This window comes from Shewanella halifaxensis HAW-EB4, from assembly GCF_000019185.1.
GTDB lineage: Bacteria > Pseudomonadota > Gammaproteobacteria > Enterobacterales > Shewanellaceae > Shewanella > Shewanella halifaxensis.
This window is the reverse complement of record NC_010334.1, coordinates 173,015-230,685: the sequence shown is the minus strand read 5'-3', so window position 1 is coordinate 230,685 and position 57,671 is coordinate 173,015. Positions and strand designations below refer to the sequence as shown.

Sequence of the window (57,671 nt, the reverse complement as noted above, 5' to 3'; positions counted from 1 at the left end):
TTTCAAACTTAGCGAACGGCTTGATGTCGCGGATATAGGTAAATTCCGCAGCGTTAACGATAGGCATCCAGCCTAACGTTAAGAAACGTTTCAAGAAGCCCATCTCGGCCATCATATAGGTACGCGCGAGATCCATAAACGCGGGATAACGAGAATTAGTCAGGTGGAAATTGATATCACAATCTGTCGGCAGTGCGCGATATGCCAAGCGGCTAGTGCCTAAGAAGTCGATCTTGTTGCAGTGGCGCTTACGCCAAAGAAATAACCAAATAAGCCTAAAATAGAGATTCATTGATGACTCACAGCTTGCAACCTAAATATGAAGCGCAAGGCTAGCAGAGGTCATACCTGATAACAAGTGTGAACTGACGCATGTAAAAAAGGCGCTTTAAGCGCCTTTTTTACAGATGGATATCGACAGTTAATACTAATCGAGGTTGTTATTAACCATTAATACCACTGTGTCTTAACAGCGCATCGGTTTGCGGCTCACGACCACGAAAACGTTTGAATAGCTCCATTGGCTCTTCGCTACCGCCCATCTCTAAGATGTTTTCAAGGAAGCGCTGTCCAGTTTCTGCATTGAAGATCCCCTGCTCTTCGAACAGTGAGAAGGCATCGGCCGATAACACTTCCGCCCACTTATAGCTGTAATAACCCGCCGCGTAACCGCCCGCAAAGATATGGGCAAAGCTATGTTGGAAACGGTTGAACTCTGCCGCCTCGATTACCGCAACCTCTTGACGAACCTCATCGAGTTTTTGCTGGATCTCGGCGCCTTTAGCAGGATCAAACTCTAGGTGCATTTTAAAGTCGAATAGTGAGAACTCAAGTTGACGTAACATCATCATGCCTGACTGGAAGTTTTTCGCCGCTAACATCTTGTCTAACATAGCTTTAGGTAATGGCTCGCCAGTTTCGTAATGGCCAGAGATCTCGGCCAACGCCTCCTCCTCATAGCACCAGTTCTCCATAAACTGGCTTGGCAGCTCAACCGCGTCCCAAGGTACACCGCTAATCCCCGATACGCCGCCCACATCGATTTTGGTCAGCATATGATGAATACCATGGCCAAACTCGTGGAATAGAGTCGTGACTTCATCATGAGTAAACAGCGCAGGCTTACCCGCCACTGGCGCGTTAAAGTTACAGGTTAAATAGGCCACAGGATCTTGTAAGCCATTTTCTGTCATGCGGCGCGCACGGCAGTCATCCATCCATGCACCGCCACGCTTACCTTCACGAGCATAGAGATCGAGATAAAAACTGCCGCGATGCTCATTGTTACTGTCGGTAATATGAAAGAAGCGCACATCTTTATGGTAGCTGTCGAACTCTTTTTGCTCTTCGACTTTCAAACCAAATAGACGTGATACCGTATAGAACAGACCCGATAAGACTTTATCTTCAGGGAAGTATGGACGCAGCAGTTCTTGTGAGATCTCATACCTATGGTGCTTTAGCTTTTCAGCGTAGAAGCTTAGATCCCATGGCTCGAGCTCTGTCACTCCACACTCTTTTTCAGCAAACTCTTTTAGCTCTGCCAGCTCTGTCTCGCCTTGCGACTTAGAGCGGGCCGCCAATTCGGTTAGGAAGTCTAAGACTTGTGCTGGTGACTCAGCCATCTTAGTCGCCAGTGATTTATGAGAAAAGCTATCGAAGCCTAATAGATTCGCTAACTCATGGCGCAAAACTAAAATTTCATCCATCAAGGGACCATTATCGAACTCACCGGCATTCGGACCCTGATCCGACGCGCGGGTGATAAAGGCACGGTAGCACTCTTCACGAAGCTCGCGATTTTCACTGTACATCATTACTGGCAGGTAGGACGGAATATCCAGGGTAAACAACCAGCCGTCTAGCTCCTTGGATTCTGCCATCGCCTTAGCTGCTGCAGTTGCTGATTCAGGCAAACCTTTAAGATCGGCTTCATCGGTGATCAGCTTAGTCCAAGCTTGCGTGGCATCGAGTAACTGATTAGAAAAGTTGCTGGTTAGCTCTGACATACGCTTAACCAATTCACCGTAGCGCAACTTGTCGCTATCGCTTAGACCAATGCCCGATAATTCAAAGTCTCGCAGGCTGTTTTCGATAAGCTTCTTCTGCGCTTGTGAATAATGAGCAAACTCTGCAGATTCAGCCAGTGATTTGTAAGCTTGATACAAGCCCTGATGCTGACCGACAAAGGTACCGTATTCAGATAATAGAGGTAAGCAAGCATCATGAGCCTTGCGCCACTCTTCATTACTCACCACCGAATTCATATGCGAAATAGGCGACCAGATCTTGCCTAGCAGATCATCCGTCTCCTCTAGCGGTGCCACAAGGTTATCCCATGTAAACTCACCTTGATGCTTGAGCACCTCTTCGATTTTTTGGCGACAATCGGCAATACCTTGCTCGACAGCGGGCTGAATATGTTCTGGCTTAATACTTGAAAAAGGCGGTAGCTTGGCGCTGCTTAGCAAAGGATTGCTCATCAATGATTCCTTAACATTCTATGTTGATAGTTAAGAGATAAGGGCTAACGAGTGGTTATTCAATATTTAGCCCATTATTCTTTGGAAATAATGTCAGCTCTAACAGCTAAAAACAGCTTTATCTAGGATCTAGATCAAATTTCGCCCGTGCAAACTTTACACAATATTGATATTGTAAACCACGTCGCAAATACGTCCCATTATCATTTACATTCAGCAATTAAAAACTACTATGTCAAGGGTCACTTTCTTTCGCCAATATTTCGAGTCTAACAATGAACAAAACCAGCTTATACACAGCATTAGTAACACTATTAATCAGCCCTTTAGCCTTTGCAGATGACGCGGTAAGCATCGATGACTCCCACACTATTAAAGTCATTGAGCAGCTACCTTCAGACGATAGCGGACAAGTTCAAGGGCTTATCGATCTTGGTTGGGACTCAAAATACATCTCAGAAGGCCGCAACAATCTAGAAAAAGGCGGCATCTATTGGGCAACCGCAGCGGTACAAAAAGACAACTTTAATATTTATGCCACCGTGGGCCGTGGTGATAGCCAACACTATACCGAATGGAATTTTGGTATTGAGTATGGCTTCGATCTTAGTGAAAACTTAAGCGGTAGTATCGGCTATCAGCGCCTAGAGTTTTATGGCGACGAACGCGCTTATGACAACGAGCTGTTTAGCTCACTAGAATACACCGCCGTTGATTGGTTAGTGCCCTCTGTTAGCTACACTTATTCGACCGAAGCTGCTGGCTACTTTGTCGAAGTTAGCCTACACAGTAACTGGGAGCTGGCTGACGGCTTAAGCGTTAGCCCGTATGTTACTCAAGGTTTTGATTTTCAGTATGTCACCGAAGACCATGATGGCCCTAACCACTTTCAGTTTGGTGTAGAAGCCGAGTACCTATTACCTAATAACTTCGTTGTGTCTGGGCATATCAGTCACACTATCGCTCAAGAAGATATTAAGCTTGAGGCGCGTAATGATGGTATCACTGGCAGCCTTGATGAAACCTTTGCCGGCCTACACTTAAGCTGGAATTTCTAGCCGACGGTTTCTAGTTAACCGTCTCTAATTAACGGCCTCTAATTAACTGCTTCTAGTTAACCCCCTCTAGTTAACAAGAGTTAGCTATACTAACAGCTCATAGCTAACTGCTTTCGCTCTTGCTTAATAACGCCAATTTAGGCAAGAGTGAAGCCGCGCCACCTTATCGATTACACGGACAGTAATCTCGATTAAAAGGAACAGGGAATGTTACTTCTATTGCGCCTAGTCATAGGCATGTTTGTCATATTTTATAGCCAGAGCTGCTTTAGCAGCGACCCCGATACCTCCTCACTTGTCTTAGGCAGCGTGCTTAACGATAAGGGGCAGCCTATCGAGATCCCAAGCAAGCCCCAAAGCGACTTTAATTATTCGCCGCCAACCATTGAAGAGTCCAAGCGCTCCTCAACGCAAGCCCGCGTGGCGAAGAAGAGTCCACCTAAGAAAGACAAGAGTCGCAAGCAACAACTCGCCAGTCGCAACAGCGTAGCCAACGACCCAGGTTGTCGCTGGCTTAACGGCCGCATGAACAGCCTAGAGCGCCACCTTAGCGCTGGGGTGAACTCTCGCAATCGCCACTACCAGACAGAACTTAACATCAGGCAAGATGAGTGGCAGTGCATGAAATGCGGCGCAGAAGGCCCCAAGCAGAGTGACCACGCCTCTTGCCAATACCGGCGCTAACCCTATCGCAAACCATAGAATAGTTTAGCCTTGACTAATAAATTTGAAGACCACTTAAATCATCCCGATATAGTGAACAGACTAGCGATATTTTTAATGCTCAGAAATATCATCTAATTCTGTCAATTTGTCATCGGATAAGGTCTGGTTCAAATAAAATTTTACCTCTACAATGGCTAATCTTGATTTAGCAAATGTGGCCAGAAAGTTAGTTCGTTTCTTGGATCATCGCTTTTTGATCTAACAAGCGTATTAATGATAATTACAGGTACGAAGGCCCATATTCGTTTGCTTTTGTCCATCGGTTCGCAACTTTTATTGGAGATACACATGGCTCAACATTTTGATTATATCTGCCTTGGTGCAGGTAGTGGCGGTATTGCATCGGCTAACAGAGCCGCCATGCGCGGCGCAAAAGTGCTACTTATCGAAGCAAAAGAGCTAGGTGGCACCTGTGTAAATGTAGGTTGCGTACCGAAAAAGGTGATGTGGTATGGCGCTCAGGTTGCCGAAGCTATGCACCTTTACGCTAAAGATTATGGTTTCGACGTGACCGTGAATAAGTTTGACTGGAGCACCCTTGTTGCCAGTCGCGAAGCCTATATCGACCGTATCCACGGCTCATATGATCGCGGCCTAGAGAGCAATGGCGTTACCCTTGTTCGTGGTTACGGTCGTTTTGTCGACAGCAGCACCATCGAAGTGAATGGCGAGCACTACAGCGCCGACAATATCTTGATCGCCACAGGCGGCGCAGCCACCATTCCAAATATTCCTGGCGCCGAGCACGGTATCGACTCAGATGGTTTCTTCGCATTAGCCGAGCAACCAAAACGCGTTGCGGTGATTGGTGCAGGCTACATTGCCGTTGAAGTGGCTGGCGTACTGCAAGCTCTAGGTAGCGATACTCACCTGTTTGTGCGTAAGCACGCCCCACTACGTAACTTTGACCCTATGCTAAGTGAAGCGCTGATGGAGTCTATGGCCACTGACGGCCCTACGCTGCATACTCACAGTGTGCCTGAGTCGGTCACCAAAAACAGTGATGGTAGCTTAACCCTTAAAATTGAAAATGGCGAAAGCTATGATATCGACTGCCTGATCTGGGCTATTGGTCGTCAGCCATCAACAGCAAACATCGGCCTTGAAAACACCAAGGTTAAGCTAGACGAAAAAGGCTATGTGATCACCGATGAGCAGCAAAATACCACGGACACGGGCATTTACTGTGTTGGTGATATCATGGCGGGCGGCGTAGAGCTAACGCCTGTCGCAGTTAAAGCGGGCCGTTTACTGTCAGAGCGCCTATTTAACGGCATGACAGACGCCAAGATGGATTACAGCTGCATTCCAACTGTCGTATTTAGCCACCCAGCCATCGGCACCATGGGGTTAACCGAGCCTGAAGCCAAGGCTGAGTACGGCGAAGATAACGTGACGGTATACACCTCAGGCTTCACCTCTATGTACACAGCAGTAACCGCTCATCGTCAGGCTTGTAAGATGAAACTAATCTGCGCCGGCGATAACCAGAAGGTCGTGGGTATTCACGGCATAGGTTACGGTATGGATGAAATTCTACAAGGCTTCGGCGTAGCGATGAAGATGGGCGCAACTAAGGCAGATTTCGATGCGGTTGTGGCTATCCACCCAACTGGATCTGAGGAATTTGTCACCATGAGGTAATTAGTTGATTACAAATAAAAAAGCCGCTTATTAAGCGGCTTTTTTGTATCTAAAACTTAAGGTCATATGTCAGTAAATCCTTTTACTGACATAGAGCTAATACGCCAAACGGCGCTAACAATATACCTGTTAGTTCGGCGTATTCAGTCTTGCTTGAATTGCTAGCTTAACTTCTTCTTGGGCTAACAAGGCTTCCTCTTGTTCTTTATCACGCATTAGCGCATCGAAGGCTACACGCGCTTCTTGTGCAAGTTCAGATGCTGCAAGTTTGGCTTCTTTCGCCTTCATCGAATCATCTGTTAACTGGCGTAGCTGCTCGATGATCTCATCGGGTGCATCACCTAACTCTACACTCGACTCTCCACGGGCTAACGCTTCTCTACGCAATTGCTTTTTCAGCATCCAGATTGCATCATTGGCTTCACGCTCTAAATCCGCTGCATTAATCGCTTTATCACGTAAAGCTTCAAAACGTGCCAGTGCCTGACCTTCTTTACTCCAAGGATCAACATCGGGTAGATCTGAAATATTGATCACAGGATCCACATAGTTATCTTGATGGCTTAAATCTAACATCGCCGCCTTAACGCCTGAGATCATCAGCATCACCGCAATAATCAATAGCGGTAAACCACCGACAATGGCCGCTGTTTGCAATGTGGCTAAACCGCCCATAAACATCAGTGCCGAAGGCATAAATGATAGGGTGAAAGCCCAGAACAAACGGTTCCAACGCATTGGATCTTCAGTTACGTTAGTTTGCACAACTGACGCCAAAATATATGAGATAGAGTCAAACGTTGTCGCAGTGAAAATCACACATAACAGAGTAAATAGTGCGATGATCAATGTACTAAATGGCAGCGTTTCTAAAATTGCGAAGATTGCGCGAGTCGCGCCCTCTGCATTAAGAATGCTCACCACATCTAATTGACCAGATAACTGCAGTGATAAACCGTAGTTACCAAGAATGATGAAGTACATAGAGCAACCTAGTGAACCGAAGAATACGGCACCAGACACCATCTGCTTAATCGTTCTACCACGTGAAATACGCGCAACAAATAGACCCATGCTAGGTGCAAAGACTAACCACCACGCCCAGTAGAAAATGGTCCAGTCTTGTGGGAAATGCGTGTCTTCAAAGGTACCCATACCACCAAAAGGCTCTGCCCAAGTCGCCATAACAAAGAAGTTAGACAACATACGACCGATTGAATCTAAGCCTGTTTCCAACATGAAGATTGTTGGGCCACAAACCAGTACAAACAGTAGTAAGCCTAGGGCACCCCAGAAGTTAATATTACTTAAAATCTTAATGCCTTTGTCCATCCCCATGTAAGAAGAGTAAGCAAAGATAGCAGTACATACCATCAGCACTAAAATTTGGCTGCCAGTCGTCGCAGGGATACCAAACAGGTAACTAATGCCTTCGTTAATCAGTGGTGCCGCTAAACCTAAGGTGGTTGCCGCTCCGCCCAATAGGCCGAAGATAAACAGAATGTCGATCACTTTACCTAGCTTACCAAAGCTATTGGCTTCACCAATAACAGGCATTAAAGCAGCAGAGACTTTTAATACAGGCTGTTTACGTACATAGAAGAAGTAAGCGATTGGAATAGCTGGGATCATATAGATACACCAAGCAATGGGTCCCCAGTGGAACAGACCATAAGTGGCAGCCCAACGTACCGCTTCTTCACTACCCGCTTCTAACTGAAAAGGCGGATTTTGGTAATAATAGGCCCACTCAATGGTGCCCCAGTACAAAATACTGGCACCGATACCGCCACAAAATAACATTGCCGCCCAAGACGCCAGTGCAAATTCAGGCTTTTCATCAGGATCACCCAGTTTGATCTGACCGATATCAGAGAAAACGATATAGATCATGAAGAAAAATGCCGCTAAACCCAGACCCAAATAAGCAAAGCCTAGTTTGTCTGTCATAAATGTTTTAGCAACTGCAATCCATTCAGCCCCTTCAGCTGGAAACAACAGTAAGGGAATAACAACTGCACAAAGCAGTAATAGTGCGCCGAAAAATGTCGGCTTATCGATAAGCTCGAAGTGTTTTTTCATTTTTATTGTCCGCAATAACTAAATACAGATTTGATTAAGTGCACGCCACAAGGACCTAGCCGCGTAAAAAGCAGGTAGGTTCTATACTAAGTCGAAGAGTATGAATATTGTGTGTGAACCGTTCTTTTTGTAAACCTAATAACACCCGAAAGTTGCCCAAATTAAGATTAAGATAGGCTTAGGATAAAATAATGTTAATCAGGCTGTCTGTCGACAAACTTATCTCTCGAATCAATCCAAATTGTGATGCAAATCTCACATGTAAATAAGCGAACATTATCTAAGGATTATTAATGCCGCATAAGTAGGCTAAACGGCTTGCCAACGGTGTCTATGGGTCATTTTGTTCACAGATAAATGTGATGTTTATTTTAGCGGCAATGTAGGGCTGGGAGTTGAGCGAAAACGAAGCGGCTACGATGGGGAGCATTAGGGTAAAAATTAGGAAAAAGATAAAGAGGTTGGCACGATAGTAATCGTGCCAACCATGCAATCATAAGCTTAAGCGGCGTTACGCTTTTTATACACCACACAGAAATTACCACGTTTAGTGCGGCATTTTGAGCAGCGCTCACAATCTACTTCCGCTCTACGGCCATCTGACCAACGCTTTATGAGCTGTGGCTCGGCAAGCAAAGGTCTTGAAAGCGCAAAGAACTGAATATTGGTGGTCGCCGCGATCTCTTCGATGGCACAGAAATCGGCAAGTCCGCCAACGGTAATAATTGGTAGATTTACCTCTTGGCTTATAACGGCGCCATATTCACGGAAGTAGCCTTCCTGTTGAATAGCGTGACCGTCAAACGACTCACCGACTACCGTACAGGCGTTACCATGAATGTTGCCAGAAATTATAATGGCATCAACACCTACCGACTCTAGCTTCTTACAGATAAGACGAGTTTCATCAAAAGTTAAGCCACCGTCGAAAAACTCCGATGCGGTTAACTTGACTAAAATAGGATAACTCTCGCCAACTCGCTTTCTGATCTCGGTGTAAATATCCAGCAAGAAACGCATACGGTTCTCAAGGCTGCCGCCGTATTCATCTTCACGCTGATTATAGTAGGGACTCAAGAACTGGTTAATCAGGTAAGTGTGCGCCGCATGGATCTCAACGCCATCAAAGCCGGACTCTTGGGCTCTGCGGCTCGCCAGTGCAAATGCTGAGGCGATATAGTCTATCTCAGTTTTGGTCATTGGCTTACCCAGTGTTTGGGTGCCGCGCTCTGCCACTGCACTCGGGGCGAAGATCACTCGCTCACCCACATTGTAGGTGGTCTTAGTGCCGCCATACGCCAGCTGCATAACGATTTTCGAATCATACTTATGCACTAACTCGGTCAGCTTCTGGTATTCAGCGATAAACGAGTCGTTATACATACCCATCATGCCAGCATTGGGCTTCTCTTCGGCGACAATATTGGCATAGCCCGTGACAATCAATCCCACCTCGCCTTTAGCCAGCTCTTCATACACCGAATATAACTTGTCGGTCATATGGCCATCTTCCGTCGCCATATTTTCCCAAGTCGCGCTTCTCACAAAGCGGTTTTTCAGTGTCATCTTGCCAATCCGGGCGGGTGAAAACAAAGTGCTCAAGTGCAATCCTCTTAAAAATCAATTTATACCAATCGCTGTTGCAGATTGGTATGTCGGCTATCCACCAGCCTTGCCAAAGATCAAAAACACAACAGCCATGCAATAAGGCATGGCTGTCAGATAGCTAATGTTTAATGTGTCATCGCTGAATTCTTCGTGCGACACCTCGTTTAAAAGGCACAACAAGCGGCAGATACTGGATATTACCTGCAAAACAGAGCAAAGTCCTTAATCTAGATTAAGCTTCTGGCTTTTCATCTTGCTGTAGGCACTAAAGCATTAAGTTACTATGGCTGAAATAGAGATCTTTTACCGCCATCGATACACTTAACGATAAGTGCAAACCCTACTGTAGCTCGGAAGATTTTTCCTTCATGCAACGTGAAGTGGCTAGCTGCTATATATTGGTCGTCAATGGCACCAAAGGAGAGAAAGGGAGCGTCGCGCTACACCTACCACATTATGATTTTAACGACGAGCTACTGATGGTTAGCGTCAAATTTTGGGTTGAACTAGTTCGAGATCAATTACCGAGTGAGTGATTTAGTTAATAATCGTTCAAGCCTGTTGGAGACCAACATACACGGTCTCCTTTTATGATGAGAAGCGCCCTATGTTGTTTTCTGGTAATTCAATCGCGGTTTGTGCCTTTTTGGCTTGGGGCTTACTGCCGCTCTATTTTCAATTTATCCCCAGTGCCAATGTGCTCGAGTTATTATCGATTCGGATATTATTCTCCATTCCCTGTATTTACCTGTTACTTAAAGCTAAATCTCTTCCGATGGCAAAAATATGGGCAGCAATGCGCAACAGAAGAGTCTTGTTAATCTGCTTTTTAGCCGGGATATTTAACCTCACCTCGTTATATAGCTTCACTTGGGCAGTGACCAACGGGCAAGTGCTAGCAGCCAGTTTAGGCTACTTTATGAACCCGATTTTTTCGATTGCCTTGGGCGTACTATTCCTCAAGGACAAACTGTCGACTCTTCAGTCTGTTGCCGTAGCACTTTCTATTGCTGGTATTGGTCTACAAGTGCTCTATTATGGCGAGTTGCCTTGGCTTTCAATCATCATGGGTGGCACTTTTGCCCTGTACGGTTTGATGAAGAAATTCGTCGATTTAGACGCGCTAAGCATCATGATGATTGAGCTGATTTTGATGCTACCCTTTGCCCTGTGCTTGATCATGAGCGATCTATGGCATCAAACTTCCGTTTTATATTCAGATGACAACAGTAAGATTTTGCTGTACCTACTCTCAGCGCCAGTCACCCTAATCCCATTGGTTCTGTTCTCTCTTGCAGTGGAGAAGATCAGTCTGATCATGATTGGCTTTATTCAGTATATAGAGCCCAGCATTCAGTTCTTGCTGGCCGTGATGATATTTGGCGAGGTGTTATTACCGGTGAAGGTGGCAAGCTTTAGCTTGATCTGGTTAGGCTTACTGCTCTGTATTGCCGATATTGTATTTAAGAAACGAATGTCTCCTACAACATCGCGGTTATAATTTACAAGCCTCCAGCAATACCTGAGAGACCATGAAGCTCTGTTTTCATGGTCTTTAGTTGAGCTTTCAACTTTCTCCCTTGGTGCTAATTTAGAGTAAAAACTAATACTTTCCTCACCTTACATTTTTGTTAAAAACACGCCCCCGGTGAAAATCACGCATAAAAATAATTCGAGACATCCATCACACAACCGTGCCACAATTGACGCAGATCAACACACTTTTTCAACACGTGATCAACAATACCGTGCATTACAACTACATAATTTCGCGTATAAAACCTTCTGGAGTCGACGTATGCAAAATAACGGAAGAATGAATCTGCTAAATTTGGCGGATCCTAAAATAAAAATGCTCCACATTACCTGGTTTGCGTTTTTCCTATCCTTTGTGGTGTGGTTCAGTCACGCCCCCTTGATGGTCTTTATCAAAGAGGCTTTTGACCTAACAAGTGATCAAGTCAAGGCTTTGCTCATCCTGAACGTGGCATTGACGATTCCGGCGCGGATCATTATCGGTATCCTCGTCGACAAGTTTGGTCCGCGGATCATTTATAGCAGCCTGTTAATCCTTTCCTCGGGGATCTGTCTCACCTTCGCCACGGCGACCAGCTTTGAACAGTTGGCCTTTTTCCGATTTTTACTCGGTTTTGTCGGCGCGGGCTTCGTGATCGGCATCCGTTTAGTGGGTGAATGGTTTCCAGCAAAACAGGTAGGTATTGCTGAAGGTATCTATGGCGGTTGGGGTAACTTTGGTTCGGCAGCTGCTGCGATGACATTACCTACCATAGCCTATGCTTTTGGTGGTGACGACGGATGGCGTTATGCCCTAGGGCTAACGGGTGTCGCAGCAGGACTCTACGGTATCTTTTTCTACATAATGGCCCGCAATACCCCTAAAGGCTCGACCTACTTTAAACCCAAAAAATCTGGTGGACTTGAAGTCACCAGTTGGAAAGACTTCTTTTTCTACCTAGGCATGAATGTGCCAATGTATATCGCACTGGCCGTTTTAGCGTGGAAGCTATCTCCTGCTGGCGTCAACCTCTATGCAACAGAAACCATGTACATGATGTGGGTGGGTCTTACTGCTTTATTCTTTATACAGCTCAATTCAATCTGGCGCGTCAATAAGGAAAACCTCACCCACGGTGTCCCTGATATTGATAAGTATGAGTTTAAACAAGTTGCAATCCTGAACGTCGCCTACTTTGTCACCTTTGGTTCCGAACTTGCCGTAGTATCCATGCTACCACTGTTCTTCCTAGATACATTCGAAGGTCTGGATCCTGTTAAAGCGGGTCTGTTAGCCTCTGGATTCGCCTTTATGAACCTAGTTGCTCGCCCCACTGGAGGCTGGCTCAGTGATAAATTTGGTCGCCGCCAATCTTTGATGATTTTCATTGGGGGTCTAACATTAGGCTATGCCATGCTGAGTCAGATAGACGGAACCTGGTTTATCCCCTTCGCAGTGATGGCAACTATGGTCTGCTCTTTCTTCGTTCAAGCAGGTGAAGGAGCAGTATTTGCCATCGTGCCACTGGTTAAACGTCGAATGACAGGTCAAATCGCCGGAATGACGGGAGCATACGGCAATGTCGGTGCGGTGATCTATTTAACCGTGTTGTCATTTGTTGATTACAGTACCTTCTTTATGGTCATCGCCGCTTCGTCAGCCGTGATGTTCTTAGCTGTACTCTTCCTTAGTGAGCCAAAAGGTCATATGGCGGAAGTTAATGAAGACGGTACTGTTGAGCTAATTGATGTCGATTAGTGACAAGCAGACGGCAACCAGTGGTTGTGGTTGCCTAGTCAACAGCATCTCAGGATTGGCTATGACCCATAAAAAAAAGTCAAATAAGCTTACCATCGATCTCGCCAGCCATAGCACCCGCGGCTTGAAAGAGATCAATGAAGATGCTGTTGGATTTTTTTCTCCATCAGAAGAAAGACTACTGGAAGGTAAAGGGATTGCTCTCGTCGTTGCCGATGGTGTGAGCAGTGCTGAAGCAGGCAAGGATGCCAGCGAAACGGCAGTAAAACGCTTTATTGAAGATTATTACCCAACCCCAGATACCTGGTCTGTAAAACATGCCGGACAAAAGCTCCTCTCCAGCATTAACATTACACTTTTCAAACGTAGCCATGAATTTGCAAGCGAAGAGAAAGGCTATCTGACAACGTTTACCGGACTCGTGATTAAGTCTCAAACTTGCCACTATTTCCACGTTGGTGACAGCCGAGCTTACCTATTTCGAGACGGTAGCCTTAGCCAGCTGACCCGTGACCATATTGCCAGTATCGCTTCAGGAAAGAGCTTTCTATCCAGAGCATTAGGGATGGATAACTGCTTACAAATTGATTACAGCAGTCTCAATTTAATCAAGGGCGACCAACTCCTGCTAACCTCAGATGGTATCCATGACTTTGTAGATGAGGAAAATCTAGTAAACACCCTGTCAGACTCAACCTCTCCACAGCAAAAAATCGACAAATTAGTCTACTTGGCACTAGAAAATGGCAGTGATGACAACGTAAGTGGCGTCATTGGAGAAGTGACATCTCTCCCCAATGAAAGTCTCAATGACTACAACTCCAAGCTAACCATGCTACCTTTTCCACCACCATTAGACACGGGGGTAAAGTTAGATGGATATAAGGTTATTAAAGAGCTGTTTGCCAGTAGCAGAAGCCAAATTTACCTAGTGAAAGATACTGACACGGGTGAACTGATGGCCATGAAAACGCCCTCGATTAATTTCGAGGATGACGCAGGCTATATTGACCGGTTTATACAGGAGGAGTGGATCGGAAAAAGGATCAATAGCCCTTACGTGGTTAAGGTCATTGAGCAGAAAAGAAAAAGAACCTGTCTGTACTATCTGATGGAATATGTCGACGGCATATCACTCGATAAATGGATGCAGCAAAATCGCTTTCCAAAGCCTAAGACTGCAATATCCATTGTCGAAGAGATTGCCAAAGGCTTAAATGAATTCCATAAGATGGAAACCATACACCAAGACTTAAAGCCAGCCAATATCATCATTGACAGCGTTCTGAATATCAAAATTGTTGATTTCGGCTCAGTATTTGTTGCCGGAGTCGCTGAAATATTTATTCCACTGGAACACGAGGGGGTGCTTGGCACCGCCAGTTACTCCGACCCCAAGTATCTTCTTGGAAAAAATACCGGCATTCAAGGCGATCTTTATGCCTTGGCCACGATTACTTATGAACTGTTTTGTGGCGAACTCCCCTATGGGAAAAAAATTGAAGAATGCCAAACGGCATTTGAGTATGACAGATTACGCTATATTCCTGCCAACAGTCTAAACCCGATGATCCCTGTCTGGTTTGATAGAACGCTGCAGCGCGGTGTCATGTTTGATTTAGAGCATAGATATCAGCGTATAGCTGACTTTCTGAAGGATCTTAAAAATCCTAATTCAAATTACTTAAGAGACGATCCACAAATCCGAAAGAACAAGAGCCAAATCCTGTTTTGGCAACTCCTATCCGGATTCTGGATCTTAATGCTGCTACTTGTAATAGCAATGTTCAAACATAACTAAAACAACTACCTAGATGAGTAAAAATACGATGATTGCGAATTTCGACGAATTACTAAAAATGACAAAGAATCAATCTAATCCACAACGACTCTTGCTGCTGTTTGCTAATGCCGAGTCCGTTAATCCGAAAAAAAGTAAAAAACATCAAAAAGGCACCATTAGCCCAGTAATGTGTGTCGATAAGTTACCTGAAGAGATCGCTTCCTTTAGCGATCTGGTTGAGGAAGCTGACAACATCAATAAGACTTGGAACTTCATTTTCATTGCCAGCTTAAGTGGTGAAGAGGGTCAAGCTCCTAGCTCAAACGATGCAGAACAGTTTTTGAATAAGATGGCCAATGATGTAGAAACGGGCAATGGTGTTGGAAGATACGTAGTATTTGACCGTAAAGAAAGTCCGATTGAGATAGAGTCAAATATCTAGTGTGAGCCAAAAGTTAGGCTTCAGTGAAGTGACCGGGCATCTTATACAGCTAACAGATGCCCTTTGCTTCCTCCCTCTCCCGAGATCCGTTTCCAGCTAATATCTATCACCTTCAAAACTGCCCCCACCAGCAAATATAAATCGACATATCTCCCCCAAAAACAACTACTAAAATCCATTCTCTGCGCCACTATTCACCTTGAATTAATTAGTAATTCCCTATTCCTAAACTATGCTTATTACTAATTAGCAGGTGAGAATGAGCCGCCAGTACTTATGAAAAAAATGTCCAACACCGAAGTCATTGCATCAATCATTGGGGCATTTTTTGCCACCCTTTGCGCCTCCTTTTTCAGTAACAGCATTTTAGAAGCCAACGATATGCCGATGGTACTCGCCTCTACCGGGGCGTCGGCCATGCTGATATTTGCCATTCCCCACAGCCCTGTCTCTCAGCCATGGCCACTGATTGGTGGCCATCTGATTGCCGCCTTTATTGGCATCACTTGCTATTTTTTAATTCCGAATGCTGTTGTCGCCTCGTCAGTGGCTATTGGACTCGCGATGTTAGCGATGCACTTTACCGACTCTATGCACCCGCCAGGGGGCGCGACAGCGGTCACTGCGGTCATTGGTGGTAACACGGTTCACGAGCTGGGGTACTACTTCATCATCGTACCGGTGTTCTTCAATGCCATCATTCTGCTGTCTATCGCGATGGCGGTGGGATCATTTAGAGAAAAAAACCCCTACGTTATTAACGGTAGGGGCTGAGACATGCGGTTATACCCAAACGACAGTTGAGTAATAGGATTAAAGCCTATAGATGAATATTTAGCTCAGGTGCAAAACCCACCTCTATCCCTTCGATTTCGGCAACCTCTACCAGCCCATGGATATAGGCTTGGATGGCGAGTCTAGAAGCTCGGTGAACTAAGTAACCTTTAACCTTGTCGGCAACCATGTTGTAGTCGAGCTGCTTGCCATCCACTTTCCTGGCAATATTCACGACATGAAAACCGTAGCGTGAAGCCAGTGGCTGCTCAACCAGTCCTTCACCATGTTGCATCAGTTGCTGTTCAAACTCCGGCACCGTCTGGCCACTACTGATCTGCCCAAGCGAGCCGCCCGTTTCTTTTGAGGGACAAGCAGAGTACTTTTTCGCTAACTCGGCGAAACAGCTAATGTCTTGTGATAACTGTACCAATATGTTTTCAGCATTTTGTCTAGCAACTTCCTTGGCCTCTTCATCTTCTGCTGAAGCCGGAAGTAAAATATGGTCAACCTCCAATAGCGGAGCGGTGACAAATTTTTCTCGGTTATTTTGAAAATAGCGCAGGCAATCCTCTTCGCTAGGCTCTTGATAAACGACTTTATCTGCCAATAGCTGTCCGATACCCTGCTCCTCATTATCGGCAGTAACATCCACACCATTTTGTTTCGCTTGCTCAATCAACAACTGACGAATAACCAACGTTTGCCCTGCCTGTTGAACCACTACGTCAAAATCACTATTTGAGTGATACTGCAGTTCGTTCGCAAGCACTTCTTCTTTAATGGTAACGCCATTCACGCTAATGATTGGCAACTTCTGTTCAGAAGGAGTCGCTGATGCATGTTGTCCACAAGAACCCATAAGAAAATTACCTTGTCTTTTTGTTTTAGGGCGGAAGACTCGATCTGCTCTTCTCAATCCCGCTAAATAAAAATGTGTTAATTACTAAAAAAAGGGCTCAATAATAAGTAGTAACACCACCTAAAACTGAGCCCGATGAGTAAATTAACGCTGACGAACGATCTGATAACTTCTGGTGAAGTACTTCACCGGAACACTAATCACATGCACCAAACGGGTGAATGGGAATATCATTATCAAGGTTAATCCTACAAGGATGTGTAACTTATAGATGATATTGACCGACTCAATTGACTCTGTCGCTTGAACGCCCTGCAGAGTCACAATACTTTGCGCCCAATTAGCGAGTAATACCATCACCGAGCCATCTAAGTGCTGAGCCGATGCGATAATCGTCAACAAGCCTAAAGAGACCTGTAGTAGCAGCAAGAACAACACCACTAGATCCGAACGCTTGGTATTCGCCTTCACTCTATCATTGTTTAAACGACGACGAATCAACATCACAGTACCAATAAAGCACAGTATGCCAAAGAAGCCACCACTCACCATAGCCAGTAACTGCTTGTCAGGCGTAGAAATGAAGTGGTGATAGATAGATTCCGGTGTTAGCAAACCAACGAAGTGACCACCTAAGATAAAGATGACACCGATATGGAACAGATAGCTGGCCAAACGGAAGCCCTTTTGATCGAATATCTGACTCGAGTCAGCCTTCCATGAATAGGGCTCACGGTCGTAGCGGATCCAACAACCTACAACAAATACCGTTATAGCGATAAAGGGATAAATCCCAAACAATAAAAAATTTAAATTTGACATTATTTTCTCCTTACAATCCTGCAACTTGTGCAGCATCTGCGTCATGCCACTTAATAGGCACTTGATTTACAGTATTGGGATCAAGCGAGTTCTGCGATTGATGGACTCCCGCGCTTGGGCACTGCCCAACCATAGGGTCATCAAAGCGGATCTCTTTATCCTCCCACTCCTTATCAATTGCCTCTACAGTGTCATCACGCTCCTCTTTACTGACATTGTCAGCGATTTCGACGCGGTCGACTTCTACACCGGACACCTCGATAAGAGAATCAAGAAGAACACTGTAATAGCATTCACGATCGATCAATCGTTCAGACAGCATGGTCAAAATATGACAGATATCCCCGAGCCACTCCTCAATATACTCAGGAGACTGTTCGCTCAAATACTCAAGGTATAGCGGGATATAATCTGGCAGTTGTGATGAATCAACTTCAAAGCCGTTGGTCTTATAGACGTTCATAAGATCGACCATCGCCTGACCACGGTCACGGGATTCACCGTGCACGTGTTCAAACAACAGTAGTGAAAGTGCGCGACCACGATCAAACAGTAGGTCGTAACTTTCTTGAGCGTCATATAGATCCCTTGCAGTTAGTTGGCGGATAAACTCCACCAACGCTGCACGGCTTTCAACACTGAGTTCACCCGACTGCTCCACAATAGCGATCATCTCGTCGGCAGCACCAAATAGTGCCTCTGTTGGATAATCGAGTAGACGTGAAACAACTTTAAGGATTAGCACAGTATTAGTCCTCCACACTCACAGTTTTAATGATATTACGGCGAGTAATCTTCTTTCCGCCGAACATATTGACGCCGTTATGGCCATCGCTACAGCCATTACCAAAGGTGAAGCCACAACCGCTCTTCTCACCATAGGCCTCTGGTACGTTCATCTCACGGTGTCCACTTGGGATAACGTAACGATCTTCGTAGTTAGCGATTGCAAGATAACGATACATCTCATCAGCCTGCTTCTTGGTAAGACCCACTTGCTGTAGAACCTCTAGGTCTTCGACACCTTCGACATTCTCTGCACGCTTATAAGCACGCATTGCCAGCATACGCTCAAGCGCAGTAATAACCGGAGCCTCATCACCTGCGGTTAGCAAGTTAGCTAGGTACTTAACAGGAATACGCAGTGAGCGTACATCAGGAATGACACCCGCTTTACCTAAGGTCCCAGACTCAGCTGCATTCTGAATTGGGCTCAGAGATGGGATATACCAAACCATAGGTAGCGTGCGGTACTCTGGGTGTAGTGGCAGTGCCAGTTTCCAATCCATCGCCATCTTGTAAACTGGCGACTTTTGAGCCGCCTGGATGACAGAATCTGCAACGCCGTCCTTACGAGCCTGCTCAATCACTGCTGGATCGAATGGGTCTAAGAAAACTTCCAACTGCTTCTCATACAGATCCTGCTCAGATGCGGTCGATGCCACCTCTTTGATCTTGTCTGCATCATAAAGTAGTACACCTAAGTAACGGATACGACCTACACAGGTCTCTGAACAGACTGTCGGCATACCGGCTTCAATACGCGGGTAACAGAAGATACACTTCTCTGACTTACCAGACTTCCAGTTGTAGTAGATCTTCTTGTATGGGCAACCTGAGATACACATTCTCCAACCACGACACTTCTCTTGGTCGATAAGAACGATACCGTCCTCTTCACGCTTATAGATTGCGCCCGATGGACATGAAGCCACACAGGCTGGGTTCAAGCAGTGCTCACAAAGACGGGGAAGATACATCATGAATGTATTTTCGAACTCGCCATACATATCTTTCTGCATGTTGTCGAAGTTCTTATCTTTACTGCGCTTCTCGAACTCAGTACCTAAGATCTCTTCCCAGTTTGGACCCCACTCGATCTTCTCCATACGCTTACCAGAGATGACAGAACGTGGACGCGCCGTAGGTTGGTGCTCAACAATCGGTGCTGTGTGCAGGTGCTGATAGTCATAATCGAATGGCTCGTAGTAGTCATCGATCTCTGGCATATCAGGGTTAGCAAAGATGTTAGCCAATATGCGATACTTACCACCGATGCGAGGCTGAATATCACCGTTAGACTTTCTCTCCCAACCGCCATTCCACTTATCTTGGTTTTCCCACTCTTTGGGGTAACCAATACCGGGCTTAGTTTCAACGTTGTTGAACCAAGCGTACTCAACGCCTTCGCGAGACGTCCATACGTTTTTACAAGTAATTGAACAAGTATGGCAACCGATACACTTATCAAGGTTAAGTACCATACCTATTTGAGAACGTATTTTCATGGTTCTACTCCTTAAGCTTCATCTGGGTTGGTTGGCAATGGACGCGGCAGGTCATCGGTATTAGAACCCTCTAACCAATCAACTTTATCCATCTTTCTAATCACAACCATCTCATCACGGTTACAACCCACGGTACCGTAATAGTTGAAGCCCCAAGACTGCTGGGCGTAACCACCAATCATATGCGTTGGTTTCATCACAATACGAGTAACTGAGTTATGGTGACCACCACGGGTACCGGTCATCTCACTACCTGGTACGTTAACGATACGCTCTTGAGCGTGATACATCATGGTCATACCTTGCATTACACGCTGCGATACCACAGCACGACAAGCGATAGCACCGTTAGCGTTGAATACTTCAACCCAATCGTTATCCTCAATGCCCGCATCTTTAGCATCAACTTCACTCATCCAGATGATGGGTCCACCACGTGAAAGAGTCAGCATCAACAAGTTGTCAGAGTAAGTACTGTGAATACCCCACTTCTGGTGCGGCGTGATCCAGTTAAGCACAATCTCTTTATTACCGTTTTGCTTAGTGCCCTTAACAACATCGATCGTCCTAGTGTTGATAGGCGGACGATAAGAGACAAACTGCTCACCAAACGCCTGCATCCACTTGTGATCTTGATAGAACTGCTGACGACCCGTAATGGTTCTCCATGGGATCTGCTCATGCACGTTGGTATAGCCTGCGGTGTAACTCACATGCTCATCTTCAAGGCCTGACCAAGTCGGTGAAGAGATAATCTTACGTGGCTGTGCCTGCACATCACGGAAACGGATCTTCTCTTCCTGCTTAGGTTTAGCAAGGTGAGTATGGTCGATACCGGTAAACTCACTAAGTGCAGCCCAAGCCTTAACCGCTACCGCACCGTTAGTTTCTGGCGCTAGCGTTAAGATGGTTTCCGCGGCATCGATAGCAGTCTCGATAATTGGACGTCCCTCGCTGACACCCTCGTCGGTATTGCGATGGTTAAGATCGCCTAGCAACATGATCTCATCATCTGTGTTCCAGTTGATGCCCTTACCACCGTTACCTAACTTATCTAGCGCTGGGCCAAATGAGGTAAACTTCTTGTAAGTACTTGGGTAATCACGCTCAACTACGACCATATTCGGTGCAGTCATGCCTGGGATAAGGTCACATTCGCCCTTCTTCCAATCTTTAACATCAAATGGTTGAGCAAGCTCACCAGGAGTGTCGTGAAGCATTGGGACAGTGACAAAGTCAGTCTCTTTATCTAAGTGTCCAACACAGACCTCAGAGAATGCTTTTGCAATACCCTTATAGATTTCAAAGTCAGATCTTGCTTCCCAAGCTGGGTCAACCGCCGTAGAAAGCGGGTGGATGAATGGGTGCATATCTGAAGTGTTCAGGTCATCTTTCTCATACCAGCAAGCGGTAGGCAGTAAGATATCTGAATACATACAGGTCGATGACATACGGAAATCGAGCGTCGTCACGAGGTCTAATTTACCAGTAGCGCCTTGATCGACCCACTCAACCTCTTCAGGCTTAAATCCACCACTCTTGCCCAGATCATCATTCATCAGGCCATTCTTAGTACCCAGTAGGTACTTAAGCATGTACTCGTGACCTTTACCTGAAGAGCCTAATAAGTTAGAACGCCAGATAAACATGTTACGAGGGAAGTTCTCAGGCGCATCTGGCGCCTCACAAGCAAACTTAAGCTCGCCTGATTTAAGCTGCTGAACGGCGTAGTCTTTTGGCGACATGCCAGCGGCTTCTGCATCCTTAGTCAGCTGCAGTGGGTTTCTATTTAGCTGAGGTGCCGATGGTAACCAACCTAAGCGTTCTGCCTTGATATTGTAATCAAGCATATGCTCTGGGAACTGAGACTTATCGGCTAATGGCGATAACACCTCATGTACACTCACCTTCTCATGACGCCACTGAGAAGAGTGGTTGTAGAAGAAAGAGGTACTGTTCATTTGGCGTGGAGGACGTGACCAATCTAGACCGAATGCAAGCGGCTGCCAGCCAGTTTGAGGGCGAAGTTTTTCCTGACCAACATAGTGTGACCAACCACCACCAGACTGACCAACACAACCACACATCATTACCATGTTGATAAGACCACGGTAGTTCATATCCATGTGGTACCAATGGTTCATCGCCGCACCGACAATGATCATCGATTTACCATGTGTCTTATTTGCTGTATCAGCAAATTCACGTGCAACCTTGATCACCTTGGCACGAGAAACACCGGTGATTTTTTCCTGCCATGCTGGAGTACCAGGAATATCTTGATCGTAGCTAGAAGCCACGTTTTCACCGCCTAACCCACGGTCCAGACCGTAGTTGGCCATCATCAAGTCATATACGGTAGCAACGATTAACTCTTCGCCATCGGCGGTAGTGATCTTCTTACTTGGAACATTACGAACCTGTACCACCTCTTGATCACAAGAAACCCAATGCTTGTTGGCATCGTCACCGGCAAAGTGCGGGAATGAAACAGGCGATATATCACCACCAATTAAAGAGAGTTGCAGCTTGGTTTCTTTACCTTCTCCACCTTCACGCTCTCGAATATTCCACTTGCCCTTCTCGCCCCAGCGATATCCGATAGAACCCGTTGGCGAAACAAACTCGTCTGAATTCTCATCGATTGCAATCGTCTTCCACTCAGGATTGTTATCCTGACCTAAGTTGTCAGCAAGATCTGAGGCACGTAGGAAACGGGTAGACTTAAGTGAGGCATCATCATGCTTCTCAAGTACCACAAGCATAGGGAAGTCGGTGTATTGACGTACGTAGTTAGTGAAATACTCACTAGGATTATCGAGGTGGAACTCACGTAAAATAACGTGACCAAATGCCATACCTAATGCAGCATCGGTACCCTGTTTAGGGTTTAACCACTCATCGGTAAGCTTAGAAACTTCGGCATAATCAGGTGTGATTGAAACCGTTTTAGCACCCTTATAGCGAACCTCTGTGAAGAAGTGAGCATCAGGTGTACGCGTTTGAGGTACGTTAGAACCCCAAGCAATAATGTAATTAGAGTTGTACCAATCGGCAGACTCTGGAACGTCGGTTTGCTCACCCCAAGTCATCGGAGACGATGGCGGTAGATCGCAGTACCAATCATAAAAACTTAGACAAACACCACCGATAAGCGACAGGTAACGTGCACCCGCGGCATAAGAGACCATAGACATTGCAGGAATGGGTGAGAAACCAATGACGCGGTCGGGACCAAATGTTTTCGTGGTATAGACGTTAGCTGCAGCAATAATTTCATTCACTTCGTCCCAGCTAGAACGAACGAATCCACCCATACCACGCTTTGACTTGTATGAATCGGCTTTAGCCTTATCTTCAACAATCGATGCCCATGCATCAACCGGATCTTGATTTAAGCGAGCCTGACGCCATAGTTTTAACAGCGGCTTACGAACTTTTGGATACTTAAGGCGGTTAGCACTGTATAGGTACCAAGAGTAACTTGCACCACGAGGACAACCACGAGGTTCGTGGTTAGGCAGATCTGGACGTGTACGAGGATAGTCTGTTTGTTGGGTTTCCCAAGTTACAAGACCATTTTTGACATAGATCTTCCATGAACAGGAACCGGTACAGTTTACACCGTGAGTTGAACGGACAACTTTGTCATGCTGCCAACGCTGACGATAGCTGTTTTCCCACTCACGGCTCTCATTGGTTGTGTCACCATGACCATCACTGAACTCACCTGTTTTCTTTTTGAAAAACTGTAAGCGGTCAAGAAAATTACTCATCTCAATACTCCATTTTCGCATTTGAGTGGATGATATCTTGCCGATATCATCCACTTCTCATTGTTATATTTTGCGTTTATTGGCTAGGATTGCCGTCGTGTAGAAAACGGCAAAGTCATTATGGATTCTTGTATTCCGCACCTGGACGCAGATAGAACCACCAGTTAACTAAGATGCATAAGCCATAGAAAACAGCGAAGCCATACAATGCATTTTCAGGGGTTGTCAGCTTAATCTGCTCACCAAGCACTTTAGGAATGATGAATGCGCCATAAGCAGCAACGGCAGACGTCCAACCAAGAACCGGTCCAGCCTGTTCTTTATCAAACACCATAGAGATAGTTCGGAAAGTCGAACCGTTACCAATACCCGTTGCGGCAAACAGCACTAGGAACAACACAAGGAACGGAACAAAGAACTCTTGTGGGGTTTCCGAGGAATATGCAGCCTTCATGAAATAAGCCACACCAAGAGCGCTCGCCACCATGACAATGGCACAGATCTGTGTCACTTTTGCACCACCAAACTTATCAGCAATCCAACCACCGACAGGGCGAATAAGCGCACCGATGAAAGGCCCCATCCATGCGTACATCAGTGCACTTGGGCCGTTAGGGTTAATAATGTCGTGGGTCATCACACCATCGACCATCACATGCTGATATCCGAAGATAACTTTGATTGATAGACCAAAGCCTGCAGAAAAACCGATAAAAGAGCCAAAGGTCATGGTGTAGATAACACTCATTACCCAGGTATGGGTATTGCCGAATATTTTGTATTGGTGGGTTAAGTTTTCCTTAACCTGACCAGGAATAAGCTTAAGCAAGAACACGGTCAGAGCGATCACAATTGGCAGTACGATCCACTTGCTCAACTCTATCCCAGAACCACCGACCTTTTCCGGTAGCATCAACCACAGGCCAAGGATAGAAGTAAGGAAACCGATAGCCAGCATGCCAGAAATAATGCCGAAAGAGCCTACAGGACTAGGTAATCCCGGTGTGACATGAGATGCCTTGATATTATTCATACCAAACCAGCCAACCACGGCTAACGGAATCAAAAACAGCAGCCAGACATAACCCGCATTTTGAATCCAAGCATCAGATCCCGCAGGGATCTTGCCAATCAAGGTGCCAGAGGTATTAACCAGTTCCATCGGCTCACCGCCGAAGATGCCAAATGTCATCACTAGTGGAACTAGGATCTGCATGGTGGTTACACCAAAGTTACCTAGACCCGCATTTAATCCAAGTGCCAATCCCTGCTGCTTCTTAGGGAAGAAGAAACTGATATTTGACATTGAAGAGGCGAAGTTACCGCCACCTAAACCTGACAATAAAGCAAGACCTTGGAATACCCATAGCGGTGTATTCTTATCCTGCAAGGCAATACCCGTGCCTATAGCCGGGATCATTAATAATGCGGTGGTAAAGACGATGGTATTTCTGCCACCACATAAACGAATGAAAAAACTGCTTGGAATACGCAATGTTGCGCCGGTTAAGCCGGCAATAGCCATCAAGGTAAACAGTTCTGATGTTGCATATGGGAAACCCAGATTCAACATCTGGATAGTGATAATTCCCCAGTAAAGCCAAACCGCAAAACCGCAAAGTAAACTCGGGATTGATATCCAAAGGTTTCTATTGGCGATTTTTTTCCCTTCTCCGTCCCAAAATTTGGGATCCTCGACATTCCATTTATCTATATCGGACATTGGTTTCTCCAATCATTAAATCACTTAATTAAACTGGCCAGTTGCAGTTGCTGATATTGGGCAGGATAATCAGTTTCTTTTTATGTATATTTGAAACATCTTACTGATGTTTAATTACTTATTATTAACACGAGTCTGCGAAGAGGTTAGCACTGGCATCAAAATGAAGTTTGACCTAGATCATATTTATCTAAGTAAAACGATAGCGGTCACACTCAAGCTACCACCTAGGTATTAGTCTGAAACTGATTGTATCTAGTTGTATTAATAACCTTTATAGTTGAAAACTGATTTTTTCCTATAACCGTTCTACCAAAACAACTATTTGGTAGTAGTTAGCGCCCTAATACGAAAATCACTTAACAAAAGGCAGCGAAAAATGGCTGAACCCGATAACGTAAAACACCTACCGTTGGTTCAATCGGAAGATAACGACAATGTATCTTCATCCTTAGTCGCTACCGCCGGTTTATACATGGCCACAATCATCTCTCTCGCCCTGATGAGCATGATTTTTTCAATTCTGGTAACCGAAAAACTGGCTGGTGGAGCCGAATTAATAAACAATACGGGTTCGCTGAGAATGCAAGTGATCCGCATATCTCGAGCTCAATTCTTAGAAACAGGAAGCGCAAACCATTTAATAGGGGAGGAAAAAAAAGCTTTTGAAACCAAACTATTCAAACTAAAGCAAACAACCTTAGGAACCAGCTTCAACACCCCTGAGATCGAGAAGCAATATCAACAAATTGTCTCACAGTGGCAGCAATTAAATTCTGCGCCTAAAGCTGCACTGCCAGAGGATTACGATCAGTTCACCAGTAAGTTAGATAATCTTGTTCATTTAATTCAACTTGAATCAGAGAAAAAACTCACCCTATTACGGCTGATTCAAAGTATTGCCGTATTGCTTATTCTTGTTATCAGTACAATCGCTCTAATCAAGATAAATCAACTACTTGCAGCACCACTTAAGAATCTAGTGCATGTAGCCGAAGAGGCGGGAAAGGGAAACTTCAGTGCACCGATAGAGTTTGAAGCGGATAATGAGCTTGGCTTACTGGCCAAGACCATCAAGCGGATGTCGAGTCAGCTGGCGTATACCTACCAAGACTATGAACAGATAGTGGCAGAAAAAACTCGCGAACTCACTCGCAGCAATGAATCTTTAGAGGTGCTTTACAAGGGTGCAAGACTACTATCGAATCAAGAGTATGACCGCGTTAAGTCAGTTATTATTCAAGATATGCAAGCCCTTATCGGTATCGGCACGATAAAGATAAGATTGATCCATAAACATATCGATAATCTAGTCGTGTTTCAGGCAGGAGAATCCGGCCACCCCTCCAATTACAAACATAGTTATCAGTTCTCTCTAGAAAAGCATAACAAGGTCTTTGGCGATATCATTTGGGAGGTGCCAGAAGGTCAATCTGTTGAGGACTGGCAGAAACAGTTGATTCAAGCCATGGCTGATATTGTTGCAACCGCGATAGAGTTAGGGCATCAAAAAAATGCAGAAAACAGGCTACTCATTTCGGAAGAGCGTGCCATTATTGCCAGAGAGCTGCATGATTCATTGGCGCAATCACTGTCATTCTTGAAAGTTCAAATGAGCCTGCTAACGCGTAAAATGGAGAAGAAACTCCCCGAAGAGCAAATTGAAGAGACCATAGTCGAGATCAAGAGCGGTCTCAATAAAGCTTATCTGCAACTGCGAGAACTACTAACCACCTTCAGACTCAAACTTGACGACCCCTCTATAGAAAGTGCTCTGCAGGGCACAATTGCCGAATTCACTCAGAAGTGCCAACACCCGATACGCTTCAGCTACGACCTGCCACAACACTGTTTATCTGCCAACCAAGAAATTCATCTACTGCAGATCATCAGAGAGGGGCTGTCAAATATTCACCGTCACGCCAAGGCCTCCGAGGCAGGGGTTAGATTATCGCCAAAAGGGGAACTAATTAAGCTCGATATATGGGATAATGGCGCAGGCTTACCTGGTACGCTTCAAACTCAAGGCCACTTTGGCCTAGGGATCATGAGAGAGAGAGTGAGTTCTCTGAAGGGGCAAATGTACCTAAAAGATCACTTACCTTCGGGCACTATGATTTCAATTACGTTCGAGAATTAGATTACCGGATAAAGGATTAGAAAAATAAGATGCCTATAGCCAAAATACTACTCGTTGATGACCACCCCGCCCTACGCCAAGGACTCGCGCAGCTCATGTCTCTGGAAGAGAGTCTGGATGTCGTCGCCCAGGCAAGTTCCGGTGAAGAAGCTATCAGTCTCGCCGTTCAATATGAACCCGATATCATACTGCTGGATCTCAACATGAGAGGGCTCAGTGGCATAGACACTCTTATCTCACTCAAGAATGCTCAGGTAAAAAGCAAAGTCATTATTTTTACCGTCTCAGACAACGAGAGTGACGTAGTGCAAGCCATAAAATTCAATACCGACGGCTATCTGTTAAAAGACTCCGAACCTGAAGAACTGATTGAGAAAATTCATCTCGCTCTCCAAGGGGAGTTCGTTATCAGCTCGCCACTGACTCAAATTCTTGCACAATCATTAAGAAGCGGCGGCAAAAAAGTTTCCCAACTTGAAGAGCTGACCCAGCGTGAACTGCAGATCGTTAAGCTCATCGCCTCAGGAAAAAGTAATAAGGAGATCGCCAACAAATTGGGGATCACCGACTCCACGGTGAAAGTGCATGTCAAAAATCTGCTGAAAAAGCTAACGCTGAAGAGCCGAGTTGAAGTGGTGCTTTGGGCCGTAGAGAATAAGATTAGCCCATGAGCCACAACTTATTGACTAAGCTAGGTTAGCCCCCCAAGTAAGCTGAAAATAGGCTAAAAAACCCGAGTTTGTCGTCGCTCTCTACTAGCTTACTCCTCTAGTAGAGAAGCACTCTCCGATATAGAGCGACGACATCAATGAGCCTTAGCGTGCAGTACGTTAGGGCTAATCCTTTTCCAAGAAATTGTTCGCAATCGCTTCCTTAAGCAGTTTCTGCTCCCGCTCGGCCCTAATAGCAAAGTACATCACCACCATACACAGAGCTAACACGCCATACAGCAGCATAAAGCACGCGCTATATACGCCGATCACGTCAACAGACAGACCAAATAAAATCGGTAGCGTACAGCCACCCAGCGCCCCCACTGCAGCGACGACGCCCCCGACGCTCCCCATATGGTGTGGATAATAGTCATATATTGTCTTGTAGATACTGGCTCGACCAAAACCCTGTGCCAAACCGATGATCACAATCAGCAGAGTAAACAGCCAAACATTAACTTCAAACGCAACGGTGACATCTTTTTCTACGCCGTGGACCGTCATGGTTGTTGGAGGGTAACTCAGGAAAAACAGACACACCATGCAGATCCAAAAGGCGCTCCAGTTAACCGTGCGAGCACCAAAGGTGTCGGCAAACCAGCCCCCCACCGCACGCACAATACTAGAGCTAGTAACAAACAGCAGAGTCAGCGCCAAGGATTGGGTCAAAGACAGACCGTATGCCGATACATAATATTGTGGCAGCCAAAGCAGCAAGGCCAGAAAGCTGCCAAAAACAAAATAGTAATAGAGCCCAAAGCGCCATACCTGCAGCTGCTTTAATGGCTCCCAATAGAACTCAAAACTCTTAGTTTGCTGCTTATTCTTATAAAAGGCATTAACCTCTGGAGCAAATAGGCGAAACAGGATAGCCATAAATATCATGCCAAATCCGTACACTGTGCCGATGGTTTTCCAGCCATAAAACTCCACGACCAGAGGTACCAGCACCAGAGTGATCGCCGCCCCGGCGTTACCGGCGCCGAACACCCCTAGCGCAAAACCTTGGTGCTTGGTTTCAAACCAATCGGTAACGTAGCGGATGCCGATGGTGAAGGAGACACCACTAATCCCGATTAAGAACCCCAAGGTGATATAACCGGAAAATGTTTCGACATAAGGAAGGTAAAAAAGTGGAGGAACAACCGAAAGCATTTGCCAGAAAAACAGTGACCGACAAGAGACTTTCTCAGCTAAAAAACCTATCGGTATACGAAAGATCGCCCCGGTAAAAATGGGCGCAGCCAGTAACAGACCAAACTCAGTCGAACTCAGATTGAGCTGACGTTGTAGCTCAATCCCCAGAATTGAATATAGAGTCCAAACAGAAAAACATGCAGCAAATGCCAGTGTCGCTAGAGTAAGGGCGAGATATGATTTACGTTCCTGGTGGCTCATAATTAAAACCTTAATCATCAATGATATAAGAGAATTACACTAAAACGACAACTTAACCCATCAACAATAACCAATGCTTAAATAAAAATCAAAAACTACTCACAGAAATATACACACTATTAAGGGGAGAGGTCTAGCGTCATCTAGAACTGAACGCTTTGATTTCCAATCACTAATCCGCTAATGTTGCCACTTAAAATATTGGCCTATCTATCGGCCACCTTTGCCCTTTTAGGTCACCTTTCAGAGACCGGCCCCATGCACATTCAGATGTTACCTAGCATTTTAGTTTCAAGCCTGTTACTGCTCTCAAGTATTACTCTACCGGCATTTGCCGCCAATGATTTAAGCGGAGTCTGGCAAGGCACCTTAGGTAAGAGCAAAATCCGCGTCTGCTTTAATGAATACGGCACTGGCAGTTATTACTATCAGCGCTACTTAACCCCAATTAGACTCGAGCAAGTCGATAACCATTGGCAAGAAGACAAGCAAACAGGCTTCTGGCAGTTTGAAAGTATCAGCGAACAGCAACTTACCGGGCTTTGGTTCAATAAAGAACGCTCTAAAACCGAGAGGTTCAATAAAGAGTGGTCTAAAAATGATCCATCTAAAACAGCCTCTAGCAAATCATTAGCCATTACGCTTGAGCGTCAAATCAGCCCTGACGGTATAAATGATTGCAGCAGCGATGCTTTCAACCAGCCGTTAGAAACAGCGCCAAAACTTCGCCGTGGAAAATGGCAGCAGTTTGCCGATACTGACTCTCAGCAAGAGAACGCTAACCAAGCTAGCTCTCACCAAATTAGCTACAGCCAACTGACATACGGCACTGAAATCGGCCTAGAGCTTAAAGCTGAACAAGCTGGTATAACCGCAATTAACCAGTGGTTAAAACAGAAACTGACAAGTAAGACTCAACTTGAAGAAACCTTTGAAACCCGCCGCAGAATGCTGGCTCAAATAGGTTTACCAATCGCAGATGAAACCGGAGCCGAGATCGAATTTGTTAATCAACATTGGTTAAGCGTGCGATTTTACCGCTGGGCAGCAGGCTATGGCGCCAGAGGCATCAATCGCACATTCACCAGCTTCAATCTTAGCGATGGCAAACCATTCAACCCATGGCAATGGTTTAAACAAGACGTAGCCCTTGATGAAATGCGTCATCAACTACCAGCCGCACTACGCGAAAAGTTATTTGCCGACATGGAAGTTTTTGAGGATTGTGATAACTCAGACGGATCAGGTTATTTCTACCTAACCCTCAGCCCAAAAGGCATCGCGTTGTGGGAAACACCCAATGGCAGCGGCTGCGAAAACGAATTCACCCTCAGCCCCAAAGAGGCAATGTTGTTCGCTAACGAATACGGTAAGAGTCAGCTTACACTAATGGAGTAATATCCATTTCTAGGTCAAATGGTGGAACCCTTGGATGGTCTTTAAGCTCAGCTTAAATCAACTCACAGAGGTTCCAATGACCTGCCTCAAGAAGTTAGTTGAGGCTAAACTCTCAACTAAAGGGTGCAATGAACCTTTGCTTCATAACTTCGCCAGTAATACTGAGACGCTTTCAACATAGTGGTTCCAATGGCCTGCGGCCAGCGCATGTGCAGACACTGCTGAAGCACGCTGCAAGCACATCACTGTGAGCTCTACGGTTTCATCCCTGAAACCGAAGGCTTCAGCCGTATCTACACCGAGTTAGAAAAGCACCAATCATTTCACCCATTGAGTTCTCAATAGAAATGCGAGACTGACGTACATACTGAAGCAACAGGAAACACCAGCCCCCCATCGAAGTTGCCGAAGTACGTTGGAATAAATCACGTGAGCCCGACAGGGATGTCGGGTTAGCTTTCGCGGGGCAGGATGCCCCATCGGAAGCGTTAGTGATTTATCCATAAGTATGAGGCCCGTATCTAATGCATGTAACTTCGTCGGGGCGGCTCGGACTCTTTATGAAAGAAATGGCCAAGAGGGGGGAAGCTGTTGTCCCCCTTTTGCCCGAGTGTGAGCTGGAAGCTCACGACCTTTATCAAGCGCAGCTTGATTCGCTTAAATCTTTAAGCCCGATATGGGATGGAACCCCATGACTTTAGTTGTTAGACAAAGTCTAACTTAGAGTTCAGGCGCAGCCTGATAGGAATATCAAACGAAGTTTGATTGCATTAGTCGTTAGACGAAGTCTAACTCTCCCCCGTGCGGCCCCTTGGCGCAAAACCAAGGATCAAAAAAGGCTATGAACCTAAGCTCATAGCCTTAATCTAAACACTGCTATTTATAGTAAATAGTTTATAACGAACTATTTAGCCAAACATTGTTCAACAAGTGTCTGCCAATATCTCAAACCTGGAACCAAGATATTGTCATTGAAGTCATAAGTTGGCTTGTGTAGCGCCACGCTACCACAACCACAACCTGCGCCGTTACCTACTAGGATGTAACAACCTGGCGCTTCACGTAGCATAAACGAGAAGTCTTCACTGATGGTAAATGGCTGACAGCTACCATTCACTTTATCTTCGCCAACAACAGTTTGTGCTGCGCGAACCGCATATGCCGCTTCAGCTGGAGTATTGATCGTCGATAGGAAGCTGTTGTTGAACTTGTAAGTGTAATCAACGCCTGCTGACATACACTGACCTGCAACCACACGCTCAAGCGCTTTTTCGATCTTGTGCAGTGCACCATCGGTAAAGCTACGGGTATCACCTGTGATAGTCACTTTAGTCGGGATAACGTTAACCGTACCGTTAGTAGCAAATTCAGTTACCGAGATAACCGCAGTTTCGTCAATCGCGCTTAGGTTACGCGATACAATTGTTTGGATAGCAGTAACAATCTGTGCGCCAACAACGATAGGGTCGGTGCCCATGTGTGGCATTGCCGCGTGGCCGCCCGTTGCTAGTACTTCGATTTCGAAGCTGCTTTCGCTTGCCATGATTGAGTGCGGGCGAGTCACGAAGTGACCTGCTTCAATACCCGGTAGGTTATGCATCGCGTAAACTGCGTCGATTTTCCAACGAGTAAATAGGCCGTCAGCGATCATCGCTTTAGCGCCAGTGCCACGCTCTTCATCTGGTTGGAAGATGAAGTAAACCGTACCATCGAAATTCTTAGTTTGTGCTAGCTCATGAGCAGCAGCGAGTAGCATTGCCGTGTGACCATCGTGACCACAAGCGTGCATTGCGCCTTCGTTTACTGATGCGTAATCGAACGTGTTTTCTTCATGAATATGTAGCGCATCCATATCGGCACGTAGACCAATTGAATGCTCGCTGTCACCACACTTTAAAATACCCACAACGCCCGTGCCGCCGATCCCTGTATGCACTTCAATACCAAACTCTTCAAGTTTGCTTGCTACAAATGCTGCAGTCTCGTGCTCTTGGGTACCAAACTCTGGGTGCTGGTGAATGTGATGACGCCACTCAATAACTTTCTGTTCGATATTCATATGCTTTTCTCTTATAACAACAAACCGGTGACTAGGTCACCGGTGATAAAAATTGATTCAATTTGCTGACTGAATTAATCAGTTACTGGCTGCGGCAAGGCTTAGGTGCTACAGCTAGCTCAGCCTCAACTTCTTCTGCTTTGGCCTTGTTCTTGTTACCAAGCTTCATGAAAGCGATCATCGAGGTGATTACCACTGCGATAGCGACTAAGCGCATCGGAGTGACCTGCTCACCTAGAGCAAATACCGCTAGGATGAATGAAGACAGTGGCATTAGGTTTAGCGCCATACCGGTACCATCAACACCGACACGTTCCATACCGTAGATATAAACTAGGTAGCTCATACCTGAGATACATACACCTAAGATAACGATACAAAGGATACGTAGTGGTGAGCTAAATACGTTCAATGCTGAGCTGAAATCAGCGCCAACAACTAACAGATACAGACCAAAACCTAGTGATGCGAACACAAACTGGTGGAACATCGTCGCTACTGAACCATACTTGTCTGCTAGTTTGGCACGAGCGTAAGCCATTGTTGCAAAGCTTGCTGCAGAGCCTAAACAGATCAAGTGACCAATGTTGAAGCCTTTCGTTTCAGACTGTGGGTCCATTACTAGAATCGCCACACCTAGGAAAGCACCTAGCGCACACATGATTTGCATTACAGTGAAACGCTCACCGTGACGTAGGAAACCCACACTCAAGATAAGGATTGGGATCAAACCTTGGATCACGCCGTTTTCAGAGGCGGTAATATAATCCAAAGATAGGAATGATAGGAAGCTGAAAGCACCTTGACCGATGATACCGCAACATGCAGCCCAGAAAATATCATTACGGTTTGCCCAGTTAAGCTTAAAATCGGTTTTCTTCTTCATCTTGCCAGAGGCAAGACCGATGTTGAAAATAAAACCTAGAGTCACAAAAGCAACAGTATAACGCAACCAAACTAGTACTTGAGGATCCATCACCTCAAGAATTGGTGTACCTACGATCCACGGGATACCCCATAGTAGACCTACGAAAATAGCAGCCAACCAACCTTTCTGTGTATTAGACATTATTTTTATCTCAATAATTATTATATTTTTGCCAACAGCTTAAGCTGTTTTAGCGTTAAGTAATTTGCCGTAGCCAGGGCATTGCGCCACGTTGCCAGTCAGGTGCATTGCATGCCAGAACATCGCAGAGTTACTGCATACCACTGGAATGCCGAATTTGGCTTCGATCTCTTCGATATAATCGAGTACGCGTAGGTTAGTGCATGACATAAACACCAACTCTGCGTCAGAATCTTTAAGCATCAACTCAAGCGCGGCGAACATTGATTCTTTAGCCACTAAAGTGATGTCGGTATCGCGTTCGATACCTAATGAACCTAGAGTCACTACATCAAAATCTGCATCCGTTAGTTGTTGATACAGTGGGTAGTTAACGCTAGTTGGGTAAGGAGAAAATACGGCAATCTTCTTCGCATTTAAGTGCTTGAATGACGCTTTAGCCGCTGTCCATGGGTTGGTCGCAGGGATGTCACCACGGTTTTGAGTCAATAGTGAGGCGACTTTTTCTTCACCGATAATGATTGAAGCTGATGTGCAGCCAAATGCCATCACATCCATTGGTAGACCTGTTGCGATCAAGTCAGACGCTTCAACGATTCCGCTAGCGATCTGATCGAGTGCTTCAGGAGTCATTTCGCTTGAGTAGAACACGCGAGAGCTAAACACGCCTGCTTGTGTACCTAATAACTTAGCCCAGTCCATTTCTAGACTGTGGTCTGTGCTTAACTGCACTAAACCGATATGTACGCGGTTGATTCTTGGTGCCTGCTTATGTTCAAGCGGCTTTTCAAACGAGGTAAAGGCTTCAAAACTCATCATAATGAGATGCTCTTTTAGTAATGATTTCTCCGGCTCCCTCCGGAGAAATCAATGGCTATATTAAGTTATTTGATAATCAATAATTCTGGTTCTGCGCGCTTGCTTAGCCACTCTGCACCGTTCTCGGTAATCACGATGTTTTCTTCGTGAACCATAGACTTACCTGGTGCGTAAACCATACCTGGCTCTAGAGTCATGATCATGCCAGGCACTAATAGTGTGTTGTCTGTTGCCGTGTTTGATGGACGCTCAGTCAACTCGATACCTAGACCGTGGCCTAGACGACCCACGTCGTTACCCAAAGCGCCGTTAGCTTCTAGTACTTTCCACATTGCGTTGTAGATGTCAGAAGTCGTGTTGCCTGGACGCGCAGCTTCAAAGCCCATAGTGGTTGCTTCGTAAGTTGCACGGTAAGCCGCTTTAGTCTGCTCGCTTGCATGGCCGAAGGCCCAGTTACGGTCAAAATCTGAGAAGTAACCGTCGCGTACCGCACCGGTGTCAATAATTAGCACGTCGCCATCTTCAATTACGCGGTCAGTTGGACCCATGATGATGCTGTCGTAACCGTCTTGGCCTGAACCTGCGATGATGTATGGACATTCATCGGCGCCTTCCATCAGCATGTCGATACCGAACTGCTTACAAATTTCGCGCTCTGTCATACCCGCTTTTGCATAACCAGGGATCTTGTCGAAGCCCACGTTAGTGATGCGGCAGATTTCACGAACCTTATCGATTTCAGCCACAGATTTAACTTGGCGAAGTTCATGAATAGCTAGAGAAACGTCAACGAATTCTTTATTAATTAATGTCGTTAACTGTAGATAGTTAGCGACTGGCATACGTAGGTGAGATTCAATACCTAGCGTTGCACCTACACGGCCAAAGCGTGAAGGTAAGCTGTTAAGTACGCTAGCTACGATGCTAATACCATCGTCATCTGGACGTGGAGACGCCCAAGTGTGGATATCTTCAACCCAAGTACCCGCCATACCGCTAGCGCCGATCTCAGGGATAACGGCAATTGGCTTGCCTTCGGCTGGAAGGATTAGGAACCATGGACGAGTTGGGCTGTGCCAGAACTGGGTGTGGAAGCCTGAAAAGTAACGTACATTCGGCTCAGTAGTTAACAGAATCGCGTCAACTTCTAACTCGCGCATTTTTTGCTGAGCTTTAGTTGCACGCATTTCAAATTCAGCTGTTGTAAATCCACGCTGTAATATGCTTTTCATTTTTATCTCCACATCCCACACAACTGGCCTATTTGCCAAAAGGTCACTAAAGTGACCGGAAAACCGTTTTAGTCAACTATCGTTAACTTGGTGCGCATCATACTGTTTGCAGAATTTAAAAATGTGACGCATATCTCACAGTCAAAATTTGTTAACTAAGAACTACTACTCAAACTGAGATTTCATGATCAAAGTCAAATAAATTGAACCATAGTTAAATTTAACTTGCGCAAAAGCCCAAAAAAACGTCCTATAGTTACATAAAGTTGATTCAAGGCTTGTATTGACGAGCTAAAAAGTTGACAATAAACGCATCTATAGTTCACAAAAGTAATCTCAAATGATTAAAGCGGCAGAACAGGCCTACAAAACGGAATTTACAGCTAGAGATCGGCAGCTACTGCAAGGCCATTTCCATTTAGCCGAAAGCATGGCCGATCTAATAGGCCCTCACTGCGAAGTCGTTATTCATTCTTTAGAGAGCTTTGAGCAATCGGTCGTCAAAATTGTTAATGGCCACCATACAGGCCGTAAAGTGGGCTCCCCAATCACAGATTTGGGCTTAAAGATGCTGCGTCTTTATGAACAAACTGGCGAGATCACCCCTAAGAGTTACTTCAGTAATAACAAGGGTGGTGAGATGTTGAAGTCGAGCACCTGCATTCTTATGGGCGAAAATGGCAAACCTATTGGTATGTTCTGCGTCAACATGAACTTGTCGCACCCGTTCCCTGAGATCATCAAGACTCTGATGCCAGATACAACACAGCATCATAGTTTCGATATGACTGAAAACTTCAGCGCGTCGGCTGGAGACGTGGTTGAGCAAGCCTTAAACCACGCAGTAATTGAGGTCGATGCTGACGACAGCGTTAACCTAAAAGGCCGTAATAAAGCGATTACTAAGGTGTTGTTTGATAACGGCATCTTTGAATTGAAAGAAGCAACTAACATAGTTGCTAATCATTTAAGTATTACCAAACATGCGGTGTACAAGTACATCCGTGAATTTAAATCCTAATCATCAGAGATAACTAAACTATGAAAACTGTAATCCATACTGAAAATGCTCCAGCTGCAATTGGTCCATACTCTCAAGCGCTTGCTTTCGACAAGTTAGTATTCACCTCTGGTCAACTACCTCTAGATCCAGCAACGATGGCTTTCGTAGAAGGTGGTATTAAAGAACAAGCTTACCAATCTCTAAAGAACCTTAAAGCTGTTCTAGAACAAGCTGGCGCAGGTACAGACACTGTACTTAAGACCACTTGTTTCCTAGCTAATATGGAAGATTTCGTTGCTTTCAACGAAGTTTACACTGAAGTTTTCGGCACTGAAGCAGCTCCTGCTCGTTCATGTGTTCAAGCGGCTCGTCTTCCAAAAGATGCGCTAGTAGAAGTTGAAGCGATCGCCTTCACTAAGTAATAAGCCTGTTATACAAGCCCCTGTCTGTCTTTCTATTCAAGAAAGATGGGCAGAAGCCTCTTCGTTCATAATATATAGTGGTTACTATGCTAAAGCTGACTCAAAATGATTTCTTTAACGGCGAGACCTCTGAGCTTTTTACAGCCCAGGTTGCTGAACAAACTCGTCAATTCCACCAGCAGATCGAAGCTTACCAGCCGACTCCGCTTATCTCACTAGAGCAGCTAGCGGCGCGTTTAGGCGTTAAAGCGATTCTGGTTAAAGACGAATCTTACCGTTTCGGTCTAAATGCCTTTAAAGTATTGGGTGGCTCTTACGCATTAGGTAAGCAGTTAGCTGAACACTTAAATGTAGATATCAGCGAAATTGATATGAAAACCGTTGCGGCTAAGCTAAGCGAGCCATTGGTATTCGCTACCGCAACAGCGGGTAACCACGGAACAGGCGTAGCTTGGGCTGCACGTGAAATGGGCCAAAAAGCCGTTGTTTACATGCCAAAAGGCTCATCTCAAGCGAGCGTAACTCGCATTAAAGGCCTGGGCGCTGAATGTATCGTTACTGATTGTAATTATGACGATACCGTACGTATTGCGAATCAAACAGCTGAAGAAAATGGTTGGATGCTAGTACAAGATACCGCTTGGGAAGGCTACGACAAGATCCCAACTTGGATCTCGCAAGGCTATATGACTATGGCTGTTGAAGCACAAGAGCAAGTTGAAGCGATGGGTCTTAAGCCGACTCACCTAATGCTACAAGCGGGTGTTGGCGCAATGGCTGGCGGCCTTCTTGGTTACTTCGCCGATAAAGTTGGCGCAAACAACTTCAAGACCATTATTGCCGAGCCAGCAAAAGCAGATTGTATCTACAACTCTGGCATTAAAGGCGAAATGGTTGCCGTTACTGGCGAGCTAAACTCTATCATGGCAGGTCTTGCATGTGGCGAGCCTAACCCAGTAACTTGGCCTATCCTAAAGCAGTGCAGCAGCTTCTTCGCATCGGTTGAAGATCAAGTGACTGCGACGGGTATGCGTATTCTTGGTAACCCACTAGCAGGTGACACTAAAGTTGTTAGCGGTGAGTCAGGTGCACTAACTCTAGGTCTACTGTACATGCTAGCAAGTCGTGAAGAGTACAGCGAGTACCGCACTCAACTTGGTCTAGACCAAGATGCCGTTATCATGCTGTTCAGCACTGAAGGCGACACTAACCCAGACCGTTACCGTCAAATCGTTTGGGAAGGCATGCTGAGCACAGCTCAATAAGTCTCTGACTTAACAAACACCCCTAAAAAGCCGCTATTAGCGGCTTTTTTGTTATCTCAAGAAAGGCCGCTCGCGGGCTCACTTATAGGAGACAGGCCCTAGGACGTTCGCAAGCTCACTGCGAGGTCGGTGCTACGCACCTGCTAGGACACCAACAAGTTGGCTGCTAGGAAAAGCAAATCAAAAGCCTCCGTACTGAACTCGATATATTTTGCTTGTCGCTTTCCATCTTTGCCTTTTCTAGAAGCGACATCGTCGCGCTCTCGAAGTGATGAAGTCACGCCCTCGTCTCGGCTTTACCTAGGACCTTTCTTTTCCTAGGACCTAGAACCTTTCTTTGTCTTTCCTACAGCCAAGATTCAGTTTTACTGAAGCTAACAGTAAAGTGTATTTAATTTATTAAAATTTAGCCTACCGCTATAATCAACGGCTGACCTGTAGCCGTTAATTATTAATCCCATGACCAACGAAAGCCCAAACAAAATCCATTTAGCTGTGTTTATCTTAGTAGGCTTACTGTGCCTTATGCCGATGGTATCCTCGCCTGTCGCACTGATCTTGGGTTTTACGCTTGCCAGTATCGGTTGGGCACCCAGCCAGGTACACCTTGGCACCTTAACTAAAAAGCTACTCGCCTACTCTATCGTGGGTCTGGGTTTTGGTATTCAGCTAGACGCCGCCGTTAGTATCAGTCTAGAGAACCTGCCACTGATCCTTGGCTCAATCATTTTCACTCTGATTTTAGGTTTTGCCCTGACCCGTTTGCTAAAGATGGATCATAAAACGGGCCACCTTATCGCTTCGGGCACAGCAATTTGTGGTGGCAGCGCCATCGCTGCAGTATCACCTGCAATTAGGGCCAATAGCGAGCAAACGGCTATCGCACTGGCCACGATATTTATCCTTAATTCCGTGGCACTGTTCCTGTTCCCGGCCATCGGCCATGCCCTGTCTATGAGTCAGCATGATTTCGGAGTCTGGAGCGCAATAGCCATCCACGACACCTCGTCGGTCGTTGGCGCAGCCTCGGCTTACGGTAATGAAGCCTTAACCACTGCCACTACCATTAAGCTAGCACGCGCACTGTGGATCATTCCAATCGCACTTATCAGCGCCATGCTATTTAAAGGTGACAAGAAGAAGATAGCGATCCCCTACTTTATCGGCTTCTACTGTTTAGCTATCGTAATGGTCCACTGGCTACCTGCAGGCGAAGTGATTTACAGCGCGATATTTGAGGGGTCTAAGCGACTGTTGGTGGTGTGTCTGTTCCTGATTGGCGCAGGCATTACCATCCAGAGGATGAAAGCTACGGGTCCTAAGCCACTTATTTTAGGTGTATTGCTATGGATTGCCATCGGCAGCAGTTCACTAGCGTATATTTTACTGCTTAACTAGCTAGCTATTAATAAACCCATTAAGCAGAGAAAGTTTGATGACTTCGAAAGATAACAATTAACCACAAAGGACACAAAGAGCATGAAGACAAACAATCTCACGCTTTCTCTTTTCTTCGTGTCCTCTGTGTAGCGAACGAAGTGAGCGCTTCGTGGTTTATCGCTTTTAAAGTAAAGCCCTGCTTGTGCCGGGTTCTTACTTTCTATTTTGAATCAGGTTTGGAATCTTGTTGACTGGCAGTGCCTTTATAGGCGCTGCTTTTCATTGCGGTGTCTTATTGAGCTCTCGACTACTATGACGCCAAACCAATAAGCTAAGCAAGCAACTAAATGCGCCTAAGTCGATTAAGGCGCGCGTTAGCCCGCTAGTCAGTAAAGAGGCTGCAATTAACACTGCGCAACACAATAATATTAACCCGTTATTCAATGTAATCTCCCCTCTTAGGCAAGTTAAATGAATCACTATTATTGGTGCTCAAGCTAAAAGCCGCCAAGATCCTTTATTACTAATTAATAGCTTAATTGGATAAGGCTAGATCATTTACTTATGAAACTCTTTTACAACAAACGAGTAAAAGACGGCTATTTCTAAACCACGGCATAGGGATCGTTACTGGCATCTTGATTCCAGCTGTACTCGGTTAAAGCTTCAATCCGCCTCGCTTCCTGCTCACCATGCAAGTGTTTAACCCAAAACAGCGCCGCATCGGTGCCTGCAGAGACCCCTGATGAAGTTAAGAACTTACCATCAAATACCCAGCGCGCTTTGGGTTGCCACTGTGGGTTATCATTCAGTGATGTCACCCACTCAAAAGCCATTTTATTGGTGGTGGCTTTACGCCCGTTAAGGACCGAGGTCATGGCCAGCAACGCAGTGCCAGTGCACACGGTAAACACGTTTTGACTGCGAGTAACCTGCTCTACCAGCCATTGGCGCAATGCTATATCACTGACTAACGTGCGAGTGCCTAGCCCACCAGGGATTAACAATAGGTCGCAGTCGTATGTCTGGTTTGTCAGGCAATCGGCGACCATCCGTGGCCCCTGATAGCTTTTGACTATCTCCTTGGTGGCCACCAGCTTGATCTCGGCATTCGGCATATGGCCTAACATCTCTACCGGACCATGCAGATCTAAAGTTTCATAGTCGTCAAACACTAAAGCCAAAATACGATATTTTCCGGCCTGGAACGGCGAGAAAGTTACTGTTGGCTTTGCCTGTGTGAGCGGCGCGGTAACACCCGCGGCCAACATCAGCGAAGCCCCTTTTATAAACTGTCTACGTTGCACTATTTGTTCCCCATCAACCTCTGTATCTTATGCAGACTTAGTCAATGAAAAAAAAGATTAATTCAATGATAACTAAGTCAAAATACCATCCGTTCATCAAAAATGGAGCCGGCTCAAGCTTTGAGGATAAATGAGAGATATGGCGATACAAAAAAGCGCCGAGTTGCTATCGGCGCCTAAATGAGCAAAATTGAGTTTAATAGAATGGAGTGGGGTCGATCTCTAAGCTACTCGGCGATATGCCTTTCTCGATATTCAGTGGCGATCTGAGCAGGTCGACAACCTCCACTTGGGTATAGCATTTATGCTTCACCGAATAGAAACACTTAACCTTAGGATGTAGCACATCTCGGCCCTTAGCTTCCCATACAATCCCGATACGTCCATCCGACAACTGCACCAACGAGCCAACCGGATAGACACCAATACAGCGGATAAACTCGTAGACGAGTCCTTGATCTAAATGCGTTGGAGTCATGCCCAGCAAGATCTTAAATGCCGATGCTGGACTCATCGCTTCTTTGTAGCAGCGAGTTGCCGTTAAGGCGTCGAAGATATCGACGATGCAACTCATACGCCCATGAATAGGGATCTGCTCTCCCTTGAGACCAAGAGGGTAACCACATCCGTCGAGTTTCTCATGGTGCATTAGGCTAATATCTTTACTGATCTGAGATAGGCCTTTGGTTTGACCCATGATCTCAATGGCGTAAGTCTGATGCAGCTTCACATGCTCAAACTCTTCGGCAGTTAACTTACCGGGTTTATTCAAAATTTTACTATCGATCTTGATCTTACCGATATCGTGTAAAATACCACCAATAGCGATTTGCCGCAGCATATCAGCATCGAAGTTCAGATAGCGTCCAAACGTCACCAGCAAGAAGGCAACATTAATAGAGTGTTCAAGCAGGTAGACATCTTTTGAGCGCATTGCAGAGACACACTTGAGGGCATCGGCATCCAGTAATACAGACTCAATCATGCTGTCTGCTAACGCCTCGAACGGTTCAACCTCTACCGCTTTACCTTCAAATGTATCAGACAGCACCTTTTGGATGAGATCTTTTGCCTCAACGATTAACTCCTTGGCCTGCATCTGAGTCGTTGCACGTTCAACGGTGACTTTTCTGATAAAGGGTTTAGGTGCAGAAGCGACTCTGCCCAAGCCTAACTCCGGCAACGAGCGTTCACCATTGACCCACACATGAGTCACATTACTCTTATGCAGCCTCAGTATCGCCTCGGCACTGCGAATTTGGCCAGCATTAGCGATATTGACTAGACTCTTATTCTTGTCGATGGCCTCAACAAACATACCCACTTTTAGCTTAGAGACGGGTATTTTGATTAAGCTGCTTGATTCAATTGAATCACCCATTATCTTTTAGGTCTCCGGATGATTTAGCTTTAAATACAGCGACTAATCAGCCACTGCACCCCTCACTGCAATTCGATGTTGTGACTCAGCCGATACCGAGTTCATCTTATAATTTACCGTAAGAAGTTGGCTATTCTATTCTCTGAACTGTTAAATCACCATAGACAACGTTAATTAATACACGATAAATACACTCCAAACCGTAAGAAAATACTACATTTAATGAGTAATTTTAATCTCGTTATTCAGCACGACATTTATGGCATTGAAAGCTCAGCGGTTGCCAACGACGGTACATGCAGTTATAACAGGAGCGTAAAACATTATCGGTATGCTCATCTTCGTCATCGCTGAGAAACACCTCACAATGTGCAGCTGCTTCACGCGCAAGAAGATGATCTTCAATGCCAAACTTAAACTGCCATAAACCATCTACTTGGATAAACCACTGCTGCATAATCCTCTCCAATTCTAGCACCTAATATTAATAAGGTTTTAATTCTTGTTTAGTCGCATTTAGCCAGCGCCCTGAATCACCGCAGACTAACAGCGCAAATTGATATTGAGTCAATACCGCTTTGATCTTACCTTTAAGTGTCAGCACCTGATCGCCCGCGAGCTTCTCTCCGTCAACCGAGATCACTGCCTGTAGTCCAGTCGCTGCTAATACCTCTGCAACACTCATCTGCACTTCACCTGATCCGTCTGACGTTTGTCCTAACTTTAGCTGGCCTTTAACACGACCATCTTGACCACTGAGTCGTAACCCCAAGCCTGCGAGAGCACCAATGATGCCTTGGCCCGTGCCGCCATGCTCCGACAGATCAATGCCTAACACCTCTGCCAAAGTGTAAGCTTGATCTTTTGTCTTCACTTCAACTTTAGATTGCTGACCAAAGGCGATAAGTTGCTCGATGTCATAGCTGGAGGCTAAATCTAAGATGGCTAGCCCGGGATCGGAAGCCGCTGCAGACTCTTGCTTTAAATGCGCGATACAGATTGCTTTTATCTCATCGAAGCTGAGTTCAGTTTCAATCTGAAAACACATGGCGCTATTATGCGAAGTATAAGGAATATCTGGATGCACAAAGAGTTGATGGCGGGTCACAAGTCGGGTAACGGGTATTTTGTCATCCGCAGTGAGTGGAGGGGGCGCAAGTTTGGCCGCAATCTCTTCGGCAATTTCTCCCGTGCCTTTAGTGCCGATATCATCGGTGTCATCAATGCAGATCAACCAAGCTTTCATCTAAAACCCTTATTTATTTTTAGTGTAATACCAATATAGAAAATTACGTTATTTATCTTCAATCTGGCCTCGATGTAGCAAGTCATGAGCATGTAACCGTTTTAATACTGGAGGCACTAACAGCGCTGCGGCGATGGCAAATGCACCACCTTGTATAAAACTGAGTCCAAATTTTGCCAGCGCAACTTGGCCACTCATCCCTACGAGTAGATTGCCTATCCATCCCTTTCCAGCCCAAGCCAAACAGCCCACCAGCGCTAAGATAATGCTTCGCCAGCGTAAACTAAACATCCCTGCCATAAACAGTAATGCTAGATCCATGGCCATAGCAGGCAAGCCAAACTTAAGCAAAATCATTGGTCCACCTTTGCCAACACTGAGCATCATGGCGATCAATCCCGCTAACAAACCACAAGCTGTAATGCAGCCAACTCTACCGACAGCGCCATAGCAGATTAGGTAGAAGAAAGTCATCAAGAACATGGAGTGACCACTCAAGCCTAGCTTGAGACGTAACATACTTTTTAGCACCACCAGTAATGTGGCGCAGAACCCTATAAACAAGGCATCTTGTAGATCGAATGGAGATTTCATTAATCGTCTCTTGTTGAAGGCCAATGTGTTGGTTGGCTAACTTTACCGAAATGGCGCAACTTAGCCGCTTTTGCCATCTGTTTTGATAGTTTTAATAATTGAATGAGCACTGGCAGCACCACACAGTAGATCAGCTCTGGCCAGTTTTTAGGGTTCCTTAGTGCTTTAGGCGTAATGTTAGCCCCGCGTAAGCACTGTATTGCGTATATCTCTTTGGTCTCTTGCAACATATAAGGCAACAAGCCAATTGAAGCGGCAATAACAAATGCCCACTTAGCGGGTAAGCCCCAACTCAGCACTTCGCCAAGTCGTTCTGGACTCTGAGTACTCGATAGCCACCAGCCTGGCAACATGGCTAGAAACACTCGCAGAACAACAATCACGCCCTCAAGCAGTTGAGCTTCACCATGCAATAGATAATAAAGCGGTAGGGTCAGCGCTAGCTGCGCCGCCCCTAACTTGAGTAGAGCGGTGATCTTGTTCTTTAGGTACAGGCCATGGATAACCAATAATATATCCACCAGCACCAGCCAGACGAGTCCACTATTGGGCAGGAAAAAGGCGCAGCTCGACAGCACCAAGCTCAGCACTAACGCCACTGCACAGTATTGGGTCGCACTCAAACTAAAGCTTGAATGGATCGTGTCTGAACGCTTGTTGACGCCTCGGCGTATGTGACGATTAGCCCACATTCAATTGCTCAATATGTCCAGCTCCATCCATCAGCTTTCCTGATTCGATCAACCAGTAACGATCAACATCAAGTGATGGGATCGCGCGGTGACTAGTCAGCAAGATCCCGCAACCTTGCATACTCAGCTGCTGTAGCAACAGAACCACTTTTTCTACATGTTGCTTATCGAGTCCTGCAAAAGGGTCATCAAGCAATAAAACCTTAGGCTGCAAGCAAACCAGAGACGCCAAGGCGATAATATGCTGCTGACCGTAAGACAGTTTATGCGGCGAACTCTCGGCTAGATGGGTGAGCTCCAATGCTTGTAGCACCTGCTCAGCACGAGATAACGGCAGCTTGAAACGCTTCAAACTAAACTGCAGCTCAGCCTGCACAGTTTGTTCAAATAGCTGACGATTTGGGCGCTGCATCAGCAGACCAAGCTCGGCGCCGTAGATCCCGAGTCGTGGACGCTTACCCAATACCGAGATAGGAAAGGTTGGAATATTGGCCTGAATACCCGCCAGTGTTTTGAGTAAACTACTCTTACCGACCCCATTATCACCAACCAAAGCGACAACCTCACCGCTATAAAGTGACAAGCTTTGTTGGCAATCGAAGAGACACTCTTGCTCTATAAACCGAAAATGATGTGGCTGAATTTTGATTAGACATTCGCTGTTATCGAAGCTAAAACGAGATTTAAGACTAACAACATCTTCTTTATCAAACACTTGCTCATTGCTCGCTGCAACGTTGTTCACTGCAACGTTGCTAGGGTCATTCTGACCCGCATCGAGTCGCCCTTCTTCGAGCTGCCCGTCTTTAAGTAACCCGTCTTTAAGTAACCCATCTTTAAGTAACCATAGATAATCGACTAAGTCCAAAAATGCGCCGGGGTTGTGTTCAACCATCACGACAGCAACGCCGTCATCTAACAGGGTTTTGAGCACGGCATACAGCTCTTTCACACCACTGTCATCAAGCTGGGCCCAGGGTTCATCGAGCAGTAATAAAGATGGCTTAAACACTAGCTGCGCCGCAATCATAAGACGGTACTTCTGCCCTAATGACAAGACTTCAACCGGCGTATCTAGGCTGATATAAAGCCCTACTCGCCTCAGTGACTGCTGCACCTTTTCAACCATGAGCTCGGCGGCAATACCGAGGTTTTCGAGTCCAAAAGCAATTTCGGCCCCAACACTTTGACGCAAAATCTGCACATTAGGATCTTGCATCACTAAACCGACCAGCAATGAGGGAGCTCGATAAACCTCCCCCTCATAGGGTCGAGAAAGCTCTCCAGCCATCAAGTGCAATAAGCTTGATTTGCCAGAGCCTGTCGGACCGTTAATACAGTGGCATTCCCCACGATTAACCACCAAATTGAGATCGTCCAAGATCTCGCTTTGGTGCGATCCATAGCCAAAATGAATCCCTTCTAGTGCTATGAGTTTCATACTTTTCCCCGAAAGACCTAAACCTGCCAGTTAATGCCGATGAATACCTGACGACCCGCCTGTGGCATAAAGTCACTTTGATAATAAAGCTCATCAAATAGGTTCGTCGCTCGGACGTATAACTCTAAATTGTCATGCCAAATATTTTGACTCAAACTTAGATCGACTAAGGTGTAATTATCTAATTGAACACCTTTGCCGTTCACTTGATCAATTATGCGTTCAGCGTTTAAACGTGTCGTTAAACCGAAGGAAAAATCATAACTCGCTTGCAGGCGCAGATTGTGAGTCGGACGGTATTGCAAACGTTCATTGGTAGCACGATCTTCGGTATCAATGTAGCTATAGGCAAACGTTACCCCTAGGCTATCGAAATATTGATTCGTCATCTGCAAATCAACACCCATAAAGCGAAAATCACCAATGTTTTGCTCTTGGTTGTTATCATCTTTAGCTATGTAATCATTGGCATCAGTAATATAGCTACTGATATCTAGCTGAGTATCGAAAGGTAGAGATTGCTGTAGACCCAGTTCAAACTGGTTAGCAACTTCCGCTTTTAGGTTCACGTTACCGCTGTTAGCCGCGTAAAGATCGCTGATTGATGGATAACGTACTTTTCGAGCAAGACCTGTATGGATACGGCTTGAGTCAGTGGCTTGATAAAATGCAGACGCTTGCACTGAAAAATCTGTCTCACTGTTCACATCAAGATCGTAATTGTGTACCGCTACACCTAAGCTGTAGCCATATTTGCCGTCATCTTGATATTGATACTCTGCAGCACCGGTATAAACAATAAGGCTTTCATCGATATCACCTGACCCGCCTTGACCGCCGCCAGTGCCGCCACCGCTGCCTGTTCCTTTATCGCTACGAAGTTTATTTGTATGAGAGAACCAATCTTGCTTTTCAACAATGACAGAAGTGGTCAACACAGCGCCATAATCAAATTCGCTAATAAATTGAAGATTAGTGCCGCTGACTTTAGAGGTACTTTTAACAATACTATTTAAGTTATTCATTCTATGGTTATAGAAATTCTCAACCATATCTGTTTGGTTATAATAAACAAAACCACGAACAACATACTGCTCGTTTATTTCATGTGCCGCACCAAGTTGCATACTTTGTTCGTTGAAATCTTCAATTCTTGATGGGGCTTTTTTACGATCAACTGTAGGCGATTTGCCCCACTCACCATCACGTTGAGTGTAGTTGGCCATTAACTTAGTTGAATCGTTGATGAAGTAACTACCTTGCGCATAATAGTTAGTTAATTTCCTATCGGAGTTAAAACGCACATCACCGATTTGATTACGCGTATCTTCAAAATCATCAGGCATTGGAGTGCCATCAGTTTCTTGATGAGTAACGCTCATAATACCTTGCCAGTTGTCACCTGAACCCGCGGCGCTTAAATCACCATTAAAGGTGTTGTCTTGTGCCGCTTCTAGGCGACCAGAGAAAGCTGACGCATTATCACCTTGCTTAGTAATAATATTAATGACACCCGCGCTTCCGCCTGGGCCGTACAACACGGATGACGGACCAACAGATACATCAACTCGGGCAATTTGATTTGTTGGGATAACACTTGGATCAAACTGACCGTCTTCAGTGCTACTTGCGGGAACGCCGTTAATTAGGAAAGTAATGTGACGTGTTTTTAAACCTCGAATATCAACTCGAGGGGTTGAATCTCCACCGACTCGAACATATATCCCCGGTACGTTTTCAAGTACTTGGTCTAAGCTCTGCGCTCCTGATGCCTTGATCTCCTCAGCATCGATGCTCCAATTTGTTGTCGCTGCCTCAGTAACAGAAGCACGCTCACCATGCACCACAATCACTTCAGATACATTAAAAATAGGGTCTCTTTCTAGGTCATCTGCTTGAACTTGATAGGCCAAGCCCATCGCCAATGCAAGAGTGGATACTCTCAGCACCTTTTGTTGCTTTTTCATCTGATTTCATCATCCTAACGATTTATTTTTTGTTATTTTCAAAAAGCACTGACCAACACTCAAGTAAATAAAATCATAAAACAAACCTGGATCGACTAATTTGAACATTAAGGAAAGGACTGCTACCCAGCAACAGACAAATTGACCCACCCTTTATATTCAAAGGACAAAAGGGGTCATGGATATCACAAATCGGTATCGACTCGATAGGTCGAGTTATTCCCTAAATTTGTCATCAATGAACTCTTATTGGCTAAATCTAAAGCATGCTGATTAAATAGTCAGTGGAAGCTCACACAGGTAGAGTAATCAACTTGACACTGTATGCGCAGACTATTAGTTTGTGGTAAAGATTCTTATTACCAATGTGCGATGGGTGTATCCCGATTAGAGGCAGCTCCTCTAAGCAAGCCCTAATGATATTTGTTTGGAGTACTTATTGACCATCCCCTTGCTGCCTCAAGCCGTTAAGTCTTTAACCGACAAAATCAAATCCTTTACTCTTCAACCAAACAGCGACCCCATTGTCCAGCTGTCCGTGGTGGTTTCGCCGATCCCAGTTATCGCTTGGCTAGCAGCACAATCAACTTACCCGAGAGTGTATTGGAAGGGACGTGATACCGAAGAGGAAGTGGCCGCCATTGGCAGTTGTAAAGACTTTTTCTTTGGTGATGAAGTTGATGATATCGAGCTGTCTGTCGAATATCAGAAACAAAGGGCACTTACCAATAATCAAGAGATCCGTTATTACGGCGGAGTGGCTTTCGACCGTAGAAACGAAAGCTGGCCTGATTTTGGTAAAGCGCATTTTGTTCTGCCTCGCATAGAGCTGCGTCGCAGTGGTAATGACTACAAACTTTTGGTTAATCTCAACTTTACCGAGCAAGAATTCACTCAAGAAATTGATGATGCGCTGCAATCATTACAAGCCTTAGACGCACCTAAGCCACTAGCACCACCAAATAAAGTGGCACTAATGGGCCGTAGCGATCGACCCGATCGGTATCGTTGGGACGAGCTAGTTAACCGTGTAACACATCCCAAGTTTATTGAAGACACCCCCAAAGTGGTCTTGTCGCGACTGACTCAACTTGAGATTAACGAGCAGGTTGACCCTTGGATGCTATTGGCTTGCTGGCAAGGTCGTAACCCTAATAGTTTTCAATTTGGTTTTCAGTTTAGCCCAGATAGTACCTTTATCTCTTGCACCCCAGAGCGCTTGTATCGCCGTCGTCAACGTGAGCTATTTACCGAAGCACTCGCTGGCACTACGATTCGAGGGCTAAACCAAGAAGAAGATAAGGCGCTAGCGCAGGAGTTACTGGATGACACCAAGAACAGTCATGAAAACCAGTTGGTTAGGCAGCATATTGTCGATGTACTTAACCCACTGAGTAACTATGTTGGCGCTGAAGAAACCCCAACAGTATTTAAACTAAGCCATATTCAGCATCTACACCGCTCTATTCGTGCCGAACTAAAGCCCGGTGTGAATGACTTTCAGCTGATCCAAGCCCTGCACCCAACACCTGCCGTAGGCGGCCTTCCAAAAGAGTCGGCTATGAATTTTATTCGCCAGCAAGAAGGTTATGTAAGAGGCTGGTATGCGGGAGCATGCGGTTATTTTAATAAGTATGAAAGCGAATTTGCCGTGGCAATACGCAGCGCATTGATTGAGCCCGGTCGTATCAATCTATTTGCTGGTGCAGGCATTGTCGCGGGCTCAGAAGCCGATAAAGAGTGGACCGAGTTAGAAAATAAACTCACCACCATTTTGTCTATCTTAACTGAATTGTAATCTCATATCAGGCTTCAGCTAATGTTAACTATACCAGAGTCGCACATTTGAGTGCAGTATAACTAGCCGACGAACACCGGCTAGTATAACACCATGATATTACTGATATCACATAACATTCCATAGGCTGAGTCATGGTTATCCCTCGGGCTAGCTACCCCTTCTAAAGTGTTCATCTATTTCATCCCCCCTTATGCAGAGTAAAATCGAACCATCTATAAATCGCTTTTCTAAGCGATTTTGGCTGCCGACCTCTGGGTTGATTAGTCTTACAAGGAAGCTACAATTCTTTCAGCTATTTTCCTTGAATTAGGTTGCCAAAAGCACTTTGAGTAGATCAATACCTTATTCTCATTGGTATTAATTGAAGCTCACTGCCTACCACCCAATAACCTTGAACTAATATACCCAAAACCTGAGCTAATCACTTCCATACTGCAGAAAATTGAGAACAAAGCGTGTAAGTCTATTTGATAAAGACCCTCCCTTCCCGAATCTAGGTATCTAGCCCTCTAAAAGTTAAAAAGAATTAGCCAGTTAAGGAGTATAGGCAAGATTTGAATTTGTGATCTTTAGCTGATTATTTTTCGAACAATAGTGGTTTGATGCCACCATAACTGATCACATTACGAACAACTCGAGGGCGTGGCTATGATAAGAATAACAGCAGTCGCTTTATTAATAGGAATGAGTTGCTTGGCCTTAAAGGCTAATGCGCAGGTATTACCTCAAGTCCCAATGGCACCCGATGGCAGCCCATATATTGATGGTGGTGGCGGGCTAATCAGTAATCTCGCTGAGTTACGTTGGCTCAGCGAAACCCCATCGGCCTGGGATGAGTCCTGGCTACAGACGCAAGACATAGATGCCAGCGAGACTAAAAACTGGAATTTAGGTGACCATGATCTGTTACCAGATACTCCGGATGAGCCTATGGGATTCTCACCTATCGGCGATAATTCAATAGCCTACAATGGCTCATTTAATGGTGGAGGATTTAAAATTCATGGTTTATACATCAATAGGCCACAATCCGACAACATCGGTTTCTTCGGCAAGTTAACCGCCGGATCATTAGAATACATTAATTTAGAGCGGTTATATGTAGCTGGGGATTATTACGTTGGTGGGCTGGCTGGCAATGTAATGCAATCATCGATTGTTGATTGTCATACATCAGGAGAAGTTAAGTCTGTTGGTCGTCTGGACAGTGATGTATACCCCGATGAAAAACCTGGCAGTTATTTAGGTGGACTGATTGGTTATGCTAGTCATCCGACAATTGAGCATTGCTCTTCGACCGCTCTGGTAACTATGACGCTTGATAATCCGAGTGTCACACAGCCAACTGGTGGGTTGATTGGAACACTATCAGGGGGAGAAGTCATCGCGAGTCGATCTGAAGGCGACGTTCATGGATATTCCAGCACTGGCGGATTTATCGGATCAACTTTTGGAACTCCGTTAATAACAAACAGTTTCGCTCGCGGCAATGTTATCTGTGACTCTAACTGTGGTGGACTTATCGGAGACGCAGATGGGGGACGAATAGAAGATAGCGTCGCAACTGGCGATGTGGCTTCAACCAGTGCCTATGTCGGTGGCCTAGTCGGTGGGCTTTACAATGCCAGTATAGTGCGCTCTAGCGCATCTGGCCAAGTGTTAACTACCAGTTGGGGCGTAGGTGGCTTGGTGGGACGCTGTAATTCAGACCCAGACAAGCCTCTCAGCTCAGTCAGCGATAGCTATGCGAGTGGTAAGGTAAGCGGCAATACAAGTGGGGCGTTAATTGGAGTCACTTGGGATGGTTGCCGTGTATCTAATAGCTATGCCACTGGATTTAATAGTGAGCTTTTCGGTAGAGCAGAAGGTATTGAGCCTATAATCGAAAATAGCTTCTTTGACTGCTCAGGCTCTGAAACTGGCTGTAGCCAACCGTATGCAAAAACGACCCAAGAGTTACACAATCTGCAAACTTTCATCGATGCAGGCTGGAATATGGGCAGTTATAACCAAGCTGGAACTTGGCTACTCAACCATAAGGCCTATCCTATTTTAAGTCATGGCAAAGCGGTTTTGTTTACCACCTTACCTGAGGATATACAGCTCCAAGGAAGCGAAGACCTGCTATACGAGTTAACCTTGCAGGTTGAAGATATCCCAGCCAATCAACACGTTGCTTTTGAAGTGATTGATGCCCCGGCTTGGCTCTCATTACAGCCACAAGGAATAACCGCATCACTCAGCGGCACAGCTGATGATAGCGGAGTAGGTGATAACATTGTGGTTATTGCCGCAGTGAGCCAAGGTGTACGCAATGACTTCCCACTTCAGCTAGTCAATATATCTAATATCAATGATCTGCCTGTTGCATCGAGCGCTCAATTAGAAATAGTAGAAGACACTTTACTTAGCATCGACCTGTCTACTCTTGTAAAAGACGATGACTTTATTCATGGCGATGAGCAACACAGTTTCAGTGTTATTACCCCTTTGCCTGACGGCCATGGAAATATTGAGTTAGCTGGAAACAATGCTAGCTATATGCCTGCGGCTAATTTTTTTGGCGCCACTAAATTCAAGTATCAGGTAACTGACATAGCCGGTGCCACAGCCAGTGGCTGGGTAAATGTGAATGTAGCGCCAGTAAATGATGCTCCCGTTGCCAGTGCGGGGCAAATTATCGTCAATGAAGATGCAACAGCTAGCTTGAATTTAATGACCTTAGTACAGGATGTCGATGATAATGAACTGTTATTCTCGGTGTCAGGAGGCTTATATGGTCAGCTTTCTCTTAACGGTACCATGGTCAGTTATACCCCTAACAAAAACTACTTCGGAGCAGACAGCTTTAGTTATACCGTGGATGATAAACACTCAGGGATTAGGTTGATCGCTGGCGCTCAAGTATCGGTAGCGGTATTACCCGTTAATGACGCGCCAACAGCGCAATCAGCCAGTTATCATATTGAGGAAGACCGTACGTTGCAGGTTAATCTAGCAAGTTTGGTTAACGATATTGACGGAGACCTACTCAGCTACTCAATCTCTACTCCTCCAGCTGCTGACACTGCATCCATAGCCCTTGCAGGGGCTATGGCAGTATTAACACCGACCGCTGATTTTAATGGTCAGGTAAGTTTTATCTATGCGGTTACTGACAACGCAGGTGGACAAGCCCAAGCGGCTATCAATGTCGAAGTGATACCGGTCAACGACTCACCTTCGGCTAATAGTGGCAGTTTAACAGTCTTAGAAGATCACAGTGGCACAATTAACTTAGCGGCCTTGGTGCAAGATAAAGATAATGATCCTTTAAGTTTCAGTATCAGTCCAGCGTCTCATGGCAGCGTGTCACTATCGGGTTCGGTTGTCAGTTATCAACCTTATGAAAACTATTCAGGCACAGATACTTTTAAGTTTAGTGTTACAGATGGCTTTCAGACCATTAGTAATCAGGTTCATATGACCATCGAAGCTGTGAATGACGCACCGACTATCAGTGGAATACCTAAGCCATCGGTGGATCTCGGTAGTCACTATCAATTTGCCCCTAAGGTGAACGATATTGAAGGCGATCGCTTAAGTTTTAGTATCAACAATAAACCAGCGTGGGCCAGCTTTAATAATAGAACCGGTGAGCTAGTCGGCACTCCGTCAGCTGAGGATGACTTAGGACTACACGAGCGAATTAGGATCCGTGTTTCAGATGGTATTGATGTCACCTTCTTGGCTGACTTTACTATAGAAGTAACGGGCGAGCCTGAAGCGAATTTTGCCATAGCCGATAGCTTTACTTTGCCTGCCGATCAAGATGAACGCTATGTACTTAACGTTTTGGACAATGACAGAGTCGCAGAAGGTGAGACACTAACATTGGCCGCAGCTCAAACGAGTAATGGTCAGGTAAGTATTGATGGTCGCAACCTAATAGTGGCATTGAATCAGCCGTTAACACGGGTCACATTGAGCTACTTTGTCGATAACAGTCTCAATCAACAAGACAGTGCCAATGTTGTTCTTACACTGGAACGAGAAGAAGATGAAGGGTTACCCGTCATCAACTTACCCGAACCTATTTGGTTTGATGCAACAGGAGCTTTATCTGAGATAGAGCTGCCTATACCCGATGCTTTTGATGCCGAAGGGGAGTCGCTAACGCCAATACGGAGTGATGATAAGATCTACTTTCCCCCGGGGCGTCATACTGTGGTTTGGCAAGCAACTGACAGTAAAGGCAATAAGGTAGCTGTAGAGCAACAAGTGAATATACGACCACAGGTCACGTTACCACGTGATGCCTCGGTACACTTGCTCGGTTATGAGAGTTACAGTGTCAAGTTTATGCTTAATGGTGAGGCCCCTCAATATCCAGTAATGGTTGATTACATACTGACTGATGAGCTCAGTGGCATGACTACTGAGGAATCATTATTGATTGAGGCTGGTACAGAAGGAGTTCTAGACTTGATGTTGACTGATAATGTGGGTGAGCACTCTGTTGTGGCTTATCGTGTCGCATTGGCGGATTCGACTAACCAAGGAGAAAATAATACCTTCGCATTATCGATTCAATCTGAGCCACAGCCTCCGCTAGTCAGCAGTGTGCTGACCCAAAATGGAGAAAAGCGCTCCATCATTGCCATTCCGAAGCAGGAGGGCTCTGGACAAGGTGTTCAGGTTAATTTGCTAGTACAAAATGCCAAAGATGGTGAGCAATTTAATTTTGAATGGCACAGCGATGATATCGCTTTGACGATAGAAGATGACCTTACCAGTAGTATAGCTAAGTTTGTACCTCAAATCGGTATGGATGAAGGTGTACGTAAAGTCAGTGTTGATGTCACTAGGTTGGGAGAGCATGACGTAACAAAACATCATTCTAGACATGACTTGTATTTAGATATACGTAGCGAACTACCAGCCTTATCAGCAGTAGCTGATACTGATGGTGATGGTATTCCGGATAAGCTTGAGGGAATGACAGACTCGGATCAAGACGGCATTCCTGATTACCAAGACGCAATCATGGTTCCAAATCTAATGCCTGCCATAGTAAATAATCAATCAAGCCACTTGATTGAGGTTGAGGCTGGCCTTAGTTTGAAAAAGGGGATGACGGTTCCTGATAATCATAACGGAGGTCTGTTACTGGATCCTGAGTTAGACAACATTGTCATTGATACCGAAACGTCAGTCGTTGGGGGGATCTTTGACTTCATCGTACAAGGGTTAAAGATCCCAGGCGATACCATTGCGATAGTATTACCTCAAATGAACCCAATCCCAGCAAATGCTAGCTATCGCAAGTATCAAGTCACGCAAAATGGTGAGGCTAAATGGGTGGAGTTTGATCTCTCAGCTGGAGCTATTTATTCAGCACGAGGTAAATCAGGCATTTGTCCTGCTCCTCACGCTGAAAGTTGGAGCAGTGGTTTAACACGGGGGGACTGGTGCGTTAAATTAGTCATCATTGACGGAGGCGCTAATGATGCAGATGGCATTGCTAATGGCACCGTTGTTGATCCTGGCGGTGTTGCAGTATTGCTCAGCGGTAACACCTTGCCAATACTCAAGGACGATAGTTTTACCTTATATGATGATGAAATAGAGGTGAACCTAGATGTATTGGCAAACGATCTAGATGCTGAAGATCCGTTGTCAATCATCAGTGCAACAACCAGTCATGGGGTAATCACTCATGATGGACAAGCTCTGCAACTCACATTGCCGACCTCTTTACCTGAAGAAATTACTATTGAATATTCCGTTATTGAGCTTAGGGAAAATGGAGTTACTCAAGTCGCTAACGCTAGGGTAAATTTCATTGAACGCCCTATAAGTAATGATTCGGGTTCACTGACATGGATCTGGTTATATTGCTTAGTTTCCTTGCTCGGTTATCGACGCTGGCATGGTCGATTGAATAAGCAATAACCTTACACTGAGCCATAGGTATATCAAAGACAGCAGACTCTCTGCTGTCTTTTTTAACATTAGCCAATATTAGATAACAGGGTGCCAGTCAAAACTAAAATAACTCTTTTAATGACTATCAAAGACAAAGTTAATCGCACGTCAAGATTTATACTTGCTCAAATAAAAAACTGCTCTATAATTTGCCGCCCCTATATCATGTAGGGGACGAACCACTATGTTTAACCAAAAATTGTAAAATTATAGCGATGATCGCTATTGCGGGTTCCCTAACCCCGCCCGATTTATTTAAAAAGGCCACAAGATGTTGATGTTGACCCCTGCACAGATTCGCCGTGCATTACTGCTATTAGCAGGCTTTCATATTGTTATTATTTGTGCGAGTAACTACCTTGTACAACTTCCCTTCCAGATATTTGGCTTCCATACCACATGGGGTGCATTTAGCTTTCCATTTGTCTATTTAGCCACAGATCTCACGGTTCGAATTTTCGGCCAACAAGCGGCAAGAAAAATTATCTTCCTCGCCATGTTACCTGCACTAATCATCTCTTACTTGATGGGCGTGGTGTTTCACCAAGGTAGCTTCCAAGGCGCTGAAGCGTTGCTTGAGTTTAACAGTTTTGTATTCCGAATCGCTTTCGCTAGCTTCGCGGCATACCTGATTGGTCAGCTGATGGATATTTTTGTATTTGCCAAGCTCAGAGAAACCAAGTCTTGGTGGGTTGCACCTTCTGCATCAACCATCGTCGGTAACCTTATAGACACTATCGTATTCTTCGGCCTAGCCTTCTACGCCTCAACCGATGAGTTTATGGCAGCACACTGGCCTGAAATCGCCACCGTTGACTACGGTTTTAAGTTGATTGTGAGCCTTGGCCTATTCTTACCTGCATACGGCCTGTTATTAAAGTTCTTACAAGATAAGATCTTACAAGACGAAGCTCGTAAAACCGCCACCTAACGGCAGTTAACGCTTAACAACAACTGGACTGACCTGTTATAATTTCGCCAATTCGTTCACCTTTCAGCCAATGGTTTGGTTGTATTACTGGGTGAACTGGC

The 57,671-nt window shown here is 45.4% G+C and carries 42 protein-coding genes (1 of these 42 cut by a window edge); 19 read left to right on the top strand and 23 right to left on the bottom strand.

The genetic code is table 11. The features are described from left to right. Both SHAL_RS00980 and prlC read right to left on the bottom strand, forming a co-directional pair. Window positions 1-292: the 5' portion of a thioesterase family protein gene (locus SHAL_RS00980; RefSeq protein WP_012275327.1), read on the bottom strand. The gene continues 281 nt to the left of window position 1, outside the view; 292 of the gene's 573 nt are visible here — the first part of the coding sequence; the start codon lies at window positions 290-292; its stop codon lies beyond the left edge, outside the window. A gap of 151 nt (window positions 293-443) precedes the next feature. Further along, window positions 444-2,483 (bottom strand): oligopeptidase A, encoded by a 2,040-nt coding sequence (gene prlC / locus SHAL_RS00975; protein WP_012275326.1) that lies wholly within the window; start codon window positions 2,481-2,483, stop codon window positions 444-446. Window positions 2,484-2,758: 275 nt separating this feature from the next. On the opposite strand from prlC, the gene SHAL_RS00970 reads away from it, so the two are divergent. The 3 genes from SHAL_RS00970 (at window position 2,759) to gorA (ending at window position 5,911) form a co-directional block, all read left to right on the top strand. After that, entirely contained in the window at window positions 2,759-3,541 is a 783-nt protein-coding gene (locus SHAL_RS00970) for an outer membrane beta-barrel protein (RefSeq protein ID WP_012275325.1), read from the top strand. 207 nt (window positions 3,542-3,748) lie between these two features. Then, window positions 3,749-4,225 carry a hypothetical protein gene (locus SHAL_RS00965; protein WP_012275324.1) on the top strand — a complete coding sequence of 159 codons (477 nt, stop codon included), beginning with the start codon at window positions 3,749-3,751 and terminating at the stop codon, window positions 4,223-4,225. Between the two features lie 330 nt (window positions 4,226-4,555). Next, complete coding sequence (gene gorA, locus SHAL_RS00960) at window positions 4,556-5,911, top strand: glutathione-disulfide reductase (RefSeq protein ID WP_012275323.1); 1,356 nt, start codon at window positions 4,556-4,558, stop codon at window positions 5,909-5,911. A 129-nt stretch (window positions 5,912-6,040) separates the two neighbouring features. Here gorA and SHAL_RS00955 read toward each other — a convergent pair whose 3' ends face one another. Next, window positions 6,041-7,993 carry a BCCT family transporter gene (locus SHAL_RS00955; RefSeq protein WP_012275322.1) on the bottom strand — a complete coding sequence of 651 codons (1,953 nt, stop codon included), beginning with the start codon at window positions 7,991-7,993 and terminating at the stop codon, window positions 6,041-6,043. A gap of 501 nt (window positions 7,994-8,494) precedes the next feature. After that, on the bottom strand, window positions 8,495-9,586 hold the full coding sequence (locus SHAL_RS00950; RefSeq protein ID WP_223296268.1) for an NADH:flavin oxidoreductase: 1,092 nt from the start codon (window positions 9,584-9,586) through the stop codon (window positions 8,495-8,497). Between the two features lie 383 nt (window positions 9,587-9,969). Here SHAL_RS00950 and SHAL_RS22975 point away from each other — a divergent pair, with 383 nt between their 5' ends. The 6 genes from SHAL_RS22975 to SHAL_RS00925 all read left to right on the top strand — a co-directional run bounded on the left by SHAL_RS22975 (window position 9,970) and on the right by SHAL_RS00925 (window position 15,874). Next, window positions 9,970-10,137, top strand: a complete 168-nt coding sequence (locus SHAL_RS22975) for an amidohydrolase (RefSeq protein WP_012275320.1) — start codon at window positions 9,970-9,972, stop codon at window positions 10,135-10,137. Window positions 10,138-10,208: 71 nt separating this feature from the next. Further along, window positions 10,209-11,102, top strand: coding sequence for an EamA family transporter RarD (gene rarD, locus SHAL_RS00945; protein WP_012275319.1), 894 nt, complete (start codon window positions 10,209-10,211; stop codon window positions 11,100-11,102). A 297-nt stretch (window positions 11,103-11,399) separates the two neighbouring features. Then, complete coding sequence (locus tag SHAL_RS00940) at window positions 11,400-12,875, top strand: NarK family nitrate/nitrite MFS transporter (protein ID WP_012275318.1); 1,476 nt, start codon at window positions 11,400-11,402, stop codon at window positions 12,873-12,875. Continuing rightward, window positions 12,865-14,676: a bifunctional protein-serine/threonine kinase/phosphatase gene (locus SHAL_RS00935; protein ID WP_012275317.1), complete on the top strand. Its 1,812-nt coding sequence runs from the start codon at window positions 12,865-12,867 to the stop codon at window positions 14,674-14,676. Before SHAL_RS00940 ends, SHAL_RS00935 begins: the two co-directional genes overlap by 11 nt. A gap of 58 nt (window positions 14,677-14,734) precedes the next feature. Continuing rightward, entirely contained in the window at window positions 14,735-15,100 is a 366-nt protein-coding gene (locus tag SHAL_RS00930; protein WP_223296230.1) for a ribonucleotide reductase subunit alpha, read from the top strand. A 276-nt stretch (window positions 15,101-15,376) separates the two neighbouring features. Beyond that, a complete protein-coding gene (locus SHAL_RS00925) occupies window positions 15,377-15,874 on the top strand; it encodes an HPP family protein (protein WP_012275315.1) in 498 nt (165 codons plus the stop codon). A 46-nt stretch (window positions 15,875-15,920) separates the two neighbouring features. Here the strand turns inward: SHAL_RS00925 and SHAL_RS00920 are convergent, their stop codons facing one another. The 6 genes from SHAL_RS00920 to SHAL_RS00895 all read right to left on the bottom strand — a co-directional run bounded on the left by SHAL_RS00920 (window position 15,921) and on the right by SHAL_RS00895 (window position 25,345). After that, window positions 15,921-16,736, bottom strand: coding sequence for a peptidylprolyl isomerase (locus SHAL_RS00920; RefSeq protein WP_012275314.1), 816 nt, complete (start codon window positions 16,734-16,736; stop codon window positions 15,921-15,923). A gap of 144 nt (window positions 16,737-16,880) precedes the next feature. After that, window positions 16,881-17,558 carry a respiratory nitrate reductase subunit gamma gene (gene narI, locus SHAL_RS00915; RefSeq protein ID WP_012275313.1) on the bottom strand — a complete coding sequence of 226 codons (678 nt, stop codon included), beginning with the start codon at window positions 17,556-17,558 and terminating at the stop codon, window positions 16,881-16,883. A gap of 10 nt (window positions 17,559-17,568) precedes the next feature. Beyond that, window positions 17,569-18,303, bottom strand: coding sequence for a nitrate reductase molybdenum cofactor assembly chaperone (gene narJ / locus SHAL_RS00910; protein ID WP_012275312.1), 735 nt, complete (start codon window positions 18,301-18,303; stop codon window positions 17,569-17,571). A gap of 4 nt (window positions 18,304-18,307) precedes the next feature. After that, window positions 18,308-19,846, bottom strand: coding sequence for a nitrate reductase subunit beta (narH, locus tag SHAL_RS00905; protein WP_012275311.1), 1,539 nt, complete (start codon window positions 19,844-19,846; stop codon window positions 18,308-18,310). An 11-nt stretch (window positions 19,847-19,857) separates the two neighbouring features. Further along, on the bottom strand, window positions 19,858-23,622 hold the full coding sequence (locus SHAL_RS00900; RefSeq protein WP_012275310.1) for a nitrate reductase subunit alpha: 3,765 nt from the start codon (window positions 23,620-23,622) through the stop codon (window positions 19,858-19,860). A 118-nt stretch (window positions 23,623-23,740) separates the two neighbouring features. Next, window positions 23,741-25,345, bottom strand: coding sequence for an MFS transporter (locus SHAL_RS00895; RefSeq protein ID WP_012275309.1), 1,605 nt, complete (start codon window positions 25,343-25,345; stop codon window positions 23,741-23,743). Between the two features lie 379 nt (window positions 25,346-25,724). Here SHAL_RS00895 and SHAL_RS00890 point away from each other — a divergent pair, with 379 nt between their 5' ends. Continuing rightward, window positions 25,725-27,485 (top strand): histidine kinase, encoded by a 1,761-nt coding sequence (locus SHAL_RS00890; RefSeq protein WP_012275308.1) that lies wholly within the window; start codon window positions 25,725-25,727, stop codon window positions 27,483-27,485. Between the two features lie 29 nt (window positions 27,486-27,514). After that, window positions 27,515-28,156, top strand: a complete 642-nt coding sequence (gene narL, locus SHAL_RS00885; protein WP_012275307.1) for a two-component system response regulator NarL — start codon at window positions 27,515-27,517, stop codon at window positions 28,154-28,156. Between the two features lie 165 nt (window positions 28,157-28,321). Here narL and SHAL_RS00880 read toward each other — a convergent pair whose 3' ends face one another. Further along, window positions 28,322-29,596, bottom strand: coding sequence for an MFS transporter (locus SHAL_RS00880; RefSeq protein WP_012275306.1), 1,275 nt, complete (start codon window positions 29,594-29,596; stop codon window positions 28,322-28,324). 258 nt (window positions 29,597-29,854) lie between these two features. Here SHAL_RS00880 and SHAL_RS00875 point away from each other — a divergent pair, with 258 nt between their 5' ends. Continuing rightward, window positions 29,855-30,994, top strand: a complete 1,140-nt coding sequence (locus SHAL_RS00875; protein ID WP_041416193.1) for a hypothetical protein — start codon at window positions 29,855-29,857, stop codon at window positions 30,992-30,994. Window positions 30,995-31,898: 904 nt separating this feature from the next. On the opposite strand, the gene SHAL_RS00870 is transcribed toward SHAL_RS00875, so the two are convergent. The 4 genes from SHAL_RS00870 to SHAL_RS00855 all read right to left on the bottom strand — a co-directional run bounded on the left by SHAL_RS00870 (window position 31,899) and on the right by SHAL_RS00855 (window position 36,173). Next, the gene (locus SHAL_RS00870; RefSeq protein ID WP_012275304.1) at window positions 31,899-33,053 is read right to left on the bottom strand and encodes an amidohydrolase; all 1,155 of its coding nucleotides are present in this window, start codon (window positions 33,051-33,053) and stop codon (window positions 31,899-31,901) included. Window positions 33,054-33,135: 82 nt separating this feature from the next. Continuing rightward, window positions 33,136-34,122 carry a DMT family transporter gene (locus SHAL_RS00865; RefSeq protein WP_012275303.1) on the bottom strand — a complete coding sequence of 329 codons (987 nt, stop codon included), beginning with the start codon at window positions 34,120-34,122 and terminating at the stop codon, window positions 33,136-33,138. A 39-nt stretch (window positions 34,123-34,161) separates the two neighbouring features. Further along, the gene (locus SHAL_RS00860; RefSeq protein ID WP_012275302.1) at window positions 34,162-34,941 is read right to left on the bottom strand and encodes a maleate cis-trans isomerase family protein; all 780 of its coding nucleotides are present in this window, start codon (window positions 34,939-34,941) and stop codon (window positions 34,162-34,164) included. Between the two features lie 65 nt (window positions 34,942-35,006). After that, window positions 35,007-36,173 (bottom strand): M24 family metallopeptidase, encoded by a 1,167-nt coding sequence (locus tag SHAL_RS00855; protein ID WP_012275301.1) that lies wholly within the window; start codon window positions 36,171-36,173, stop codon window positions 35,007-35,009. Between the two features lie 340 nt (window positions 36,174-36,513). On the opposite strand from SHAL_RS00855, the gene SHAL_RS00850 reads away from it, so the two are divergent. The 4 genes from SHAL_RS00850 (at window position 36,514) to SHAL_RS00835 (ending at window position 40,261) form a co-directional block, all read left to right on the top strand. Then, window positions 36,514-37,194, top strand: coding sequence for a helix-turn-helix transcriptional regulator (locus tag SHAL_RS00850; RefSeq protein ID WP_012275300.1), 681 nt, complete (start codon window positions 36,514-36,516; stop codon window positions 37,192-37,194). 20 nt (window positions 37,195-37,214) lie between these two features. Continuing rightward, window positions 37,215-37,598, top strand: coding sequence for a RidA family protein (locus SHAL_RS00845; protein WP_012275299.1), 384 nt, complete (start codon window positions 37,215-37,217; stop codon window positions 37,596-37,598). A gap of 86 nt (window positions 37,599-37,684) precedes the next feature. Beyond that, window positions 37,685-38,863, top strand: coding sequence for a diaminopropionate ammonia-lyase (locus SHAL_RS00840; protein WP_012275298.1), 1,179 nt, complete (start codon window positions 37,685-37,687; stop codon window positions 38,861-38,863). Window positions 38,864-39,322: 459 nt separating this feature from the next. Further along, a complete protein-coding gene (locus SHAL_RS00835; protein ID WP_012275297.1) occupies window positions 39,323-40,261 on the top strand; it encodes a YeiH family protein in 939 nt (312 codons plus the stop codon). A gap of 587 nt (window positions 40,262-40,848) precedes the next feature. On the opposite strand, the gene SHAL_RS00830 is transcribed toward SHAL_RS00835, so the two are convergent. From SHAL_RS00830 to SHAL_RS00795, 8 genes are all read right to left on the bottom strand, one after another. After that, window positions 40,849-41,550 (bottom strand): DJ-1/PfpI family protein, encoded by a 702-nt coding sequence (locus SHAL_RS00830; protein ID WP_049763862.1) that lies wholly within the window; start codon window positions 41,548-41,550, stop codon window positions 40,849-40,851. A 196-nt stretch (window positions 41,551-41,746) separates the two neighbouring features. After that, a complete protein-coding gene (locus SHAL_RS00825; RefSeq protein WP_012275295.1) occupies window positions 41,747-42,931 on the bottom strand; it encodes an HD-GYP domain-containing protein in 1,185 nt (394 codons plus the stop codon). Between the two features lie 241 nt (window positions 42,932-43,172). Next, window positions 43,173-43,388: a hypothetical protein gene (locus SHAL_RS00820; protein ID WP_012275294.1), complete on the bottom strand. Its 216-nt coding sequence runs from the start codon at window positions 43,386-43,388 to the stop codon at window positions 43,173-43,175. Between the two features lie 27 nt (window positions 43,389-43,415). After that, window positions 43,416-44,177, bottom strand: coding sequence for a DNA-binding protein (locus SHAL_RS00815; protein ID WP_012275293.1), 762 nt, complete (start codon window positions 44,175-44,177; stop codon window positions 43,416-43,418). Window positions 44,178-44,225: 48 nt separating this feature from the next. Further along, window positions 44,226-44,771 (bottom strand): hypothetical protein, encoded by a 546-nt coding sequence (locus SHAL_RS00810; protein ID WP_012275292.1) that lies wholly within the window; start codon window positions 44,769-44,771, stop codon window positions 44,226-44,228. Further along, window positions 44,771-45,463, bottom strand: coding sequence for an energy-coupling factor transporter transmembrane component T (locus SHAL_RS00805; RefSeq protein WP_012275291.1), 693 nt, complete (start codon window positions 45,461-45,463; stop codon window positions 44,771-44,773). The genes SHAL_RS00810 and SHAL_RS00805 overlap by 1 nt, the downstream gene beginning before the upstream one ends. After that, a complete protein-coding gene (locus SHAL_RS00800) occupies window positions 45,453-46,904 on the bottom strand; it encodes an ATP-binding cassette domain-containing protein (protein WP_012275290.1) in 1,452 nt (483 codons plus the stop codon). The genes SHAL_RS00805 and SHAL_RS00800 overlap by 11 nt, the downstream gene beginning before the upstream one ends. A gap of 17 nt (window positions 46,905-46,921) precedes the next feature. Then, entirely contained in the window at window positions 46,922-48,871 is a 1,950-nt protein-coding gene (locus SHAL_RS00795; protein ID WP_012275289.1) for a TonB-dependent receptor plug domain-containing protein, read from the bottom strand. Between the two features lie 439 nt (window positions 48,872-49,310). Here SHAL_RS00795 and SHAL_RS00790 point away from each other — a divergent pair, with 439 nt between their 5' ends. The 3 genes from SHAL_RS00790 (at window position 49,311) to SHAL_RS00780 (ending at window position 57,570) form a co-directional block, all read left to right on the top strand. Beyond that, window positions 49,311-50,669, top strand: coding sequence for an isochorismate synthase (locus SHAL_RS00790; protein WP_012275288.1), 1,359 nt, complete (start codon window positions 49,311-49,313; stop codon window positions 50,667-50,669). A 651-nt stretch (window positions 50,670-51,320) separates the two neighbouring features. Further along, window positions 51,321-56,606, top strand: coding sequence for an Ig-like domain-containing protein (locus SHAL_RS00785; RefSeq protein ID WP_012275287.1), 5,286 nt, complete (start codon window positions 51,321-51,323; stop codon window positions 56,604-56,606). A 304-nt stretch (window positions 56,607-56,910) separates the two neighbouring features. Further along, the gene (locus SHAL_RS00780; protein WP_012275286.1) at window positions 56,911-57,570 is read left to right on the top strand and encodes a 7-cyano-7-deazaguanine/7-aminomethyl-7-deazaguanine transporter; all 660 of its coding nucleotides are present in this window, start codon (window positions 56,911-56,913) and stop codon (window positions 57,568-57,570) included. The last annotated feature ends 101 nt before the right edge of the window (window positions 57,571-57,671 follow it).

Coding starts and splice junctions, on each gene's coding strand:
- prlC (WP_012275326.1), bottom strand. CDS start 2,483: ATGAGCAATCCTTTGCTAAGCAGCGCCAAGCTACCGCCTTTTTCAAGT.
- SHAL_RS00970 (WP_012275325.1), top strand. CDS start 2,759: ATGAACAAAACCAGCTTATACACAGCATTAGTAACACTATTAATCAGC.
- SHAL_RS00965 (WP_012275324.1), top strand. CDS start 3,749: ATGTTACTTCTATTGCGCCTAGTCATAGGCATGTTTGTCATATTTTAT.
- gorA (WP_012275323.1), top strand. CDS start 4,556: ATGGCTCAACATTTTGATTATATCTGCCTTGGTGCAGGTAGTGGCGGT.
- SHAL_RS00955 (WP_012275322.1), bottom strand. CDS start 7,993: ATGAAAAAACACTTCGAGCTTATCGATAAGCCGACATTTTTCGGCGCA.
- SHAL_RS22975 (WP_012275320.1), top strand. CDS start 9,970: ATGCAACGTGAAGTGGCTAGCTGCTATATATTGGTCGTCAATGGCACC.
- rarD (WP_012275319.1), top strand. CDS start 10,209: ATGTTGTTTTCTGGTAATTCAATCGCGGTTTGTGCCTTTTTGGCTTGG.
- SHAL_RS00940 (WP_012275318.1), top strand. CDS start 11,400: ATGCAAAATAACGGAAGAATGAATCTGCTAAATTTGGCGGATCCTAAA.
- SHAL_RS00935 (WP_012275317.1), top strand. CDS start 12,865: ATGTCGATTAGTGACAAGCAGACGGCAACCAGTGGTTGTGGTTGCCTA.
- SHAL_RS00930 (WP_223296230.1), top strand. CDS start 14,735: ATGACAAAGAATCAATCTAATCCACAACGACTCTTGCTGCTGTTTGCT.
- SHAL_RS00925 (WP_012275315.1), top strand. CDS start 15,377: ATGAAAAAAATGTCCAACACCGAAGTCATTGCATCAATCATTGGGGCA.
- SHAL_RS00920 (WP_012275314.1), bottom strand. CDS start 16,736: ATGGGTTCTTGTGGACAACATGCATCAGCGACTCCTTCTGAACAGAAG.
- narI (WP_012275313.1), bottom strand. CDS start 17,558: ATGTCAAATTTAAATTTTTTATTGTTTGGGATTTATCCCTTTATCGCT.
- narH (WP_012275311.1), bottom strand. CDS start 19,846: ATGAAAATACGTTCTCAAATAGGTATGGTACTTAACCTTGATAAGTGT.
- SHAL_RS00900 (WP_012275310.1), bottom strand. CDS start 23,622: ATGAGTAATTTTCTTGACCGCTTACAGTTTTTCAAAAAGAAAACAGGT.
- SHAL_RS00895 (WP_012275309.1), bottom strand. CDS start 25,345: ATGTCCGATATAGATAAATGGAATGTCGAGGATCCCAAATTTTGGGAC.
- SHAL_RS00890 (WP_012275308.1), top strand. CDS start 25,725: ATGGCTGAACCCGATAACGTAAAACACCTACCGTTGGTTCAATCGGAA.
- narL (WP_012275307.1), top strand. CDS start 27,515: ATGCCTATAGCCAAAATACTACTCGTTGATGACCACCCCGCCCTACGC.
- SHAL_RS00880 (WP_012275306.1), bottom strand. CDS start 29,596: ATGAGCCACCAGGAACGTAAATCATATCTCGCCCTTACTCTAGCGACA.
- SHAL_RS00875 (WP_041416193.1), top strand. CDS start 29,855: ATGCACATTCAGATGTTACCTAGCATTTTAGTTTCAAGCCTGTTACTG.
- SHAL_RS00870 (WP_012275304.1), bottom strand. CDS start 33,053: ATGAATATCGAACAGAAAGTTATTGAGTGGCGTCATCACATTCACCAG.
- SHAL_RS00865 (WP_012275303.1), bottom strand. CDS start 34,122: ATGTCTAATACACAGAAAGGTTGGTTGGCTGCTATTTTCGTAGGTCTA.
- SHAL_RS00860 (WP_012275302.1), bottom strand. CDS start 34,941: ATGATGAGTTTTGAAGCCTTTACCTCGTTTGAAAAGCCGCTTGAACAT.
- SHAL_RS00855 (WP_012275301.1), bottom strand. CDS start 36,173: ATGAAAAGCATATTACAGCGTGGATTTACAACAGCTGAATTTGAAATG.
- SHAL_RS00850 (WP_012275300.1), top strand. CDS start 36,514: ATGATTAAAGCGGCAGAACAGGCCTACAAAACGGAATTTACAGCTAGA.
- SHAL_RS00845 (WP_012275299.1), top strand. CDS start 37,215: ATGAAAACTGTAATCCATACTGAAAATGCTCCAGCTGCAATTGGTCCA.
- SHAL_RS00840 (WP_012275298.1), top strand. CDS start 37,685: ATGCTAAAGCTGACTCAAAATGATTTCTTTAACGGCGAGACCTCTGAG.
- SHAL_RS00835 (WP_012275297.1), top strand. CDS start 39,323: ATGACCAACGAAAGCCCAAACAAAATCCATTTAGCTGTGTTTATCTTA.
- SHAL_RS00825 (WP_012275295.1), bottom strand. CDS start 42,931: ATGGGTGATTCAATTGAATCAAGCAGCTTAATCAAAATACCCGTCTCT.
- SHAL_RS00820 (WP_012275294.1), bottom strand. CDS start 43,388: ATGCAGCAGTGGTTTATCCAAGTAGATGGTTTATGGCAGTTTAAGTTT.
- SHAL_RS00815 (WP_012275293.1), bottom strand. CDS start 44,177: ATGAAAGCTTGGTTGATCTGCATTGATGACACCGATGATATCGGCACT.
- SHAL_RS00810 (WP_012275292.1), bottom strand. CDS start 44,771: ATGAAATCTCCATTCGATCTACAAGATGCCTTGTTTATAGGGTTCTGC.
- SHAL_RS00805 (WP_012275291.1), bottom strand. CDS start 45,463: ATGTGGGCTAATCGTCACATACGCCGAGGCGTCAACAAGCGTTCAGAC.
- SHAL_RS00800 (WP_012275290.1), bottom strand. CDS start 46,904: ATGAAACTCATAGCACTAGAAGGGATTCATTTTGGCTATGGATCGCAC.
- SHAL_RS00795 (WP_012275289.1), bottom strand. CDS start 48,871: ATGAAAAAGCAACAAAAGGTGCTGAGAGTATCCACTCTTGCATTGGCG.
- SHAL_RS00785 (WP_012275287.1), top strand. CDS start 51,321: ATGATAAGAATAACAGCAGTCGCTTTATTAATAGGAATGAGTTGCTTG.
- SHAL_RS00780 (WP_012275286.1), top strand. CDS start 56,911: ATGTTGATGTTGACCCCTGCACAGATTCGCCGTGCATTACTGCTATTA.